The 57,078-nt window shown below is 69.4% G+C and carries 51 protein-coding genes and 2 pseudogenes; 35 read left to right on the top strand and 18 right to left on the bottom strand.

The annotated features are described in order from the left end of the window. Positions 1–203: 203 nt before the first annotated feature. The 3 genes and pseudogenes from ACFU5M_RS08900 to ACFU5M_RS08890 all read right to left on the bottom strand — a co-directional run. Positions 204–2,117, bottom strand: a pseudogene (locus tag ACFU5M_RS08900) (2-oxoacid:acceptor oxidoreductase subunit alpha); the annotation flags it as partial. Positions 2,118–2,227: 110 nt separating this feature from the next. After that, a complete protein-coding gene (locus tag ACFU5M_RS08895) occupies positions 2,228–3,244 on the bottom strand; it encodes an Rv2578c family radical SAM protein (RefSeq protein ID WP_379046154.1) in 1,017 nt (338 codons plus the stop codon). A gap of 32 nt (positions 3,245–3,276) precedes the next feature. Then, positions 3,277–4,278 carry an NAD-dependent epimerase/dehydratase family protein gene (locus ACFU5M_RS08890; RefSeq protein ID WP_379046151.1) on the bottom strand — a complete coding sequence of 334 codons (1,002 nt, stop codon included), beginning with the start codon at positions 4,276–4,278 and terminating at the stop codon, positions 3,277–3,279. A 211-nt stretch (positions 4,279–4,489) separates the two neighbouring features. Here ACFU5M_RS08890 and ACFU5M_RS08885 point away from each other — a divergent pair, with 211 nt between their 5' ends. Together ACFU5M_RS08885 and ACFU5M_RS08880 are read left to right on the top strand one after the other, a co-directional pair. After that, positions 4,490–4,819 carry a type VII secretion target gene (locus ACFU5M_RS08885; protein ID WP_379046147.1) on the top strand — a complete coding sequence of 110 codons (330 nt, stop codon included), beginning with the start codon at positions 4,490–4,492 and terminating at the stop codon, positions 4,817–4,819. Further along, positions 4,816–6,432 (top strand): hypothetical protein, encoded by a 1,617-nt coding sequence (locus tag ACFU5M_RS08880; RefSeq protein WP_379046144.1) that lies wholly within the window; start codon positions 4,816–4,818, stop codon positions 6,430–6,432. Before ACFU5M_RS08885 ends, ACFU5M_RS08880 begins: the two co-directional genes overlap by 4 nt. Positions 6,433–6,510: 78 nt before the next feature. On the opposite strand, the gene ACFU5M_RS08875 is transcribed toward ACFU5M_RS08880, so the two are convergent. Continuing rightward, entirely contained in the window at positions 6,511–7,047 is a 537-nt protein-coding gene (locus tag ACFU5M_RS08875; RefSeq protein WP_379046141.1) for a hypothetical protein, read from the bottom strand. Between the two features lie 118 nt (positions 7,048–7,165). Beyond that, the gene (locus ACFU5M_RS08870) at positions 7,166–8,089 is read right to left on the bottom strand and encodes a neutral zinc metallopeptidase (RefSeq protein ID WP_379046138.1); all 924 of its coding nucleotides are present in this window, start codon (positions 8,087–8,089) and stop codon (positions 7,166–7,168) included. A 189-nt stretch (positions 8,090–8,278) separates the two neighbouring features. Here ACFU5M_RS08870 and aspS point away from each other — a divergent pair, with 189 nt between their 5' ends. Beyond that, the gene (gene aspS, locus ACFU5M_RS08865) at positions 8,279–10,063 is read left to right on the top strand and encodes an aspartate--tRNA ligase (protein ID WP_379046135.1); all 1,785 of its coding nucleotides are present in this window, start codon (positions 8,279–8,281) and stop codon (positions 10,061–10,063) included. Positions 10,064–10,130: 67 nt separating this feature from the next. Then, a complete protein-coding gene (locus ACFU5M_RS08860; RefSeq protein WP_379046132.1) occupies positions 10,131–11,099 on the top strand; it encodes a DUF389 domain-containing protein in 969 nt (322 codons plus the stop codon). A gap of 8 nt (positions 11,100–11,107) precedes the next feature. Here ACFU5M_RS08860 and ACFU5M_RS08855 read toward each other — a convergent pair whose 3' ends face one another. Continuing rightward, complete coding sequence (locus ACFU5M_RS08855) at positions 11,108–12,079, bottom strand: hypothetical protein (protein WP_379046129.1); 972 nt, start codon at positions 12,077–12,079, stop codon at positions 11,108–11,110. A 190-nt stretch (positions 12,080–12,269) separates the two neighbouring features. On the opposite strand from ACFU5M_RS08855, the gene ACFU5M_RS08850 reads away from it, so the two are divergent. After that, entirely contained in the window at positions 12,270–13,439 is a 1,170-nt protein-coding gene (locus ACFU5M_RS08850) for a phosphotransferase family protein (protein WP_379046127.1), read from the top strand. Between the two features lie 439 nt (positions 13,440–13,878). After that, on the top strand, positions 13,879–14,136 hold the full coding sequence (locus tag ACFU5M_RS08845) for a hypothetical protein (protein WP_379046124.1): 258 nt from the start codon (positions 13,879–13,881) through the stop codon (positions 14,134–14,136). 13 nt (positions 14,137–14,149) lie between these two features. Here ACFU5M_RS08845 and ACFU5M_RS08840 read toward each other — a convergent pair whose 3' ends face one another. Next, on the bottom strand, positions 14,150–15,820 hold the full coding sequence (locus ACFU5M_RS08840) for an alkaline phosphatase D family protein (protein ID WP_379046121.1): 1,671 nt from the start codon (positions 15,818–15,820) through the stop codon (positions 14,150–14,152). Between the two features lie 122 nt (positions 15,821–15,942). On the opposite strand from ACFU5M_RS08840, the gene ACFU5M_RS08835 reads away from it, so the two are divergent. From ACFU5M_RS08835 to ACFU5M_RS08805, 7 genes are all read left to right on the top strand, one after another. Then, on the top strand, positions 15,943–17,286 hold the full coding sequence (locus ACFU5M_RS08835) for a replication-associated recombination protein A (protein ID WP_379046118.1): 1,344 nt from the start codon (positions 15,943–15,945) through the stop codon (positions 17,284–17,286). A gap of 255 nt (positions 17,287–17,541) precedes the next feature. Continuing rightward, positions 17,542–20,211 (top strand): alanine--tRNA ligase, encoded by a 2,670-nt coding sequence (alaS, locus tag ACFU5M_RS08830; RefSeq protein ID WP_379046115.1) that lies wholly within the window; start codon positions 17,542–17,544, stop codon positions 20,209–20,211. Further along, on the top strand, positions 20,211–20,774 hold the full coding sequence (gene ruvX / locus ACFU5M_RS08825) for a Holliday junction resolvase RuvX (protein ID WP_379046112.1): 564 nt from the start codon (positions 20,211–20,213) through the stop codon (positions 20,772–20,774). Before alaS ends, ruvX begins: the two co-directional genes overlap by 1 nt. Further along, positions 20,771–22,264 (top strand): endolytic transglycosylase MltG, encoded by a 1,494-nt coding sequence (gene mltG / locus ACFU5M_RS08820; protein WP_379046109.1) that lies wholly within the window; start codon positions 20,771–20,773, stop codon positions 22,262–22,264. Before ruvX ends, mltG begins: the two co-directional genes overlap by 4 nt. Beyond that, the gene (locus ACFU5M_RS08815; protein ID WP_379046106.1) at positions 22,254–23,081 is read left to right on the top strand and encodes a shikimate dehydrogenase; all 828 of its coding nucleotides are present in this window, start codon (positions 22,254–22,256) and stop codon (positions 23,079–23,081) included. The genes mltG and ACFU5M_RS08815 overlap by 11 nt, the downstream gene beginning before the upstream one ends. A 48-nt stretch (positions 23,082–23,129) precedes the next feature. Beyond that, positions 23,130–23,576: a B-4DMT family transporter gene (locus ACFU5M_RS08810; protein WP_379046103.1), complete on the top strand. Its 447-nt coding sequence runs from the start codon at positions 23,130–23,132 to the stop codon at positions 23,574–23,576. A gap of 195 nt (positions 23,577–23,771) precedes the next feature. After that, on the top strand, positions 23,772–24,026 hold the full coding sequence (locus ACFU5M_RS08805; RefSeq protein ID WP_379046100.1) for a hypothetical protein: 255 nt from the start codon (positions 23,772–23,774) through the stop codon (positions 24,024–24,026). A gap of 84 nt (positions 24,027–24,110) precedes the next feature. Here ACFU5M_RS08805 and aroB read toward each other — a convergent pair whose 3' ends face one another. From aroB to ACFU5M_RS08780, 5 genes and pseudogenes are all read right to left on the bottom strand, one after another. After that, a complete protein-coding gene (aroB, locus tag ACFU5M_RS08800; RefSeq protein ID WP_379046097.1) occupies positions 24,111–25,232 on the bottom strand; it encodes a 3-dehydroquinate synthase in 1,122 nt (373 codons plus the stop codon). Positions 25,233–25,597: 365 nt separating this feature from the next. Then, a pseudogene (locus tag ACFU5M_RS08795) lies at positions 25,598–26,116 on the bottom strand (shikimate kinase); the annotation flags it as partial. After that, a complete protein-coding gene (gene aroC, locus ACFU5M_RS08790; protein ID WP_379046285.1) occupies positions 26,113–27,321 on the bottom strand; it encodes a chorismate synthase in 1,209 nt (402 codons plus the stop codon). The pseudogene ACFU5M_RS08795 and the gene aroC, both read right to left, overlap by 4 nt. A 96-nt stretch (positions 27,322–27,417) precedes the next feature. Continuing rightward, the gene (locus ACFU5M_RS08785; protein ID WP_379046094.1) at positions 27,418–28,266 is read right to left on the bottom strand and encodes a universal stress protein; all 849 of its coding nucleotides are present in this window, start codon (positions 28,264–28,266) and stop codon (positions 27,418–27,420) included. 234 nt (positions 28,267–28,500) lie between these two features. Beyond that, the gene (locus tag ACFU5M_RS08780) at positions 28,501–28,974 is read right to left on the bottom strand and encodes a prepilin peptidase (RefSeq protein ID WP_379046091.1); all 474 of its coding nucleotides are present in this window, start codon (positions 28,972–28,974) and stop codon (positions 28,501–28,503) included. 223 nt (positions 28,975–29,197) lie between these two features. Between ACFU5M_RS08780 and ACFU5M_RS08775 the strand changes: the two genes are divergently transcribed. From ACFU5M_RS08775 to ACFU5M_RS08760, 4 genes are read left to right on the top strand one after another with little or no spacing between them, the layout of a single operon-like run. Further along, positions 29,198–30,325, top strand: coding sequence for a M24 family metallopeptidase (locus ACFU5M_RS08775; protein ID WP_379046088.1), 1,128 nt, complete (start codon positions 29,198–29,200; stop codon positions 30,323–30,325). Positions 30,326–30,373: 48 nt separating this feature from the next. After that, positions 30,374–30,937 carry an elongation factor P gene (efp, locus tag ACFU5M_RS08770; RefSeq protein WP_379046085.1) on the top strand — a complete coding sequence of 188 codons (564 nt, stop codon included), beginning with the start codon at positions 30,374–30,376 and terminating at the stop codon, positions 30,935–30,937. A gap of 33 nt (positions 30,938–30,970) precedes the next feature. Next, complete coding sequence (gene nusB / locus ACFU5M_RS08765) at positions 30,971–31,480, top strand: transcription antitermination factor NusB (RefSeq protein ID WP_379046082.1); 510 nt, start codon at positions 30,971–30,973, stop codon at positions 31,478–31,480. Next, positions 31,477–31,740 carry a YciI family protein gene (locus ACFU5M_RS08760; RefSeq protein ID WP_379046079.1) on the top strand — a complete coding sequence of 88 codons (264 nt, stop codon included), beginning with the start codon at positions 31,477–31,479 and terminating at the stop codon, positions 31,738–31,740. Before nusB ends, ACFU5M_RS08760 begins: the two co-directional genes overlap by 4 nt. A gap of 257 nt (positions 31,741–31,997) precedes the next feature. On the opposite strand, the gene ACFU5M_RS08755 is transcribed toward ACFU5M_RS08760, so the two are convergent. Beyond that, the gene (locus tag ACFU5M_RS08755; RefSeq protein ID WP_379046076.1) at positions 31,998–33,260 is read right to left on the bottom strand and encodes an SLC13 family permease; all 1,263 of its coding nucleotides are present in this window, start codon (positions 33,258–33,260) and stop codon (positions 31,998–32,000) included. A 217-nt stretch (positions 33,261–33,477) separates the two neighbouring features. Between ACFU5M_RS08755 and ACFU5M_RS08750 the strand changes: the two genes are divergently transcribed. From ACFU5M_RS08750 to ACFU5M_RS08735, 4 genes are all read left to right on the top strand, one after another. Continuing rightward, positions 33,478–33,966, top strand: coding sequence for a DMT family transporter (locus ACFU5M_RS08750; protein ID WP_379046073.1), 489 nt, complete (start codon positions 33,478–33,480; stop codon positions 33,964–33,966). A 63-nt stretch (positions 33,967–34,029) separates the two neighbouring features. After that, positions 34,030–34,536: a DMT family transporter gene (locus tag ACFU5M_RS08745; RefSeq protein WP_379046070.1), complete on the top strand. Its 507-nt coding sequence runs from the start codon at positions 34,030–34,032 to the stop codon at positions 34,534–34,536. A 100-nt stretch (positions 34,537–34,636) separates the two neighbouring features. Next, a complete protein-coding gene (locus ACFU5M_RS08740) occupies positions 34,637–35,170 on the top strand; it encodes a DUF4334 domain-containing protein (protein WP_379046067.1) in 534 nt (177 codons plus the stop codon). Positions 35,171–35,287: 117 nt separating this feature from the next. Beyond that, positions 35,288–36,514, top strand: coding sequence for an FAD-dependent oxidoreductase (locus ACFU5M_RS08735; protein ID WP_379046064.1), 1,227 nt, complete (start codon positions 35,288–35,290; stop codon positions 36,512–36,514). 16 nt (positions 36,515–36,530) lie between these two features. Here ACFU5M_RS08735 and ACFU5M_RS08730 read toward each other — a convergent pair whose 3' ends face one another. Together ACFU5M_RS08730 and ACFU5M_RS08725 are read right to left on the bottom strand one after the other, a co-directional pair. Next, entirely contained in the window at positions 36,531–37,697 is a 1,167-nt protein-coding gene (locus ACFU5M_RS08730) for a serpin family protein (RefSeq protein WP_379046061.1), read from the bottom strand. Positions 37,698–37,739: 42 nt separating this feature from the next. Then, the gene (locus ACFU5M_RS08725) at positions 37,740–38,723 is read right to left on the bottom strand and encodes a zinc-binding alcohol dehydrogenase family protein (RefSeq protein ID WP_379046058.1); all 984 of its coding nucleotides are present in this window, start codon (positions 38,721–38,723) and stop codon (positions 37,740–37,742) included. An 84-nt stretch (positions 38,724–38,807) separates the two neighbouring features. Between ACFU5M_RS08725 and ACFU5M_RS08720 the strand changes: the two genes are divergently transcribed. After that, a complete protein-coding gene (locus ACFU5M_RS08720; protein WP_379046056.1) occupies positions 38,808–39,383 on the top strand; it encodes a TetR/AcrR family transcriptional regulator in 576 nt (191 codons plus the stop codon). Between the two features lie 200 nt (positions 39,384–39,583). Here the strand turns inward: ACFU5M_RS08720 and ACFU5M_RS08715 are convergent, their stop codons facing one another. The 3 genes from ACFU5M_RS08715 to ACFU5M_RS08705 form a co-directional block, all read right to left on the bottom strand. Beyond that, entirely contained in the window at positions 39,584–40,297 is a 714-nt protein-coding gene (locus ACFU5M_RS08715) for an HD domain-containing protein (RefSeq protein ID WP_379046053.1), read from the bottom strand. A 57-nt stretch (positions 40,298–40,354) separates the two neighbouring features. After that, complete coding sequence (locus ACFU5M_RS08710; RefSeq protein ID WP_379046050.1) at positions 40,355–40,981, bottom strand: alpha-ketoglutarate-dependent dioxygenase AlkB; 627 nt, start codon at positions 40,979–40,981, stop codon at positions 40,355–40,357. A 129-nt stretch (positions 40,982–41,110) separates the two neighbouring features. After that, positions 41,111–41,302, bottom strand: a complete 192-nt coding sequence (locus ACFU5M_RS08705; RefSeq protein WP_379046047.1) for a hypothetical protein — start codon at positions 41,300–41,302, stop codon at positions 41,111–41,113. A gap of 103 nt (positions 41,303–41,405) precedes the next feature. Here ACFU5M_RS08705 and pyrR point away from each other — a divergent pair, with 103 nt between their 5' ends. The 13 genes from pyrR to ACFU5M_RS08640 all read left to right on the top strand — a co-directional run. After that, a complete protein-coding gene (pyrR, locus tag ACFU5M_RS08700; protein ID WP_379046044.1) occupies positions 41,406–42,038 on the top strand; it encodes a bifunctional pyr operon transcriptional regulator/uracil phosphoribosyltransferase PyrR in 633 nt (210 codons plus the stop codon). A gap of 40 nt (positions 42,039–42,078) precedes the next feature. Next, complete coding sequence (locus ACFU5M_RS08695; RefSeq protein WP_379046041.1) at positions 42,079–43,038, top strand: aspartate carbamoyltransferase catalytic subunit; 960 nt, start codon at positions 42,079–42,081, stop codon at positions 43,036–43,038. Beyond that, positions 43,035–44,354, top strand: a complete 1,320-nt coding sequence (locus ACFU5M_RS08690) for a dihydroorotase (protein WP_379046038.1) — start codon at positions 43,035–43,037, stop codon at positions 44,352–44,354. The genes ACFU5M_RS08695 and ACFU5M_RS08690 overlap by 4 nt, the downstream gene beginning before the upstream one ends. A gap of 38 nt (positions 44,355–44,392) precedes the next feature. Further along, complete coding sequence (locus ACFU5M_RS08685; RefSeq protein WP_379046035.1) at positions 44,393–44,914, top strand: transporter; 522 nt, start codon at positions 44,393–44,395, stop codon at positions 44,912–44,914. Next, complete coding sequence (gene carA, locus ACFU5M_RS08680) at positions 44,911–46,023, top strand: glutamine-hydrolyzing carbamoyl-phosphate synthase small subunit (RefSeq protein ID WP_379046032.1); 1,113 nt, start codon at positions 44,911–44,913, stop codon at positions 46,021–46,023. The genes ACFU5M_RS08685 and carA overlap by 4 nt, the downstream gene beginning before the upstream one ends. Further along, entirely contained in the window at positions 46,023–49,331 is a 3,309-nt protein-coding gene (gene carB / locus ACFU5M_RS08675; protein WP_379046029.1) for a carbamoyl-phosphate synthase large subunit, read from the top strand. Before carA ends, carB begins: the two co-directional genes overlap by 1 nt. A 25-nt stretch (positions 49,332–49,356) precedes the next feature. After that, a complete protein-coding gene (pyrF, locus tag ACFU5M_RS08670; protein WP_379046282.1) occupies positions 49,357–50,181 on the top strand; it encodes an orotidine-5'-phosphate decarboxylase in 825 nt (274 codons plus the stop codon). A gap of 569 nt (positions 50,182–50,750) precedes the next feature. Further along, on the top strand, positions 50,751–51,071 hold the full coding sequence (gene mihF, locus ACFU5M_RS08665) for an integration host factor, actinobacterial type (RefSeq protein ID WP_028476708.1): 321 nt from the start codon (positions 50,751–50,753) through the stop codon (positions 51,069–51,071). An 8-nt stretch (positions 51,072–51,079) separates the two neighbouring features. After that, the gene (gene gmk / locus ACFU5M_RS08660) at positions 51,080–51,664 is read left to right on the top strand and encodes a guanylate kinase (RefSeq protein WP_379046024.1); all 585 of its coding nucleotides are present in this window, start codon (positions 51,080–51,082) and stop codon (positions 51,662–51,664) included. A 26-nt stretch (positions 51,665–51,690) separates the two neighbouring features. Next, positions 51,691–51,972 carry a DNA-directed RNA polymerase subunit omega gene (rpoZ, locus tag ACFU5M_RS08655; protein WP_280250368.1) on the top strand — a complete coding sequence of 94 codons (282 nt, stop codon included), beginning with the start codon at positions 51,691–51,693 and terminating at the stop codon, positions 51,970–51,972. A 42-nt stretch (positions 51,973–52,014) separates the two neighbouring features. Beyond that, positions 52,015–53,238, top strand: coding sequence for a bifunctional phosphopantothenoylcysteine decarboxylase/phosphopantothenate--cysteine ligase CoaBC (coaBC, locus tag ACFU5M_RS08650; RefSeq protein ID WP_379046020.1), 1,224 nt, complete (start codon positions 52,015–52,017; stop codon positions 53,236–53,238). Positions 53,239–53,468: 230 nt separating this feature from the next. Further along, the gene (gene metK, locus ACFU5M_RS08645) at positions 53,469–54,680 is read left to right on the top strand and encodes a methionine adenosyltransferase (RefSeq protein WP_379046017.1); all 1,212 of its coding nucleotides are present in this window, start codon (positions 53,469–53,471) and stop codon (positions 54,678–54,680) included. Positions 54,681–54,783: 103 nt separating this feature from the next. Next, positions 54,784–57,078: hypothetical protein (locus ACFU5M_RS08640; protein ID WP_379046279.1), on the top strand; the 2,295-nt coding region annotated here is incomplete at its 3' end.

The following is a 57,078-nucleotide window of genomic DNA, read 5'->3' as shown; positions in this document are numbered from 1 at the left end:
CGTTGAGCGGCTGCCTCGCCTGCGCTCGGCCCGGCGCAGGGCTTGGGACGGACTTCGTCCGGCAGTGTGGGATGAGCGGCTGCCTCGCCTGCGCTCGGCCCGGCGCAGGGCTTGGGACGGACTTCGTCCGGCAGTGTTGGTTGAGCGGCTGCCTCGCCTGCGCTCGGCCCGGCGCAGGGCTTGGGACGGACTTCGTCCGGCAGCGTCCGATAGGTGGCCCGCGCGCGTGCGGCGAAGACCTTGTTCTGTTCCATCTCCTCGATCGACCCGTCCAGCGCCGCGTCGATCACCCCGACCAGTTCCTGGGCGGAGAACGCGGTGCCCGCGATCTTCGTCCACGGCCGCACGTCGACCAGGTACTTCGCCCGCAGCAGCGTGGCCAGCTGGCCGCCGTTCATCTCCGGCGCGACCACGAGCCGATAGCGGCGCAGTACGTCACCGAGATCGGCGGGCAACGGATTCAGATGTCGAAGATGTGCCTGGGCGACCGGGACACCGCGCCGCCGCGCGCGCCTGCATGCCTCGCCGATCGGGCCATAGGAACTGCCCCAGCCGATCAGCAGCAGCTCGGCGGTGCCGTCGGGATCGTCGACCGCGAGTTCGGGGACGCCGATACCTTCGATCTTGGCTTGGCGCAGGCGGACCATGAGTTCGTGGTTGGCCGGGTCGTAGGAGATGTTGCCGCTGCCGTCGGCCTTCTCCAGGCCGCCGATGCGGTGGGCGCGGCCCTTCGTGCCGGGCACTGCCAGCGGGCGGGCGAGCGTGTCGGGATCGCGCGCGTACGGCTGGAACGGGTCGGCGTCGTCACCGGCCGGTTCGAAACCCGGGTCGATCGGCTCCAGCTCCGACACCTGCGGAATGGACCACGGCTCGGAGCCGTTGGCGATCGCGCCGTCGGACAGCAGCAGCACCGGAGTGCGGTAGGTCAGGGCGATCCGCGCGGCCTCGACCGCGGTGGCGAAACAATCCGCGGGGGAGCGTGGCGCGAGTACCGCCACCGGTGATTCGCCGTTGCGACCGTAGAGCGCCTGCAACAGGTCGGCTTGCTCGGTCTTGGTCGGCAGTCCGGTCGACGGTCCGCCGCGCTGCACGTCGATCACGACCAGCGGCAGCTCCGTCATCACCGCCAAGCCGATGGTCTCGCTCTTGAGCGCGAGGCCGGGGCCGGAAGTACTGGTGACGCCGAGCGCGCCACCGAGCGAAGCGCCCAGCGCGGCACCGATTCCGGCGATCTCGTCCTCGGCCTGGAAGGTGGTGACGCCGAAGTTCTTGTGCTTGCTCAGCTCGTGCAGGATGTCCGAGGCGGGCGTGATGGGGTAGGTGCCCAGGAAGACCGGCAGCTTCGCGAGCTGACCGGCGGCGATCAGGCCGTAGGCGAGCGCGGTGTTGCCGGTGATCTGGCGGTAGGTGCCCGGCGGCAACTTCGCGGGCGCGATCTCGTAGGTGGTGGCGAAGCTCTCGGTGGTCTCGCCGTAGTTCCAGCCCGCCCGGAACGCCAGGATGTTCGCCTCGGCGATATCCGGTTTGGCCGCGAACTTCTCCCGCATGAACTGCTCGGTGCCGCCGATCGGGCGCCCGTACATCCAGGACAGCAGGCCGAGGGCGAACATGTTCTTCGCTCGCTGGGCATCTTTTTTGCCGGCGCCGGTCGATTCGGTCGCGCCGAGGGTGAGCGAGGTCATCGGGACGCGGTGGACCACGAAATCCGACAGCGTCTCGTCGGCCAGCGGATCGGCGGCGTAGCCGACCTTGGCGAGGGCCCGCTTGGTGAATTCGTCGGTGTTCACGATGACGGTGGCGCCGCGCGGGAGATCCTCCAGGTTCGCCTTCAGCGCGGCGGGGTTCATCGCGACCAGCACGTCGGGCTGGTCACCAGCGGTGAGGATGTCGTAGTCGGCGATCTGGATCTGGAAGGACGAGACGCCCGGCAGGGTACCCTGGGGCGCTCGGATCTCGGCCGGGAAGCTGGGCTGGGTGGCCAGGTCGTTGCCGAACGCGGCAGCCTCGTGGGTGAAGCGATCGCCGGTCAGCTGCATTCCGTCGCCGGAGTCTCCGGCGAACCGAATGACGACCTTTTCCAACTTCGCTGTGCCGACATCGTTTTGGTGTGAAACCATATGCCTGCTTCACTTCCTCGTCGCTGAGAGGTGCCATCGCCAAACTACTCCGTCGAGTGCGGTGCGCGCCCCCGAAGCGCGCGGACCGGCGAGATTCGGCGATAGAGGCGTCAGGCGAACAATGCCAGCTGCGCGCCGGTCGTGTGCGCGGTTTCGGGTCGTGTCTCCGGTTCGGCTTGCCTGCGCGCCGTCAGACCGTGCTCCGCCAGCAGGGGGGCGACCCGCGAGCGCAGCCAGGCGGAATACTCCGGTGTGACGTAGGCGCCGCGGCGGTAGAGCTGACGGTACCGGCGCAACAAGGCCGGATGGTGCTCGGCCAGCCAGGACAGGAACCAGCCTTTGGTGGGGCCGCGCAGGTGCATGGGGAACGCGACGGCCGACTCCGCCCCGGCCTCGGCGATGGCGCCGAAGATCGCGTCCAGCTGGGCCTGTCCGTCCGTGAGACAGGGGATAACCGGCGCGACCAGGACGTTCACCGCGAAGCCCGCGTCGGTGAGCGCGCGAACCAGGTCCAGCCGGGCCCGTGGTGACGGCGTGCCGGGTTCCAGGCTCTGATGCAGCTCCTGATCGAGGATGGCGATGGACACCGCCAGGCTCACCCGCACCTCGCGCGCGGCCGAGGTGAGCAAGGGCAGATCCCGGCGCAGCAAGGTGCCTTTGGTGAGGATGGAGAACGGCGTGCCGGACTCGGTCAGCGCGCGAATGATGCCCGGCATCAAACGATATCGCCCCTCGGCGCGCTGATAGGGATCGGTATTGGTGCCGAGCGCGACCGGGTCGCGGTGCCAGGACCGTCTGCCGAGTTCCTTGCGCAGCACGGCGGCGACATTCGTCTTCACCACGATCTGCGAGTCGAAGTCGTGGCCCGCGTCCAGCTCCAGATATTCGTGCGTGCCGCGCGCGAAACAGTAGCGGCACGCGTGCGAACAACCGCGCATCGGATTCACGGTCCACTGAAAGGGCACGTTCGCGCCCTCGGGCACCCTGTTCAGTGCGCTCTTGCACAGCACCTCGTGGAAGGTGATGCCCTCGAACTCCGGCGTCCGCACGGTGCGCACCAGACCGGCCCGGGACAGCCCGGGTAAGGCGCCGTCCTCGGTGTCCAGGGTCTGGCTTTGCCACCGCACCCCATCAGTCGAACATGTGTTCTAATGAGGTGTCAAGCGATCTGTCTGGTGTCGGGCGGTGTGAGCCGGGCCGGGTCGGCGAAGAAGGTGACCAGATCGCGCACCGTGTCGTCGAGCGGGCGCGGCCGGTACCCGAGCTCACGTTCCGCCTTGCCGTGGTCGACGAGGGGTGCGGAGATCAGCGCGCCGAGCGCCGCCTTCGAGACGATGTCGGAGTTGAGCAGCTTCCCGATCGGCGCGAGCACCGGGATGACGCCGGATACCAACTTGGCGGGGATGGTGAACCTGGGCCCCCGCTTGCCGCCGTGCGTGGCGGCGATGCGGCACAACTCGAGCATCGAGATCATCGCTCCGCCGAGCAAGTAGTTCTCACCCGTTCGGCCGTGCTCTCCGGCCAGTACCAGGCCCTCGGCCACGTCGCGCACGTCGACGAGGTCGAATCCCCCGCCGATCATGGCGGGCACGCGCCCGAGCGCGGCGTCCTTGAGGGTCCGGTTGATGCGCGAGAGCGGCTTGCCGTAGTCCAGCGGACCGAAGACGCCGGTGGGGTTGCACAATACCGCGTCCAGGCCCTGGTCGATCACCTTGCGCAGGGCTACCTCGCCCGCCCACTTCGAGCGGTCGTAGACCGGCAGCGCGGGGTCGGTCGATCGCGGCGCGTTCTCGTCGATCCGGCCGCCGCAGCTGTACTGGTTGAACGCGTGGATCGAGCTGGCGTGCACCATCCGGCGCGCGCCGACGGCCAGTGCCGCCTCGGCGACCACCCGCACACCCTCCGTGTTCACCCGCCAGGCGGCATCGTTCTTCTCGGCCAGGGTGATCACCGCGACGAGGTGGTAGACCACCTCCGCGCCGTCCAGCGTGGCGCGCATCGACGCGGGGTCGAGCACATCGCCCTGCACCCAGGTGATGCCGGGCGCAGGCGCGGCGGGAATCGCCCGATCGATGGCGGTGACCTGATGGCCGCGCTCGGTGAGGAGGCGGAGCAGATTCGTGCCAAGGTAGCCGGCTGCGCCGGTCACTGCGACCTTCATGGGACTGAGAATATAGAACTTGTTCTAATTTGCAACACGTTCCAATTCTGCCCCGTTCGCCCTGCCGCTCGGCCCGTTCGGGCTCGAAACTTGCCGGTCGCGTCCGCTATATTGAGCGCAACCGTAGCGGCCCTTGCCGATTCGGCAGGGAGCCTGCGGATCACGACAACTTCATGACGCAGATCTGTACGACGATTTGGGGGGCAACTCGATGAGTGATCTCTCGGTAGAGACCGAAGCGGTCCGGGCGTTCGCCGCCACGAACGCCGGTATCGCCGGTGATCTCGCGGGGGCGGGCAATTTCGACGCGGTGAAGAACGTTTCCGCGCTCGTTCCGGTGTTCGGCTTGATCGGTGCCGACTACCTGGCGATGTTCGCCGCGGCGCAGGTGCTGCAGGCCAAGGACATCAACGATCTGTCGGCCAAATACGCGAAGCTCTCCGACTCGGCGTTCAACGCCGCCACGGCCTACGACGCGGTCGACTGGTCCAACGCGGGCGCGCTCGGATCGATCACGGGCCAGATCGGGGGCGCGGTATGAGACCACTCGACAGCGGCGTCATCGCGCCGGAGGGCCACGCCGTAGCGCACGCGGCCGAGCAGAACCTCGCCATCGGCCAGCAGTCCGTACTGGACGCACTGCAGAATGCACCCGCCCAGGCGGTACTCGACCTGCCGTTGCCGCAGCTGCCCGAAGATCTGCCGCCCATCGAGCCACCCGCTTTCGTGCTGGCGCGCAAGATCTCCGAGGATCAGCAGTCGGTCGGCGCCATGCCGTCCGGTCTGCCCGGACTGAACGGCGCGCCGGACGCCGAGAACGTTCTCGGCGTGCCGCACGAGGCGTCGGCGCTGCTCGGTGACATGAACACGGCGGTCGAGCACGTCGCGGCGCCCGCGGTCCAAGCGGCGCTCGATCAGGCCCCCGGTGTGTTGAACGGGGCATTCGCCGACGCGTCGAGCGCGGTCGCGGGCACGGTGAACCAGGCGGCGGCCGCGGCCGCCGCCCTACCACCGTTGCCGGCCGACCCGGTCGCCGCGCTGATGCAGGGTGTCGCGGTGCCCGCGCTCCCCGGCGTCGATCTGCTGATGAAGCCGATCCTGGACCTGCTCGGCAGCTTCGGCACCGGTGTCATCGGCGCGTTCGATCCGACCGCGATCCTCAGTCAGTCCTCCAAGGTCATCGAGATGGCCATGCAGGTCGGCAAGGGCAGTATGAGCACGGTCGAGCAGCTGTGGCAGAGCCAGGCCGCGCGCAACGCCCAGGCCGCCGGCCAGCAGGCGAACGTGGAGGGGCAGCAGACCGGCCAGCGGGGCATCGACATCTCCGAGCTCACCCAGCGCGCTGCCGCGGTGGTGCAGCAGGGCAACGCGCAACTGCTCGGCATCGCGTCGTCGTTCGCCACCCAGGCGACCGCGCTCGCGCCGGTGATCCTCACCCCGCCCGCCCAGGCGACGCTGATCGCCACGGCCACCGAACACCTGGGTCACGCCGTCGGCGTGGCCAACGCCACTCGCGGCGATCTGGCGGGCAAGACCGCCGAGCTCAGCGGCATGGTGCAGCAGCTGGTAGCGCCGGGCGGCGGGCCGGCGCCGCAGGAGGTCGCGCAGGCGCTGGCGGAGAACGTCGGCCAGCCGATCCTGGAGCAGGCGCAGTCGACCGCGTCGGACACCGCGACCAAGGCGGCCGGCCTGGACTCCGCCACGCCCGGGACGTCCACTCCCTCGACCACGCCGTCGTCGGTGCACACCACGCACAGCCCGACTACCACCCACGGCACGCCGAGCGGACTGCTCGGCAACAGTCCCGGCCGGCCCGGAAGCCCCAGCACGCCCTCGGTCCCCAAAGCCAGCGGCCTGCCCGGCACCACGGTCCCGCCGATCCGCCCGGTCACCGGCGTCCCTGGCACCTCGCTCGGTACCGGCATGCCCGCGAGCACCACATCCGCTGGCGCGAACAGTTTCATGGGAGGCCCGGCCGGCGCGGCGGGGCAGCGCGGCAACGACGATGAACACTCGCGCTCGGTGCAGCCGTACCTGAGCCCCACCGGCAACGACGAGCTCACCGGTCCGCTGGGCGAGTCCACGCCGGACGTCATCGGCGCCACGCACTCGGACGAGATCATCAGTTCGGACTACGAGCAGGACCAGTTCTGACGCGTCGCCGGAAATGCCACGCGCGGCACCCGGCCCGAACTGGATCATCGCGGTTTCGGGCCGGGTGACGAGCGAAGGTCAGTTGTCCTGCGCGAACGCGTCGAGGAGCTTTCGGTACAGGTCGGCGAAGCGTTTGCGTGCGGCCTGTTGCTCGGCGCCGAGCCCCGCGGTGGTATCCGGCGAATACACCACGAGATGCACGTCCTCCGACGGCGCCTGCGGCATGAAGTCGATGATCCGGCTGCTCTGATCCGTGGCTGTCGGTACGCCGAGGTCCACTGTGGCGAGCGCTTCGGTCTCCGCCAGCGCCGCGTTCAGCACGTCGGGCGGGATGTGGCCGTCGATCCGCTTCGGTGGAGTCTCGGGCCGGCGCTCGGCGGCAACGGCGTCGGGGCTGCTGACCGCACGACCGTCGGCGAAGATCTCCAGCTGCGGGCGAAGGTCTGTGCGGGCCTGCCAACCGTCCGGAATGGTGGTCAGCGTGAACAGCGCCAGCGGCGCGGCGATCGGCGGTAGGGCGCTGGGGCGATCCAGGGCCGGGTCCGCCGTGGCGGCACCCGAGCCCGCAGCGACGATCAGCAGCACAGCCGACAGAACAGCTTTCGTTACTCGCATCGATCCCATCTTCCGGTACTGTCCGTGTCCGCCTGCGGCACAGGCGAACTGCCGTAGATCATGACAGCGCGCCGGCTCTCGGGAAGAACCGGCGCGCTGTATCGATCGGATCCGGGTTCTAGCGCAGGCCGGACGGATTGTTCAAGTCCTGCGCCGAGTACGTGTCGCAGGCCCGGACCTGACCGGTCTTGTACCCGGTGAGGAACCACTTCTGTCGCTGCTCGGACGAACCGTGCGTCCACGCCTCGGGATTCACCCGGCCCTGCGCGGCGCGCTGGATACGGTCGTCACCGACCGACGCGGCCGCCGACAGCGCGTCGTCGACGTCCTTGTCCGACAGCGGCTTCAGGAACGGCTGGTCGCTGCCGGGCGCAGGCTGCTCGTCCGCGAAGTGGGCCCAGATGCCCGCGTAGCAGTCCGCCTGCAATTCGGTGCGGACCGCGCCGGACTCCGGTCCGCGCGGGTCGCGCTGCGCGCGGCCGAGGTCACCGAGCAGGTTCTGGATGTGATGGCCGATCTCGTGCGCCACCACGTATTCCTGCGCGAGCGGGCCGCCGCTGGAGCCGAAGCGATCAACCAGTTCTTGGAAGAATCTGGTGTCGAAGTAGGCGGTCCGGTCGGGTGGGCAGTAGAACGGCCCGACGTCGCTGGTGGCATTGCCGCATCCGGTGGAGGTGGCCCCGGAGAAGAGCACGACCTTCGGCTGCGTGTAGCGCTTGCCCGTTTGCTCCGGCAGTCCGGCCGACCACACGGCATCAAGGCTCTGTGCGGTGAGCGCCACCCGGCAGTCGACGTACTTGTTGGCGTCCGCGCCGGTCTTGCAGTGGGCAGGCGTGCCCGCCGTTCCGGGCTGCGTCTGGCTCTCCTCCGGTGTACCGGTGAAGTTGCCGAGGACTGAGCCGGGGTCGCCGCCCAGCAGCAGCGCCAGCACCAGCACGATGAGTCCGCCCGCTCCACCGCCCAGCGCGAGCTTGCCGCCCATGCCGGAACCGCCGGAGGAAACCCGGTCCGGGTCGATCTGCATGCCCTCGTTGAAGGTCATCGTCGTCGCTTTCTCGCTCGTCCCCGGGGAACACACAGCCCTCGGTCGTCCGGCCCCGGTTCGCTCTCCCTCGGATACAGCTTGGCACGGGCGCGCCGATATCGGTTTCCTCTCGGGGAATGTGTCTCACTACGATGGACTCGCACCTGGTCACCCCGCGCCCGGTGCCAGGTCGTCGAAAGGAACCCCGTGCTGCGCACCCACTTGGCTGGTTCGCTGCGAAGCGAGCATGCCGGTCAGACCGTCACTCTCACCGGCTGGGTGGCCCGGCGGCGTGACCACGGTGGGGTGATCTTCATCGATCTGCGCGACGCGTCCGGCGTGGCCCAGGCGGTGTTCCGTGAGGGCGCACCCGCCGAGCAGGCGCACCGGCTGCGCGCGGAGTACTGCGTGCGCGTCACCGGCACCGTGGAACCGCGTCCGAGTGGCAACGAGAACCCGGAACTGCCGACCGGTGCGATCGAAGTGAACGTCACCGAGCTCGAGGTGCTGAACGAGAGCGCGCCGCTGCCCTTCCAGCTGGACGAGCAGCCCGGCGAGGAAGCGCGCCTGAAGCACCGCTACCTGGATCTGCGCCGGGAAGGCCCGGCGCACGCCATCCGGCTGCGCTCGAAGGTCAACGCGGCCGCCCGCGAGGTGCTCGCCCACCACGAATTCGTCGAGGTCGAGACTCCGACGCTGACCCGGTCCACGCCCGAGGGCGCCCGCGACTTCCTGGTGCCCGCCCGCCTGCAGCCGGGCAGCTTCTACGCCCTGCCGCAGAGCCCGCAGCTGTTCAAGCAGCTGCTCATGGTCGGCGGCATCGAACGCTACTACCAGATCGCGCGGTGCTACCGGGACGAGGACTTCCGCGCCGACCGGCAGCCGGAGTTCACTCAGCTCGACATCGAAATGAGCTTCGTGCGCCAGGAGGACGTGATCCTGCTGGCCGAGGAGATCCTGGTCGCGCTGTGGAAGCTGGTCGGCTACGAGATCCAGACTCCGATCCCGCACATGACCTATGCCGAGGCCATGCGCCGTTTCGGTAGCGACAAGCCCGATCTGCGCTTCGGCGTGGAGATCACCGAGTGCACCGACTATTTCAAGGACACGCCGTTTCGGGTGTTCCAGGCGCCCTACATCGGCGCGGTGGTCATGCCGGGCGGTGCGAGCCAGCCGCGGCGCCAGCTCGACGCCTGGCAGGAATGGGCCAAGCAGCGCGGCGCCAAGGGCCTGGCGTACATCCTCGTGAACGAGGACGGCACGCTGGGCGGCCCGGTCGCCAAGAACCTCAGCGAAGCCGAGCGTGAGGGCCTGGCCAAGCACGTCGGCGCGGTGCCGGGAGATTGTGTGTTCTTCGCCGCGGGCGCTCCGAAGGCGCAGCGCGCCCTGCTCGGTGCGGCGCGCGTCGAGATCGCTCGCAAAGTCGGCCTCATCGATGAGGACGCCTGGTCGTTCCTGTGGATCGTGGACGCTCCGCTGTTCGAACCGACCGTCGAGGCGACCGCGAGCGGTGACGTGGCGGTGGGTCATTCCGCCTGGACCGCGGTACACCATGCGTTCACCTCGCCGAAGCCGGAGTCGCTGAACACGTTCGATACCGACCCGGGCTCGGCGCTGGCCTACGCCTACGACATCGTCTGCAACGGCAACGAGATCGGTGGCGGGTCGATCCGTATCCACCGCCGCGACGTGCAGGAACGCGTGTTCGAGGTGATGGGCATCACGCACGAGGAGGCCCAGGAGAAGTTCGGTTTCCTATTGGACGCCTTCGCCTTCGGCGCTCCGCCGCACGGCGGCATCGCCTTCGGCTGGGACCGGGTCACCGCACTGCTGGCCGGCGAGGACTCGATCCGCGAGGTCATCGCGTTCCCGAAGACCGGTGGCGGCGTCGACCCGCTGACCGACGCGCCCGCGCCGATCACCGCGCAGCAGCGCAAAGAGGCGGGACTGGACGTCAAGCCGGAGCAGAAGAAGGACGCGCCCACGTCGTAGCGGCCGTGAACGATACCTTCTGGTCAGCCGCGTCGCTGCCCGGTGACGCCGACCACGAGGAAACCCGTTGCTGCATCTGCGCCTGATCAGCCCGTCGGAGATTACCGACGAGGTGCTCGCGGTACTCGCCGCCCATCCCGGGGTGACGCACGTGACCCTGGCACGCGGCGCCGCACTGGAGCCGAAGGGCGACCTCGTCCAGGCGGACGTGGCGCGCGAGGCCGCCAACGATGTGCTCGGCGATTTGACCGCGCTGGGCATCTGCCGGTCGGGCGGTATGACGCTCACGCCGGTCGAGACGGTCCTGTCGGATGCCGGCGAGCGCGCGGTGCACGAGGCGCCCGGCGATCCAGGTGACGCGGTGGTGTGGGAGGAACTGCTCGCGCAGACGCACGAGGAATCGAGTATCAACGCGACGTTTCTCGCGTTCCTGACGATCGCCTGCCTGCTCGCCGCCGTCGGCGTCGCGACCGATTCGCCGGTGACGATCGTCGGCGCGATGGTCGTCGGTCCGGAGTTCGGCCCCCTGGCGGCCTTCGCGGTCGCTTTGACGCGCAGGGACTTCCGGCTTGCCCGCCGGTCGGCCGTCGCACTCGCGGTCGGTTTCCCGGTGGCGATGGTGGTCACACTGCTGGCGACGCTGGTGTGGGAGCAGTTCGGCTGGATCGCCATCGACGGGGTGGGCGGGATCGAGCAGGTCGACTTCATCTATCAGGTCGGCCCGTTCTCCCTGGTCGTCGCCCTGCTTGCGGGCGCGGCGGGCATGTTGTCGCTGGTGACCGCGAAATCCGCGGCGCTGGTCGGCGTGTTCATCTCGGTGACCACCGTGCCCGCGGCCGGATTCGCCGTGGTGGCGGCGACATTGGGGGAGTGGCGGGTGGCGTTCCTGTCCGTCGGTCAGCTGGCGGTGAACATGGCGGGCATCATCGTGGCCGGGGTCATCGTGCTCGCGCTCCGGCCTCGCGCGGGCAGCGAGGCCGGTCCGGTGGAACGGTTCAAACGCTGGATCGGCATGCGCTCACTGATCGAGAAGTGAGGCGGGTTTCACAGCGTGGCGACGGTACCGCCGGTGAGCGCGCGGTAGGCGTAGGTCACCGCGATGACGGCGACCGGGCCCGCGATCAGCAGACCGAAGCCGCACAGCAGTAGCCCCAGGAAGGTGACCACCAGCACCGCCAGCGCGAGCAGCAGGACCTGCCAGGCGTTGGCGACCACCAGTGTGAAGCTGGACTTCAGTGCCTCGAACGGACCCTGGTCCTGATCGACCACGAAATGCAGCGAGAACATGCACAGCCAGCCCGCGATCAGCCCCGGCAGCAAGCAGATCGCCGAGCCGAGGAAGGTCAGCGTGAACGCCAGCAGCGCGGTGAGCAGCACATTGCCCGCGTTCACGAATCGGAAGTAGGCGCCGAAAGGAGGAGGGGTGCCGTCGGTCTCGTACAGGGCGCCGCGCACCATCGCCGCCTGCAGCAGCCATACCCCGGCCATGACCGCCAGGAAGACGAGCAGCAGCGGCAGCATCGTGGTCGGGTCGGCGAGCTGAACGACGAGCAGGAACGTCAGATATATGACCATGCCCACCGCGGTCACCCCGACCCATGGCCCGGGATTGGCCCGGAATCGGGCCCAGCCGTAGCTGAGCGCCTGGCCCACGTCCAGCGTGCCCGGTCCCGTGGCGACCTGCTGGTAGCCGTAGACCGGCTCCTGGACAGGCGCGGGGCCGGACGGCGCCCAACCCGGTCCGGTACCCTGCGGGCCGTAGCTGGGGTGCGCGGCGCCCACGGGCGGGGGCGGCTCCAGGGGTTCACTGCCGTAGTGTGCCGCGCCGGGGCCCTCGAACTGCGGGTATGCCGACGAACCCGCCATCTCGTGGCGGGCGTGGCCGGTTCCGGGGGTGCCGGCTCGCGGATCGGGGCTCTCCTGCTGGCCCGGCCGCGCCGCGAAACGTTCGTCGTCGTTCGGGGAGGAAGCGCCGCCAGCTGATTGTTTGGGTGCGGGGGGCGGGGTTTCGGTCATGCGTAGACCTTTCCACTCAACTGGTTTGCGGTGTGGCGCACGGCAGTTGACGATGACAAAACCCGACGGGTGCACGGGTGTCAAGCGACCGGCGGCCACCCTTCGGCCCGGCCGCAGACACGCCGGGCGACGCGGAAAGGTTGTGTATCCGCTCGCAAGAAGTGACCCCATGCGAGTACTTTGAGAGGCGATGACCGCACTATTGGCCGAACGCGCCGCCGAAGTCGTGTCCGCAGCGCAACAGTTGCTCACAAAGCGAATGGGTGCTCCGGTAAAGCTGAGCGATCCGATCGAACTCAGCGGTAGTGGTAGGACGACGGTCCTACGTGTACGTGTAGCGGAGAACGCCTTCTCGTTGCCGCGAACCCTGATCGTCAAGCAGGTCCGTGGCGCCGCCCAGGATCGCCGGACCGGAGGTCTGGCGCCCGGGGTGGCCAGCATCGATTCCGCGTTCCTCCGCGAGGCGGTGTCCTATCAGTTCACCACCGCGCTGAGCCGGGAACACCGGCCGGGTGCGTACCTGATCGCGCACAGCCTCCCGGACCGGCTCTTGATCCTCAGCGACCTCGGTGAGAACTCGCTGCTGACCGCCGTGCTGCGGTCCGGCACCGAGCCCGCCACCCGCAATGCCCTCATGGCCTTCGCGCAGGCGCTGGGCCGGATGCACGCCGCCACGGTCGGGCGTGAGGCGGACTTCGTCGCGTTGCTGCGCCGGGTGGACGTGGTGCACCGGGTGGACGGCATCGCCCAGCAGGCCGAGTCGGCGATCGCCGAGGTGCCCGGCCTGCTCCAGCGTGAACTGGGCATCGAGGTGCCCGGCGAGATCGCCGAGCGGATCGTCCGCGGCAACCGGCTGTACTCCGCGGGACGCTTCCGGGCATTCAGCCCGTCGGACCTCTGCCCGGACAACGTGATCTTGAACGAGGAAGGCGCCCGCTTCCTCGACTACGAGTGGGGTGGATTCCGCGACGCCACCCTGGACATCGCCTACGCGCTGGTGTCCTTCCCCGGCTGCCTGTGCGACCTCGAGCTCTCGCGCGAACGTGCCAACCAGATGGTGGAGGCTTGGCGCGCGGAGGTCGTGGGCGTGTGGCCCGCGTTGGCCGACGACGACCAGTTGGCCGAACGCATCCTGGAAGCCCGGCTGATCTGGGTGTGGCTGTCCACCTACTGGTTCTTACCCGCCGACCACACACGCATCGCGGCCGCGCGGGAGCACGGGTTGTCGGTGCCGCGCTCTGCGGCGCTGATCAACCGCTGGGCCGCGCTCGCCGAAGACGCGCGGTGCACGGGTGACGACATCGTGGGTGATTTCGCCGAGGACGTGTCGGCGATGCTGGAAGAGCGCTGGTCGGAGTAGGTACTCGCGTCCGCGGAGCCGGACGCGGACTGTCATCGCCCGCTAGGCGTAAGTGCCGGCCATCGGGTCGCATGGCGTCGCTTCCGAGAGGTCTCCACCGGCGTGGATGTTTCGCGCGTCCGGCGCTCCCACGACCTGCGGGCATGTAGCCGAAGGCTGCTGTGGTCCGCGCGTGACCGCCGTGCTCCTCGCGCGGGGCGCGTGGCGCCCATGTCGCGGCCCTGACCGACACCACGACCTCGCAGTCGGCGGCCGCGCCCAGGCGATCCGGTGTCGCCAGCCGGTCGGCGCCACCGGAACGGATCGCCCCGTGGCGTTGTGACTTCTGCGGCGGCCGCCGAGCCGGTGCTCACGGATGGGAATCGGCTTGCGCGCCCGGCACAATGACAGTTCGGAGCGCTCGGCTCGAGGAGGCGAGCGCGGGGAAAGGGAGCGCCGGGTGGGTCACCTATTGTTCGTATTGCTCGCTATCGTTTCCGTCGCCGCCGTGCTCGGCGCCGTGCTTCTGCGACGGAGCAGAGCCCGCGGCCGGATCGGCGCCGACGCGGCGACGCGTGCCCGCGCGGCCGGGGTCCAGCTCACCAAGGAGGCTCGCGCTCACCAGTGGCGCAACCGGCCGCACGGCAAGCCGAACAACTCCAGCGGCGGCGGCGCGGGATGCGCAGGCGGCGGTGGCGGCTGCGCGGGCGGGGAATGATCGCCTGCGCGGCTCAGCCGAGCGGGACCTGCCGCGGTTCGATCCGCCCTCCGGCGCGGACGGCGAACGAAGCGCCGTGGCGTACATCGGAATTCGGGTCGGTGACGTTCAGCAGGTAGTACCAGTCCATCTGCGCCTGGTCCGCGGTGACCTCCAGGACGCCATAGCCGTGCGAATCCAATTCCACGTACCGCAGATGACGGTTGACCGTCCCGATCGATGCCGCGATCGGCGCGGAATTCGTCCGCAGCAGATCGCCGATGCTGGACGAGGTCACCGACGGCACCACGAACTCGGCGCCCACCGTCGCCCCGCCCGGGTAGTCCGCCGCGTCCAGGGGCAGATCGGCGGCCCACGAGGAGTGAATGTCCCCGGTCAGGAACAGCACGTCGGAGATCTGCTGATCGCTGATGGCGCGGAACAGGCGGGCACGGTCGGCGGTGTAGCCGTCCCACTGGTCGCCGTTCAGCGACAGGCCGGACTGCGGGACGCCCAAAGTGCTGGTGATCGCCGCCGTGGTGGCAGGCTCCAGCGGCGGGAAGACCAGCGGAGCGATCATCACCGAGTTGCCGACCAGCTTCCACCGCACCGGCGCGGACGCCAAGCCCGCGGTCAGCCACTCCAGCTGCGCCTTGCCGGTGATGGTGCGCGCCGGGTTGTCGGCCTCCCGCCAGTTCGCTCCCGGTTTCGCCTCCTCGTCGCGGTAGCTGCGCAGATCGAGCATGGCGAGTTCGGCCAGGGTGCCGAAGCGCAGCCTGCGGTAGATCCGCACGTCGGCGCCGGATCCGGACGCGCGGACCGGCATCCATTCCAGGTAGGCCCGCGCGGAGGCGGCGCGCCGGTCGACCCAGCTGCCCTCGGTCGCGGGATCGTGGTTGTGCGCGCCGCCGGACCAGGAGTTGTCCGCGGATTCGTGGTCGTCCCAGGTGCAGATGAACGGCAGCGTGGCGTGCAGGCCGAGCAGATCCGGGTCGGTCTTGTACTGGGCGTGGCGGATGCGGTAGTCGGCCAGGCTGACGATCTCGTTCGCCGGTTCGTGCGGACGCACGGTGCCGTTGCGGCCGCCGTACTTGCCGCCTCCGTATTCGTAGATGTAGTCGCCCAGGTGCACGATCGCGTCCAGGTCGGTGCGGGCGGCCAGGTGACGGTAGGCGCCGAACCAGCCGGCTTCCCAGTTCGAGCACGAGACCACGCCGAATCGGAGGCGCTCCGGGGTGTCCGCTGTGGCGGGCGCGGTTTTGGTGCGGCCGACGGGGGAGGTCTGGCCGAGGGCGCTGAAGCGATAGAAGTACTCGACGCCGGGCGCGAGGCCGGAAACATCGACTTTGACGGTGTGGTCAAATTCCGCCGCGGCGGACGCGGTTCCGGAGGCGGCGATCGAGAGAAACCGCTCGTCCGCGGCGATCTCCCACCGCACGGTCGCCGGGTCACCCACACCCGAGCCGGGCGTCGCGTCGTCGGAGACGGTGACACGGGTCCAGATGATGACGCCGTCGGGAAGCGGGTCTCCCGAGGCGACGCCGTGCCGGAACGCCGGCGTCGTGGCTTCCGCTCGTCCGGCGGCCACCATCGCGGTGGCGGTGGCGGCGGCCGCGCTGCCCTTCAGAAGGGTGCGCCGAGCGAAGCGTGCGGCGGACGAGGGATGTGAAACGAATGCGTTTTCGGGCACGGGTACCGATCCCATCCGAAGTGCCGGTGACTCGCAACTCGGTTCGCCGCCGCGCCCGTTCGAGCACTGCGTCCCGGCCTGCCGGGCACGGGGAACGGCATGTCGTGCTGTCGGTGCGGCTGGGTAACGTTCGTCTGGTGAGCGATGGTTTGTTCGACGTGCCCGGTGCCGCGGTGCCCCCGGAGCATTCGATCGACACTGTGGTGCGCCGGGACGCGGGTGCGCCGCTGGCCGTGCGCATGCGCCCGGACACGCTGGAGGAAGTGGTCGGCCAGCAGCATCTGCTCGGTCCCGGCTCTCCACTGCGCAGGCTGATCGAGGGATCGGGCGCCGCCTCGGTGCTGCTGTACGGGCCGCCCGGGACGGGCAAGACCACCCTCGCCTCGCTCATCTCGCAGGCCACCGGCCGCCGTTTCGAGGCGCTGTCGGCGCTTTCGGCCGGCGTCAAAGAGGTGCGCGCGGTGATCGACATGGCGCGGCGCAGGCTGTCGGCGGGCGAGCAGACCGTGCTGTTCATCGATGAGGTGCACCGCTTCTCCAAGACCCAGCAGGACGCGTTGCTGGCCGCGGTGGAGAACCGCATCGTCCTGCTGGTCGGCGCGACCACCGAGAATCCGTCGTTCTCGGTGGTGTCGCCGCTGCTGTCGCGCTCGCTGGTGCTGCAACTGCGCTCGCTGACCGAAGCCGACATCCGCCAGGTGCTCGGCCGTGCGATCACCGACGTGCGTGGACTCGCCGGCGAGTACACCGTCACCGACGCCGCGCTCGAGCACATCGTCCGGATCGCGGGCGGCGACGCCCGCCGTGCGCTGACCGCGCTGGAAGCGTCGGCCGAATCCTCGCTCGACGGCACGGTCGACGTCGACCTGGTCGAGGCCAGCGTGGACAAGGCCGCGGTTCGCTACGACCGCGCGGGCGACCAGCACTACGACGTGATCAGCGCGTTCATCAAATCCATCCGCGGCTCGGACGTCGACGCCGCGCTGCACTACCTGGCGCGCATGCTCAGCGCGGGCGAGGATCCCCGCTTCATCGCCCGCAGGCTGATGATTCACGCCAGCGAGGACATCGGCATGGCCGATCCGATGGCGTTGCAGACGGCGACCGCCGCCGCGCAGGTCGTGCAGCTGGTCGGGCTGCCCGAAGGCCGCCTCGCGCTCGCCCAGGCCACGATCCATCTGGCCACCGCCCCGAAGTCCGGCGCCGTCGTGACCGCGATCGGAGCGGCCATGGCCGATGTCGCGGCGGGCAAGGCAGGATCGGTTCCGCCGCACCTGCGCGACGGTCATTACCCGGGCGCGGCAGCACTCGGCAACGCCAAGGGCTACCGGTACCCGCACGACGACAAAGACGGCGTGCTCGCCCAGCAGTACCCGCCCGACGAACTGGTCGGCGTCGACTACTACCGCCCCACCGACCACGGCCACGAACGCGAGATCGGACCGCGGGTCGACAAACTGCGCCGCATCGTCCGAGGCTGACCGCCCCGGTACCCGGCGTACCGTGTCGGATCGTCGGGATCGGGTCGAGAAGCCGCGCGCGTACAGCCCCAAGACGGTGTCTACAGCAAGACCGTGCGACGGGCATTCGGGAAGACCGTGGAATTGCCTGCTCCGGTGTACGTGACGCTGGACAGCGAGCCGCTGCAGGGTTCGGTTCGCTGACCGGTCGCGGGGGCCCCGACGGGAGCCCGGTCGATGAAAATCGGGTGCGCGGCACCGGTAGGCTGGGTATTCGTGCAGACCCACGAGATTCGACGGCGTTTCCTGGACCACTTCCTCCGTGCCGGCCATACCGAGGTGCCGAGTGCCTCGCTGATCCTGGCCGACCCGAACCTGCTGTTCGTCAACGCAGGCATGGTCCAGTTCAAGCCGTACTTCCTGGGTCAGGAGGCGCCGCCCTACCCGCGGGCGACCAGCGTGCAGAAGTGCGTGCGGACCGGCGATATCGAAGAGGTCGGCGTCACCACGCGGCACAACACGTTCTTCCAGATGGCGGGGAACTTCTCCTTCGGTGACTATTTCAAGGAGGGGGCGATCACGCTCGCTTGGGAGCTGATCTCCAAGCCGCAGGACGAGGGCGGTTACGGCTTCGACCCCGAGCGGATCTGGGTCACCGTCTACCAGGACGACCCCGACGCCGCCGAGATCTGGAAGCGGGTCGCGGGCATCCCCGAGGAGCGCATCCAGTTCCGCGACGGCAAGGACAACTACTGGGACATGGGCGTGCCCGGCCCCGGTGGTCCCTGCTCGGAGATCTACTACGACCGCGGGCCCGAGTACGGCCGCGACGGCGGACCCGTCGCCGACGAGGATCGCTACCTCGAGATCTGGAATCTCGTGTTCATGCAGGACGTTCGCGGGGAGCTGAGCCCGAAGCTGGGGCATCCGCCGGTCGGGACGCTGCCGAAGAAGAATATCGACACCGGTATGGGCGTCGAGCGGATCGCGCTGCTGCTGCAGGGCGTGGACAACGTCTACGAGACCGACCTGCTGCGCCCCATCATCGACAAGGCCGAGGAGCTGACCGGACGTTCCTACGGCGTCCAGCACGAGGACGACGTCCGCTTCCGCGTGATCGCCGACCACGCCCGCACCGCCGCCATGCTCATCGCCGACGGCGTGAACCCGGGCAACGACGGCCGCGGGTACGTACTGCGCCGTCTGCTGCGCCGTATCGTGCGCTCGGCCCGCCTGCTCGGCGCCGAGAAACCGGTCATGAGCGAGTTCATGAAGGTCGTCAGCGACCTGATGGCCCCGTCCTACCCCGAGCTGGCCGGCGACTTCCGTCGTATCGAGACCGTCGCGGTCGGCGAGGAGACGGCGTTTTTGAAGACGCTGAACACCGGCTCCACCTTGTTCGACAACACCGCCGCCGCTGTGAAGGCCCAAGGCGGCGGCACGATCGCCGGGTCGGACGCGTTCACCCTGCACGACACCTACGGTTTCCCGATCGATTTGACGCTGGAGATGGCCGCCGAGGCCGGGCTGTCGGTCGACGAGGAGGGCTTCCGCTCGCTCATGGCCGAGCAGCGCAAGCGCGCCAAGGAGGACGCGCAGGCCCGCAAGCACGCGCACGCCGACTTGACGATCTACAAGGAACTGGTCGACCGTGGCGCCACCGAGTTCACCGGCTTCGACGAGCTCACCTCCGAGGCCACTGTGCTCGCCCTGATCGCCGACGGCGTCCGGGTGCCCGCCGCGACCGTCGGCCAGGACGTCGAGGTGATCCTCGACCGCAGCCCGCTCTACGCCGAGTCCGGCGGCCAGATCGCCGACCGCGGCTCCATCACCGCCTCCACGGGCCTGAAGCTGCGCGTCAACGACGTGCAGAAGATCGCCAAGAAGCTGTGGGTGCACAAGACCACGGTGGAGCACGGCCAGGTCACCGAGGGTGATGTCGTACTCGCCCAGGCCGACCCCGCTTGGCGGCGCGGCGCCACCCAGGGCCATTCCGGCACGCATATGGTGCACGCCGCCCTCCGGCAGGTGCTCGGTCCCAACGCCGTCCAGGCCGGTTCGTTGAACAAGCCGGGCTACCTGCGCTTCGACTTCAACTGGCAGGGCCAGCTGTCCGAGCAGCAGAAGACCGACATCGAGGCCGTGTCCAACGACGCGGTCGGCGCCGATTTCCCGGTGAACACCTTCCTCACCGATCTGCCGAAGGCCAAGCAGATGGGCGCACTGGCCCTGTTCGGCGAGAACTACGGCAACGAGGTCCGCGTCGTGGAGATCGGCGGCCCGTTCTCCATGGAACTGTGCGGTGGCACGCACGTGCAGCATTCCTCGCAGATCGGCCCGATCACCGTGCTCGGCGAGTCGTCGGTCGGCTCCGGTGTGCGGCGCGTCGAGGCGTTCGTCGGCCTGGACTCCTACAAGTACCTGGCCAAGGAGCGCGCGCTGCTGGCCGGTGTCGCCTCCGCGCTGAAGGTGCCCTCCGAAGAGGTGCCGGGTCGCGTCGAGCAGCTCGTAGAGCGGCTGAAGGTGGCCGAGAAAGAACTCGAGCGCACGAAGATGGCGGCCGTGTTGTCCTCGGCGGGCAGATTCGTGGAGGAGGCCGAGCGGCTCGGCCGCCTGCTGCTGGTCGCTGTGGCCGCGCCCGAGGGCGTGCCCGCGGGGGATCTGCGCACACTGGCCACCGACATCCGCGGCCGGTTCGGCAGTGAGCCCGCCGTGGTGGTGCTGCTCGGCAACGCCGACGGCAAGGTGCCGTTCGTGGTCGCCGTGAACAAGCCCGCTCAGGAACTCGGCGTCAAGGCGGGCGATCTGGTCGGCAGCTTCGGCCCCAGTATCGCGGGACGCGGCGGCGGCAAGCCGGAGATGGCCCAGGGTGCGGGTTCGGATCCGTCCGGCATTCCGGCGGGCCTGGCCGCGGTCCGCGCGCGGGTGGCCGAACTCGCCGGGTGATGGGCGACCCCGCGGAATCGGAGAGGTCGGCGCGGCGCGGCGCCGACCGGCCGCATCCCGCCACCGACCCCGGTCGGGGCAGACGGATCGGCGTCGACGTCGGCAGTGTCCGGATCGGGGTCGCCGCGTGCGATCCCGACGGCATTCTCGCGACGCCGGTGGAGACGGTGCCGCGCGCGAAATCGGCCCGACGTTCGGCTCCCGCACCCGATATCGAAAGAATTGCCGAAATTGTGCGGGAGTACGAGGCAGTCGAGGTAATCGTCGGATTGCCGCGAACATTACGCGGGGAGAAGGGCAGTGCGGCTACGCTGGCCAGCGCATTCGCTGAGCGATTGCGGGCCGCCGTCGGGCCGGTGCCGGTCCGGCTTTCCGACGAACGTTTGACTACGGTGTCAGCTGCACGTGCATTGCGGGACAGTGGAGTTCGCGCGCGTGGCCAGCGGCAGGTGATCGATCAGGCGGCGGCCGTGTCGATCCTGCAAGGATGGTTGGACGAACGGAGTGCGGTGTTGAGGTCGGTGGAAGCGGGACGTCCCGCGTCGCCCGGGGACGATGCATGACGGATCGGTGGGCGCGGGCCGAGGAACTGTTCCGACAGCGCGAAGCTGATCGGCGCTATCGGAGAGACGACCGAGCCTGGGGCGAACACGACGACGACGGCGACGACTACTACGACGACGAGACGACCGTCATCCCCCGCTACGTCGATGACGAGGAGGAGGAGCCCACGCCGCCTCCGCCCGCTCCGCGGCGGGGCGGGCAGCGCGCGAGCGCCGGCCGCGAGCAGGCGCCGCGCCGTGCCGAGCGCGTCCAGCCGGAGCGTTCCGAGCGCCCTGGCCGCTCGCAGCGCGGCAAGCGATCCCGGGCGGCCTCACGCAAAGCCGCCGAGCGCAAGCGGCGCCGCCGGACCATCTGGATCGTCGGGGGCTTGTTCGCGTTGCTGTTCACCGGCGCTGTTGTCTTCGCGGGCATGAAGCTGGTCGCGAGCTTCGGGCCGCCGGAGGACTACGCGGGCCCGCCCGGACCCCCGGTGATCGTGCAAGTGCACGACGGCGACACTTCGACGCAGATCGCGGCGACCATGCACGAGAAGGGCGTCGTGGCGAGCACCGGCGCGTTCATCGAAGCGGCAGTGCGGAATTCGAACATGAACTCGGTTCAGCCCGGCTTCTACGCGATCCCGAGCCGCAGTCCTGCCGCGCAGGCGGTCGCCGCGCTGGTCGGCAAGGACTCCAGGGTCGGCAACCTGGTCGTCTCCGAGGGGCGTCTGTTGCACGACCAGCACGACATGAGCACCGGCGGGCGGTACGACGGCATCTACCGCAAGATCGCGGAGGCCAGCTGCATCGGCACCGGTGCCAACCAGAGGTGCGTGACCTACGAACAGCTCGACGCCGCGGGCGCGAGCCTGGACCTTGCCGCGCTCGGCGTGCCCGCGTGGGCCGTGCAGGGCGTCAAGAACTGCCCGGACCGGACGAGGCAGCTGGAAGGCCTGATCGCCGCGGGAACATGGGATTTCGACCCCAGCGGCACAGCGGAACAGATCCTGCGGCAATTGGTGACCGCGAGTGCGAAGAGCTATGAATCCACCGGACTGCTGCAGTCCGGCGCCGACACGAAACTGACGCCCTATGAGACGCTGGTCGCCGCCTCGCTGGTGGAACGTGAGGCGAAACCGCAGGACATGGGCAAGGTGGCACGGGTGATCGTGAACCGGCTGCGAGTCGATCAGATGCTGCAGTTCGACTCGACGGTGAACTACACCCTGGATCGCACGGAGGTGGCGACCACCGACGCCGACCGCGCTCAGGAAACCGCCTGGAACACTTATGCGATGCAGGGCCTGCCCAAGACGCCGATCGCCGCGCCGTCGTTGAACGCGTTGCGTGCCATGGAGAATCCGGAAGCCGGACCATGGCTGTACTTCGTCACCGTGGACAAGCAGGGCACCACCTTGTTCACCGACGACTACCAGGAGCATTTGCGCCTGATCGCACGGGCGCAGCGCAGCGGCATTCTCGACAGTTCCAAGGACAGCGGTGGCCGATAGTCGCAAGGCGGCGGTGCTCGGCAAGCCGATCGCGCACTCGCGATCGCCACAGCTGCACCTGGCCGCGTATCGCGCGCTCGGGCTGGACTGGAGTTACGAGCGCATCGAATGCGCGGCCGAGCAATTGCCCGGATTGGTCGACGGGCTCGGGCCGGAATGGGTCGGGCTCTCGGTGACCATGCCCGGCAAGGAAGCGGCACTGGCCTACGCGGACGAGCGCACCGACCGGGCCGTGCTGGTCGGATCGGCCAACACCCTGGTCCGCACCGGCGCAGGCTGGCTGGCCGACTGCACCGATGTCGACGGCGTGCTCGGCGCGTTGCGCGGCGCCGGGGCCGGAGAGCTGGCCGAAGGCGTGGTGCTCGGCGCGGGCGGTACCGCACGACCCGCTTTGCTGGCGCTGTCGGAATTGGGCGCGAAGTCGGCCACCGTGGTCGCGCGGGACGCGAACCGCGCGCGTGGTGCGCTCGAACTCGCCGAGCGGCTCGGGATGGTCGCCGCATGGGCCGCATTCGAGGCCGCGCCGCTCCGGGGGATCTGCGCGGCGGCAGGCGCCGTGATCAGTACCATTCCCGCCACAGCGGCCGCGGTGGTCGCCCCTGCGGTGGCCGAGGCCCCGGTGGTGCTCGACGCGATCTACAACCCCTGGCCGACACCGCTGGCGGAGGCGGTGGTGCGGGCCGGGCACACGGTGGTCAGCGGATTGGAGATGCTGCTGAACCAGGCGTACGGGCAGGTCGAGCTGTTCACCGGGCAGCCAGCGCCGCGCGCGGAGATGGCGGCGGCGCTGGACGAAGGCCACCGGCCGGAGAATTGATACCGGTTCTAGTTTTGTTGGACGCGACGCGGGGTTAGGGTGGTGCGCATGAATGCTTGGGTGTTGCGGGCGATCGTGCTCGGTGCGCTGGTCGTCTTGCTGCGCGCCGTGCTCGGGTTCGCGATGGTGTACTGGCCGACCCACGGGGCGTGGATGCGCGTGCTCGCACTGATCGTGCTCGTGGCGGCCAACCTGTACTGGGGTTTCCTGGACGGACGCAAGGACAGGACGGCCCAACCGGATCCCGAGCGCGGCACCGACCTGACACTGCGGTGGCTGAAGGCAGCGGTGGTGGCCGGCGTCGGCAGCGGCCTCGTCGCCTGGCTGCTGGACTGGCTGCCCAACTTCGACCTCGGCGACAACGGTCTGCTCTTCGAGCTCACCGCGGCCGCGGCGTTCATCGTTCTGCTGATCTTCATCTTCGCCCTCATCGGCATCGGCATCGGCCGCGCACTGGCCGATCGCGCCGCCGCCAAGCAGGCAGCCCGCGTCTGACCCGAACTCGCCATCGCGCAGTCCGGTACGCGGCGTCTGGTCCGCAACCGAAGTTTCTCGTCCGTGGCATTTGCTGCCGCATTGCTGACAATGGCGACTTCGCCAACTCGGAGCGGCGGCGGGCCAATCCTCTTGTGCTGCTGGCGACGCTGGTTATGCTGCTGTGCAAGGCATTTCAACGGGAGGGGAAGCTTTATGCTCATTCGATTCGGGGTCACCGCAGCGATGGCGATCGCCGCGTCCGCGTTCGTCTTCGGCGGACAGGCGGCGGCGAAAGCCGGTGGCTGCGCATCGGCGCAGCCGAAGTGGGGGTTTCAATGCGTGTCGTCGGCGTCGAACGTCTCGCTGGCGAGCTGCCTGAAGGACGCGCCGCTTTGGAATGATCAGGCGCAGTGCGTCAAGCGGGACGACGGTAGCGGCAGGTACGACCTCTGGGTTCCGTCCAACTGAGCCGACAAACGGCGCACCCTCCAGGAGGGTCGCCGTTTCTCGTTCGGTCGAATACTCCGGTTCGGCACCGGTCGTGCGATGGTCCTACAGCAGGATGCCGCCGGTGTCGGGCTTACCTTCGCGGGCGACGGCGGAGTAGGCGGCGGCCAGCAAGGTGGGGTCGGGGCCCTCGAGTCGGCCCGGCTTGGCGAGACCGTCGAGCACGACGAAGCGCAGCACGCCCGAGCGGGTCTTCTTGTCGGTCTGCATCGCGTCCAGCAGTTGGGGCAGCGCGTCGGCGTCGTAGCTGGTCGGCAGCCCGACGGCGGACAGGATCGCGCGATGACGGTCCGCGGTGGCGTCGTCGAGACGGCCCGCGAGACGGCCGAGTTCGGCGGCGAACACCAGTCCGACGGAGACCGCCGCGCCGTGCCGCCACCGGTAGCGCTCCCGCCGCTCGATCGCGTGCCCGAGGGTGTGGCCGTAGTTGAGGATCTCGCGGAGGCTGGACTCCTTCAGATCGGCGGCGACGACGTCGGCCTTCACCTGGATCGCACGGCGGATCAGCTCCGGCAGCACCTCGCCGGACGGGTCGAGGGCGGCCTCGGGGTCGCGCTCCACCAGATCGAGGATCACCGGGTCGGCGATGAAACCGGCCTTGATGATCTCGGCCATGCCCGCGACGATCTCGTTGCGCGGAACCGTCTCCAATGTGGCCAGGTCGACCAGCACGGCGGCGGGCTCATGGAAGCAGCCGACCAGGTTCTTACCGGCCTCGGTGTTGATGCCGGTCTTACCACCGACCGCGGCGTCGACCATGGCCAGCAATGTGGTGGGCACGTGCACGATACGCACCCCGCGCATCCAGGTAGCGGCGACGAACCCGGCCAGGTCGGTCGCCGCGCCGCCGCCGAGGCTGACCACGACGTCGTTGCGGGTCAGGCCTATTCGCCCGAGCACTTCCCAGCAGAACCCGGCGACGGCCAGGTCTTTGCCCGCTTCGGCGTCGGGGATCTCCACGCGATGTGCGTCGATGCCGATGTCGGCCAGCGCCTTGCGCACCACTTCGGCGGTCTCGGCGAGCGGCGGCTGGTGGAAGATCGCCACGGTGCGCACGCCTTTGGTCGCGTTGCTGACCGACTCGACGAGTTCGCCGAGCAACCCGCGACCGATGATCACCGGATACGGGTCGGCGGTCCGGACTTCGAGACGACTCGGCTCTGTCACGTGGCTTGCTCCGATTCTGTTGTTGCTGTTGTCGACTGCTGCCGCGCCCGGGAGCGGGCACGGCGTGCGCGTGCGCGCCTGGATCGGTTGCCTGCCGCCGTCTCGCTGTCGCCGGTCCCGCTCGCGGGGTCGGGTTCGCTCGTGCGACTCCTTCGGGTGCGGCGGGATCGGACGGTCGTGGTTGCCGCCGGGTCCTTCGTGGCGCCGGTCTCGGTGTCGTTGCCCTCGCCCTGATCGGCGGTCTTGCGCCGGGCCGTGGCCCTGGCCCTTGCGCGACGGCGGGCCCGGGATCGGCTGCTGCCCTGTGGGATTCCGGTGGGCGGCGGCCGGAGATCCGCATCGGCGTGCTCGACCGACTCCATCCCGAGCTTGGTCATGATCATCCGCACCACCCGGCCCGGACTGCGACCGTCGGTGCGGACCCGGACGGTAGCCACCTCCCGATAGAGCGGCCTGCGGGTGCGCATCAGCTCCCGGTACTTCGCGCCGGGGTCGGCGCCGTTGAGCAGCGGGCGCTGGGTGCTCGCGCCCGTGCGCCGAAGACCTTCGGCCACACTGATCTCCAGGTAGACCACGGTGCGGCCGCGCAGAAGTGCCCTGGTGTCGGTGGACAGCACGGCACCGCCGCCGAGCGAGACCACGCCGCGCTCGGCGAGGACGGCGCGGCGCACCACCCGCTCCTCGATCTTGCGGAACTCGGGCTCACCGTCTTCGGCGAAGATCTCCGGGATCGTGCGACCGGTCTCCCGCTCGATGCCGGCATCGGTGTCGTACAGCTCGACACCGAGTTCCCTGGCAAGCTTGCGGCCGATCGTGGATTTCCCCGCCCCCGGCGGTCCGACCAGCACCACGCGCGGGGCGCGCGGATCGGTCTGCACGATCATTGCGACCGACTGTCCGCCGGCACGTGGGGGCGAGTGCTGATGCGCTTGATGTAGCTGGTGATGTTCTCCACCGTCTCGGTGAGCGAGTCGCCGCCGAACTTCTCCAGCGCGGCCTGCGCGACGACCAGCGCCACCATGGATTCGGCCACCACGCCCGCCGCGGGCACAGCACACACATCCGAACGCTGGTGGATGGCGACGGCCTCGTCGCCGGTGGTCATGTCGACGGTGGACAGCGCGCGCGGCACCGTCGAGATCGGCTTCATGGCCGCACGCACGCGCAGCGCCTCGCCGTTGGTCATGCCACCCTCCAGCCCGCCGGCGCGGTTGGTGGAGCGCAGCACGCCGTCGGGGCCGGGCCGCATCTCGTCGTGCGCCTGGCTGCCACGGCGGCGAGCGGTCTCGAAACCGTCGCCGACCTCGACGCCCTTGATGGCCTGAATGCCCATGAGGGCGGCGGCGAGCCGCGAATCCAGCCGGTTCTCACCGCTGGTGAACGAACCGAGGCCGACCGGAAGGTTCTGCACGACCACCTCGACCACGCCGCCGAGGGTGTCGCCGTCCTTCTTGGCGGCCTCGATCTCGGCGATCATCGCGGTTTCGGCGTCCTTGTCGAACGCCCGCACCGGGCTCTCGTCCACCGCGGCGAGGTCGGCGGCGGTCGGCACGATGCCGGAGGTGTTCTGCGCCGTGCCGATCGATACGACGTGCGAGACGACCTCGGCGCCGAACGCCTGGCGCAGGAAGTTGCGCGCGACGGTGCCCGCCGCGACGCGCGCGGCGGTCTCCCTGGCGCTGGCGCGCTCGAGCACGTTGCGCGCGTCGTCGAAGTTGTATTTGAGCATGCCGGAGTAGTCGGCGTGCCCGGGCCGGGGCCTGGTCAGCGGTGCGTTGCGGGCCAGTTCGGCGAGTTCGGCCGGATCGACCGGGTCGGCGGACATCACGGTGGTCCACTTCGGCCACTCGGAGTTGGCCACCTCGATGGCCACCGGGCCGCCCATCGTGCGCCCGTGCCGCACGCCACCGACGACGGTGACCTTGTCGGCCTCGAACTTCATCCGCGCACCGCGGCCGTAGCCCAGCCTGCGACGCGCGAGCTGCGTGGAGATCTCGTCCGACGTCACCTCGACGCCTGCCACCATCCCATCGAGGATGGCGACGAGAGCGGGACCATGGGATTCTCCAGCAGTTATCCAACGCAGCACGTCGTTCATCTTCCCATGTCGACGCCGGTGCTCCGGAACGTGGCCCGCCGTGACGATGCGCACGCCGGAGCAGGGCCGGATACCGCGTGCCGACGTTCAGCGGGCTATGACGATGGGGCGCTCCACCGAGCGCAGCAGCGCGTCACCGACCGAGCCGAACAGCAGTCGTCCCAATGCTCCTCGGCCACGGTTGCCCACCACCAGCAACTGCCCGTCGCGCGAGCGTTCGAGCAGCCGCCGCTCCGGCCGATCGCGGACGACCTCACGCCGGATGGTCACCTCCGGGTACTGCTCCTGCCAGCCGGCCAGGCTCGTGGCGAGCAGCGCTTCCTCGGTCCGGCGCAGCGCGGCCCAGTCGGTGCCGATCGCGGCCAGCGGCTCGATGTCGCCCCAGGTGTGCACCGCCACCAGTTCGACCCCGCGCAGCGAGGCTTCGGTGGCCGCCACTTCGATGGCGGCTTGCTCGGCGATGGAGCCGTCCACCCCGACGATCACCGGCCCGGTGCTCGTCCTATCCCACAGTGGCGTCTCGGCGGGCACCACCGCCACGGGGCAATCGGCGTCCCGGGCGACGGCGGTGCTGACCGACCCGAGCAGGACTCGCTGGATGCGGCCCACGCCGCGGGTGCCGACCACGAGCATCGCCGCGCTCCGAGAACGCTCGATCAGGGCGGTGGCGATGTGCGCGGTGCGGATCTCGGTGCCGATGGCGATATCGCGCACGGTATGCGCGGCCGCTACGGCGGCGTTCGCGGCGCGCTCGATCGCCTCGTCCGCCTCACGCACCCGCAGCAACGCCGCCGGACGTGGCGGATCGTCGTCGTCGGAGGCGAGTGGCGACTCGACGACCAGCGAGATGTGCAGGGGTGCGTCGTGCAGTGCGGCGGTCTGCGCCGCCCAGCGCACCGCGACGATCGATGGATCCGAACCGTCGGTCCCCACCACGATCGGTCTCCGCGACGGATGCACTCGGTGGCTCCTTCCCGACGCCGCTTCCGCTGTCCTGACGCACTAGAACGGGCGACTCGCCGAGATGCCGCCCTGCGAGCGCTGTCGCGGCGGCGGCTCGGAAAGTCGTTGCCCGCGATTGATGCTACCGATGAATTGCGGTGAATTTGCTGGGTTCGCGATCGCTCCGGAAGTGCGCGTGGAGGCTCGCCGGCGCGATGGCGGACCAACTCAGGTCGAGTTCAGGGCCGACGACAGCAAGGCCAGCACAGTCGCCAGGCACATCGCGGGACCGTGGGGCACGGTGACCGGGCTGTTGCCCGGCCCGGCGGACCGGGCGGCGAATACGCCTCGGCGGGCCAGTGCGCCGAGCGCGGCGCACGCGGTGAGCGCCGGTGCTCCGAGCGCCGCCCACACCCACGGCTGCGCGCCGCCGAGCGCGGCGGCCCCACCCAGCATCACCGCTAGCTTGACGTCGCCCGCGCCCAGCGCGGCGGGTGCGGCGAGATGTACCAGCAGGTACGGCGCCGACAGCAGCAGTGCGCCCAGCAGTGCGGCGAGGAAATTCTCTGTGAGAAAGGCGTATCCGAGCACCGTCAGCGCACCCGAACCGGTCAGTCCGTTCGGTAGACGGCGTGCACGCAGGTCGAACACCGTCAGGGCCGCACACCACATGGTGAGTGCGGCGAATGCGAGAGTGGTCATGTCTCCACCTTCGCCCGGTGCCGGCGTGCGGAAGCCGTGCCTGCCCGGAATGTGCACAACGATGGCGAATGTGAACAGGTCGTTGGTCAACACTGGTCTCGGATGTCGAGAAATACTGTCTACCAGTGCTTTTCGCGAGAAGGCCTGCGCCTCGGCCGCGGCGGCGACAGGGCGAGCACGTGTTGCCTGTCGGTATGCGGTGCGTCGGCGGTAGTTTTGACACATGTGTGCTGATCACCAGGGTCTTGTGCCGGACTACGCGGCGCGGCGTGGCGCGCTGCGCAGCTTGCTGGTGGAGAACGGGGTGGATGCCCTGCTGGTCACCGATCTGGTGAATATCAGATATCTGACGGGGTTCACCGGCTCCAACGCGGCGTTGCTCGTGCATTCCTGGGACACGCGCGCCGCCGAGGAGCGGACGGTGATCGGCACCGACGGCCGGTACCGGACCCAGGTCGCCGAGCAGGTTCCCGACCTGCGGGCGGAGATCGCGCGGGCCACCTCGCGGCGGATCGTGCAACTGGCGGGGGAGTGGCAGGTCGGCCGGGTGGGCTTCGAAAGCCATGCCGTCACCGTCGACCAGCATCGCGGTTTCCTCGAACAGCGCACCGGCCTGCAATTCGTCGCCTCGCCCGGGCTGGTGGAGCAGTTGCGCATGGTGAAGGACGCCTACGAAGTGGAGCAGTTGCGCGCGGCCTGTGCGGCGGGCGACGCCGGTCTGGCCGCGCTGCTGGAGCGGGGCGGATTGCGTCCCGGCCGCACCGAGCGCCAAGTGGCCAGGGATCTGGAATGGGCCATGTTCGAGCACGGCGCCGAAGCGGTGTCGTTCGAGACCATCGTGGCCACCGGCCCCAATTCGGCTGTCCCGCATCACCGCCCGACCGGCGCCGTGCTGGCGGCAGGCGATTTCGTCAAGCTGGACTTCGGGGCGGTGGTCGGCGGCTATCACTCCGACATGACCCGCACTTTCGTACTCGGTACGCCGACCGACTGGCAGCGCGAGGTGTACGCGCTGGTCGCCGCGGCGCAGCGGGCCGGGCGCGAGGCGCTGCGGCCGGGAATCCCGGTGGCCGACGTGGATGCGGCGTCGCGGGCGGTGATCGAGGCCGCCGGGCACGGCAAGTTGTTCGTGCACGGACTCGGCCACGGGGTCGGTCTGCAGATCCACGAAGCACCCGGGATCGCGAAAACCGGAACCGGTACACTTCTGTCTGGCGTGGCGGTGACCGTCGAACCAGGTGTGTACTTTCCCGGCCGCGGCGGGGTCCGGATCGAGGACACGCTCGTGGTGCGCGAAGGGGGCCCCGAGTTGCTCACCCACACCAGCAAAGACCTGACCGTCGTCGACTGACGCCGGTCTGCCCGAGACCAAGCGGTAGAACGAGGAGATCCGAAGACAGTGGCGGACACCAGCGACTTCAAGAACGGCCTTGTGCTGAAGATCGACGGTCAGCTCCAGCAGATCATCGAATTCCAGCACGTCAAGCCGGGCAAGGGCCCCGCGTTCGTGCGGACCAAGCTGAAGAACGTCGTGTCCGGCAAGGTGGTCGACAAGACCTTCAACGCCGGTGTGAAGGTGGAGACCGCCACCGTCGACCGCCGCGACATGACCTACCTCTACCACGACGGCTCGGACTACGTCTTCATGGACGGCGAGACCTTCGACCAGATCTCCATCTCCGAGGCCACCATCGGTGACGGCGCCCGCTTCCTGCTGGAGAACATGAGCGTGCAGGTCGCCATGCACGAGGGCGCGCCGCTGTACGTCGAGCTCCCGGTCTCGATCGAGCTCGTGGTCCAGCACACCGACATCGGCCTGCAGGGCGACCGCTCCACCGGCGGCACCAAGCCCGCCACCCTGGAGACCGGCGCCGAGGTGCAGGTCCCGCTGTTCATCAACACGGGCGACAAGCTGCGTATCGACTCGCGCGACGGCAGCTACCTCGGCCGGGTCAACGCCTGATCGCCCGGCCGGCGAATTCGGGATGATGTAACCGTGGCTGAACAGCCCGCGGACAAGAAGTCCGCGTACAAGAAGCTCGGCGCACGGCACAAGGCCCGCCGCCGTGCGGTGGACCTGCTGTTCGAGGCGGAGGCGAGGGACGTCGACGCCGCCGACCTGCTCGATGAGCGCGCCGAACTCGCCGCCCGCGATCAGTCGGTCGCGCCGGTGCACGCCTACACCCGCACCTTGGTCGGGGGCGTCGCCGACGACCTCGACCGGGTGGACGGCACCATCGAGTCGTACCTGCAGGACTGGACCCTCGCGCGTCTCCCGGCCGTGGACCGCGCGATCCTGCGTATCGCGGTCTGGGAGCTGTTCCACGCGAGTGACGTCCCGCCGGTCGTCGCCGTGGACGAGGCGGTGGAACTGGCCAAGGAGCTGTCCACCGACGATTCCCCGTCCTTCCTCAACGGAGTGCTGGGGCAGGTCGTCCTGGTGGCGCCGCAGGTGCGTGCCGCGGCGGCCGCGACGAGGGCGCCGCGCCCGGAGCCCGAGTCGTGAACAAGTACCTCGTGCTGGTGATGCGTACCCCGCGCTTCGACGCCGCCGTGACCGAGCCGCACCGGCAGTTCCTGCGGTCGCTGCACGAGCGGGGTCAATTGCAGGAGAGCGGCCGCTTCACCGACGGCACCGGTGGCGCGTACGTGATCTTGGCTGAGAATCTCGACGCCGCACGGGAGATCGCGTTCACCGATCCCGTGCACACCACCGGCGCCTCGGAACTCACCGTCTACGAGTGGGAAATCACCACACCGAACTGAGGGCTCCCCCCAATCTCCGTTCGAGCCGGTGCGGGCGCTCGCAGGTCCAGCGTGGTTCACCGACCGCGGACAACGGCGGCGCCCGTTCTCGTCGCGGTCGTTCCAGTGACGCTCGATGCCCCCGAGGAGCGCGCCGCAACCGGTCGTAGTTCGGAACTCCCGCTGGTGGGTGTACGGATGACCAGCGGGAGCACGACCGATTCTCGTACCTCGACCACACTCGAGGTCAAGCGCGCGTCGGCGGGGCTGATCGGCGGCTAACCCGTGATCAACAGCGCCGCTACCGCGCCGGCGGTGGCGATCACCGCGAGGACGAGGCCGGTCAGGACGAATCGCCGCATGGGAATGGGCACTTCGTGCATGCGGCAGAACTCCAGGCACAGCAGCGTCGCGAGCGAGGCCCACGGCGTGACGATCGAGCCGATATTCGTACCGATCAGCAGCCCCAGAAGCTGGTCGCCGTTCTGCCGGGGAATCACTGCCTCGCCCGCGGCGTACGCCGGTAGGTTGTTCGCGATGTTCGAGAGGCCGGCGCCCGCCGCGGCGGCCCGGAATGCGCCGGACGCACCGGTATCGGTCCCGATCACGGTGCGCATCGCGTCGGCGAGGCCGAATCGGCTCAGGGTAGGCACCACCAGGAACAAGCCGATCACGAAGACGAGCAGCCGCCACGGGATGAGCGACAGCCGCAGGGCGCTGCGGTCGAACACAGCGAACGCCGTCACGGCGATCAGCGCCGCGAGCGTCGCCGCGATTCCGATCCGGTCGCCGACGAGGGGGATCGCGATGACGAACAGCGAACAGGCGCCTGCGGTGACGAACAGCAGCGAGCGCTCCCGGAGGTTCGCGGGGCGGATCGGTTCGGGCGGCACATAGCGATCGGTGTCCCGTCGTCCGCGCCGCCAGTACCACAGCCACAGGCACACCGTCGTCGCGGCGATCGAAACCAGTTGCGGCGCCCACATCTTCGCCGCGAACTCGGGCGCTGTCAGTGCCACGCGTTCGGCGGCGAGCAGATTGGTGAGATTGGAGACCGGCAACAGCAGGCTTGCGGTGTTGGCCAGCCAGAGTGTGGTCATGGCCAGCGGAAGCGGCGGAATGCGGGCAGGCGCGGCCAAGGCCAACATGACGGGGGCGATCAGCACGGCCGTGGTGTCGAGATTCAGCACGATCGTCGTGGCGGAGGCGAACAGGACACAGAGGCCGAACAGCGCGGGATAGTGACCGCGACCGAGGATCGCGAGCCGATGGGCGATGACGTCGAAGACCTTGGCCTGCCTGGTGAGTTCGGCAAGCACGATCACGCTGGCGAGGAACAGTAGTAGCGGGCCGATGCGACGCATGTTCGCGGCGGCCTCGTCCCGGGGTAGGAGGCCGGTGAGCACGCACAGCAGGCCCGCCCCCAGCAAGCCGAGCCGGACCAGGTCCAGGACGCTCAGCCGCTGCTTGGATGCCGGCGTCGCCGGGGGCGAGGGCGGGTTACGCGAAGAGGAATCGACCAGTTCGGGCACGAGTGCCATGATCGCAGCCCCTTCGTTCGTGCCCCTTTCGGTTGGGGCGGCTCGAGTAGTCGGCAACAGTCGGATTACCCGTTGAACGTGCCGTTATGTGATGGTACGTTATCCAAGTCACAAGGGTCGGACGTCGGCTCGAACACACCAGGTCGTTCGGGGCCCGGAAGTGTGTCCGAGACAACTTCGGTGTTCGTCCGCCGCCGAATCAAGGATGTGTTGCCTCATGAGCATCGCCATCGGACTGGTATTTCTGTTCATCCTGGTCGGGGGCAGCCTACGGTCGGCCGAAGCGGGCTGTCAGAACACGTTGATGAACCACATGAAGAACATGTGGTTGTGTGCCGTGATCTCGTATGCCGTTGCGCTGACCGGCTTTTCGATCTTCCTCGCATTGTCGTCCAAGTCGCCGTGGCCGACGCTCGACGATCTGCGGAGCATGCCGTGGTGGGCGCCGTTCGGTGGCCTGCTGGGCGGCGCGGCCGTCATGGGAATGATTGCCGTCGCCCGATATGTCGGTGTCGCGACCTTCAGCGCGCTGGTGATCGTCGGCGAGATGGTGGTCGCGGTGATCATGGACCACTTCGGACTGATGGGATTCGACGAGCGATCCGCCAGTCTGCCGCGTCTGCTGGCATGCGGGCTGATCACGCTCGCGATCTACCTGATGGCCGACGAGCCCGTGGCCGGCGAGCCCAGGGTCAGCGTCACCTGACGGAAGAACACGCACCGCTGCCGGTTCGACCATCCAACCTTCGCGCCCTCCCGAGGATTCTCGATGACGGTTCAGACCGCCGAAAAGACCCGTGCCTCCCTGCCCCGCGCCACAATGGCACTCATCTTCGCATTTATCCTGGTCGGAGGCGCGCTGCGCTCCGTGGAAGCCGGGTGTCAGAACTCGCTGAAGCTCGCATTGAAAAATGTCTGGCTGTGCGGCGTGATCTCCTACGCCGTAGCGTTCACCGGATTCGCGATCTTTCTAGCGGTGGCGCTGCTGGTTTCCCCGCGTCGGTCGTGGCCGACGCGGCTCGACATCCGAAGCATGCCCCGGTGGGCGCCGTTCGGCGGTCTGCTCGGCGGGGCCGCGATCCTGGCGATGATTTCGGTCGCTTCCGATGTCGGCGCGGGGACATTCAATGCCGTGATCATCGCGGGGCAGATGTTCGGTGCGCTCGCGATCGATCACTTCGGGCTGATGGGTTTCCCGCGGCGGGCGGTGAGCTCCAAGCGCATCGTCGCCTGCGTCATGATCATCGCCGGGATCTATCTCATGGCGACCTACTGACCACGCGCGCGAGGCATATCAGGACCTGGGCGTCACTGACGGCTTGAGAGACCGATAGGGTATCTATCGCAACGTTGCCTCGCCGAGGGAAGTAGGAGACATGGCTACGAATGGGCTGACCGTGACGGACGTCCGCAACGCGCAGGAGGCATGGGCGCTGTTCGATAGCCTTCCCGCCGCACCGGTCGAGGAGATCACGACGGGACGCTGGCGGGGGGAGGAACTGCATACCGGCCATCCGATGGATGGTGTGCTGGTGGCTTCGGGTTGGTACGGCAAGCAGTTCGACGGTCCCGACCACGTGCATCCGCTGTTGTTCACCTCGGGCGGCAAGGTTTTCCCGGTCGATCCGCGCCGGGTCCCGCTCGGGTTGGCCGGGCGCGTGCCGCTGTCCGGGGTGCGCGCCCTGCGCAGACTGCTGCCTGCTCTTGCTCCCGCACTGCGCACACCCAAACCCACCGCGCGTCTGCGTGCGGTCGAGTACCGCGGCGTGACGAGTGCCGCGATGGTCTACGACCACCTGCCGATCATCGATCACTTCCGGCGCGCCGACGAGCACACCCTGCTCGGCGTGATGGATTTGCGCGGTATGGCCGAACCGTACTTCTTCATCCTGCACAGGGACATCGGCTAGGCGGCCGCGGATCCGGTCGGCCGCAGCCGATCCGGATCCGGTGCCGCGCCCGCCGCACTAGGATTTGCGCAAACAGGCGACACCTTGCGGGATGCGGCGACCGAGGAGGCACAGTCGATGGAACGCACGACCTGCCTGGTGGTCGGCGGGGGACCGGCCGGAATGATCCTCGGGCTGCTGCTGGCCAGGGCCGGTGTCCAGGTCACGGTGCTGGAGAAGCACAAGGACTTCCTCCGCGACTTCCGTGGCGACACCGTGCATCCCACCACTCTGGACCTGCTCGACGAACTGGGTCTCGGCGCCGAATTCGCGAAACTTCCCGCGCGCAAGGTGGATCAGGTGCAGTTGCCGATCGCGGGGGGCTTGCAGACCCTTGCGACGCTGAAAAACCTTCCGGGCAAGCACAAATACGTCGCCATGGTGCCGCAGTGGGATCTCCTGGATCTGCTCGCGCGTGCCGCGGCGGCCGAACCCACCTTCCGCCTGCGGATGAACACCGAGGCCACCGAACTGGTCTGGATCGACGGGAAGGTCGGTGGCGTCGTCTACCGGACCGCCGACGGCGTGACCGGCTCGATCGAAGCCGATCTCACCGTGGCCTGCGACGGCCGTGGCTCGCTGCTGCGGTCGGCCGCGGGGCTGTCGGCACACACCTGGTCGACGCCGATGGACGTATGGTGGTTCCGGCTGCCGCGTACCGAGATCGACCCCGCGGGGGCGCTGCCGATCGTCAGCGCCCGGCGGGTGGCGGTTCTGCTCGACCGCGGCGACTACTGGCAGTGCGCGACGTTGATCGCCAAGGGCACCGACGAGTCCGCCCGCCGCGGGCCGGTCGAGGACATCATGCGCGGCCTGGCCTCGGCCGCGCCCTGGCTCTACGACCGAGTCGACGCCTTGTCCAGCTGGGACGAGGTCAAGTTGCTGGAAGTGAAACTCGACCGGCTGACCCAGTGGTACACCCACGGACTGCTCTGCCTCGGCGACGCTGCCCACGCTATGTCCCCCGCCGGGGGCGTCGGCATCAACCTGGCCGTCCAGGATGCCGTCGCCGCGGCCAGAATCCTCGCCCCGCCGCTGCTCTCGGGCGCGCTGCGGATCAGGGATCTGGCGAAGGTGCAGCGACGGCGCAGATTCCCGACCGTGGTGACGCAGGGAATACAGCGACTACTGCACGCCACCGCGATCGCTCCTGCCCTCGACGGACGAATCGACATCGCGAGCGCTTCCCGCGCACCGCTGCCGGTCCGCCTCCTGCGCCGCGTCCCCGTTATTCGCAGCGTGCCCCCCTTCTTGCTCGCTCGCGGCGTCTTGCCGGAGCATGCTCCGCACTTCGCCCGGCGGTAGCGGTCCGGGCGCGCGCTCAGGCCGGAGTGTCGGGGGATGACGCAGGCGGAGTCGCTATCCAGCCCGCGACGACCACCAGGCCGGTCGGGCGATGGACGGCGAGAAAGCCGAAGGGACGGTCGAAGACCACCGAGACGACGGGTGCGTAGTTGTGCCGCAGCGCTGCCGCCGCGGCGCGCAACGCGAAGGCCGTCACGGCGGCGGCCTCGAAGCCCTCATGACTGAACCGCGCGAGTACCTCCTGCGCGCCTCGGCCGACGCAGAGCGGGATGGCCGAGATCGCCGGGAAATGGCCCTCGGTGCAGTCGGAGGCGGCGGCCAGGCCGAACAAGCCGGAGCGGGTGAGCAGGTCGTGGCTGGATCGGACCTCGAAGGGTGGCAGCCGGATTCGCAGTTGACCGGTGCCGGTCAGCACCTGCTCGGTGCGCACGCGCAGGCCCGGCCCCTCGGTGCCGACCGGCAGGTCGGAGCGGACCGGCACGGCGCCGGACAGCGCCGCCAGGCCGGTTCCTAGCACAGCGCCGGGTGTGCCCGTGCCGAGCAGCAGGTGGACGTCGAGGTCGGCGACACCTTCGACGACGACGCGCGTGACCGGCTCCGGTGCGTCCAGGATGGCGGCGTTCGCCAGGTCGGTGCTCGCGCGGGACAAGCCGGGGCCGCGGTGACCTTGCCACGGACCGTCTTCGGGCGTCAGCGTGCCGACCTCGAAGGGCACCTGCCATCGGGTCTTCGCGATCAGCGCGGTAGCGAGCACCAGCAGCGTGCCGGGATCGACCGACAGGGGGAACCGCTCGATGAGCCCGTCGGTATGCCGGGCCGCCCACCTGTCCAGCTCGGACTGCCCGGCCAGCCGGGCGAGAACTCCCTCGGGCAGCTCCTGCGACCAAGCCTCGTGCAGCGGAAGATCGCGACGCACCCACACACCGAGTGCCGCCGACACCGCGTCCGCGCGCTGGAGGTCGTGCAGCAACCGCAGCGCTTCTTCGCGGCCGCTCGCCGCGGGCACGCCGATCGCGGTCGACAGTTCCTCCCGCGCCAAACCGTCCGCCGCGGAGGCGAGCAAGGCCAGCAGCGGCCAGACGCCTGCGCCGGACACCACGAAGTCTTGCTCGTCCGCCGCCGCGCACCAGCGTGCGGTGAGGGCGTTGGCGGCACCGATATGGGATTCCAGAGAAGTCGGCACGGAACCCACCCTAGCCACGGTCGCGCAGGGTACGCGCCGCTCTCAGGACGTGGCGGCTCGCGGACGTAGCACGATCTTGCCCAGCGGTGCCCGCTCTTCCAGCAGCCGATGCGCGCGGCTCGCCTGGTCCAACGGCAGCACCGCCTCGACCAGCGGATCGAGCCCACCCGCCACCGCGCGGGCCAGAACGGCGCCGCGCGCCCGCGCGACTCGGTTCAGCCACTCCGGTCCCGCGCAACCGGTGAAGGTGAGCCCGCGCATGATCAGGTCGGTCGCCGACACCTGCGCGGGTGCGCCGGACAGCCAGCCGTAGCCCAGCATCCGGCCGCGCAGGGGGGTCATCAGATCGAGCAGGCCGGAAGCGCTCGCACCGCCGATCGAATCGAACACCACGTCCACCGTCGCGCCGCCGAGCGATTCGTGCAGCCGGGCGGTCCACGCCGGATCGTTGTGGTCTATCACTTCGTCGGCACCCAGCTTGCGAGCCCGGGCCGCCTTCTCGGGACTGCCCGCGGTGCCGATGACGCGAGCCGCCCCGAATTCTCCGGCCAGTTGGGTCAAGGCGCTGCCGACGCCCGTGGCGGCCGCCTCGATCAGGACGGTTTCGACGCCGGTCAGCGCGGCGGTTTCGAGCAATGGAATCGCTACCGAGCCGTTCATCAGCACTGCCGCGGCGTCGACAAACGACAGGCCGTCCGGAATCGCTGTCACGGAATCCGCAGGCGCGGCGACGAATTCGGCGTAGGCGCCGAAACCCCTTGTCGCCACGACGACTCGCCGTCCGATCAGCGCCGGATCGGCTTGCGTGCCGACTTCGGTGACGACCCCCGCGGCCTGGAAACCGAAGACCAGTGGCAGTGGAGCGCCGAGCGGGAACTCGCCGGAGCGCAGCTTGGTCTCGGGGAACAGCACCGGGATCGCCTCGGCGCGGATCACCACCTCGTGTGCGCCTGCCCGCGGCGCGGGGACCTCCTCGGCCACCAGCACGTCGGGGCTTCCTACTGCCGTCATTACGATTGCTTGCATCACGAACTCCATAAGTTGACTGACGGTCCAATTGACTCACCGATGATATGGACCGCCGGTCAACTTGTCTAGAAGGCGGGTGCGATGGGCGACGGACGGCCCAGGGAACGAGCGGACGCGGCGCGTAATCGGCGGGCGATCCTGGACGCCACCTTCGCGCTGCTCGCCGAGCACGGTGCCGAAGCGATCACCATGGACCGCGTCGCGGCTGCCGCCGGAGTGGGCAAGGGCACCATCTTCCATCGCTTCGGTAGCCGCGCCGGGCTCTTGCACGAGATGGTTGCCGAGAGCGCGCTCACGCTCATGGATGCGATCGCCCACGGCCCGCCGCCGCTGGGGCCCGGCGCGCCCGCCGCTGCCCGCTTGATCGCCTACTTCGACGCGATGGCGCGGCTGGTGATCAATAATTCCGAGCTGATGGTCGCCTATCGCACCGAGCCCCCACATCCGCGGACCGCCGAATTCCACGCGTTCTGGGACAACCACCTCACCACGTTGCTACACGAAGCGCGTCCGGACCTGGACGCGGAAGTGGTCGGGCGGCTGCTGCTCGGTGCGTTGAGCGCCGAGTTGGTGCCGGCCATGGTCCGGGCGGGTGAGGCCGACCGGTTGCTGGCGGGGGTGCGGGAGCTGGTGGAGGCGGTGCTACGCACGCCCTGACCACTCGTGCGATGGCAGGTAGGGCCGCGCTCGCACGTCGACCGACGCACCTGCGAGGCGGTCTGGGATCGAGCACGGGAAACCGAGGAATCATTCGTCGGCGCGGGGTCGGCCAAGTGGCCGCCCGGTGGCGGCCGTCGGGGTGCTCGGTGTCCGATCCGCCGCTGCGCGGAACTCTCGGATGCGGGCCCGCGCGGCGATCAGTCCCGCGACAGGATGGCCTCGAAGCGTTCGTCCGCGCGGTCGAGCTGGTCGAGGATGTGCTGCCGGACATGGTCGGCCAGTGGTGTGTCCGGCCGGGTGACCAGGTCGCGGTACACGTCGGTGAGCGGGCGGTACTTGGCGGCGAGTTTCGCCATCGCTGGGCCGGTGGCATAGAGGATGCCGACGCCGTTGTCGGTGAAATCGGAAAGCTTGATGACGCGGGCCCACGGGTCCCGGTCCAGGTTGGCCGCGACGTGTTCGCGGTACTGCGCCTGCCGGTCGCGCGCCGGATCCGGTTCGGGATTGGTCACCGCGGCGACGAGATCGGCCACTCGCGCACCGAACCGATCGGTGAGCGCGTCCAATGCGGCGTCGACGGCCGGACCCGGGCGATCGGCGGCCAGTTCGGTGGCGTGGTCCTCGACCGAGTCGTGCAACAGCCCCGCCGCGACCACGTCGGGATCCCGGACCTCGTAGTGACTGATGATCCGAATGGTCACGCGCAGTAGATGACTGAGGTACGGCTCGCGGCCGTACCGGTCGTCACGATGCAGGTCGGCCGCGAGATCGAGCGCCGCGGCCAGGCGCTGCGTGTCCGGCAACTCGGCGATTTCCAGCAGTAATCGTTCCCGTAGCCCGGCCTCGCCGTAGACCTCGCTGATCGTGTGCAGCGGCATCACGGCCAAGACCCCCGCCCCTGGATTGCTCATGTTGCCAGGCTAACCGGACCGGGCGACACGCGACGGACGACGGAGCGCCGAACTCGCTCAACGGACCCCGCGTGGGCGGTACTGGATGCTGATCCGCGGACCGGTGGGTCTGCGCGTCTTCGGCACGGCGTGTTCCCAGGTGCGCTGGCAGGAGCCGCCCATGACGAGTAGATCGCCGTGTCCCACAGAGTATTTGATGCTGGCGCCGCCGCCGCGTGGCCGGAGCAGCAGCGCCCTCGGCGCCCCGATCGACACGATCGCGACCATGGTGTCGTCGGTAGCCCCCCGGCCGATGTTGTCGCCGTGCCAGGCGACGCTGTCGCGCCCGTCCCGGTAGTAGCACAGGCCCGCGGTGCGGAACGGTTCACCGAGTTCACGGTGGTAATGCTCGCTCAGTGCCGTGCGGGCGTCGGCCAGCGCGGGATCCGGCAGTGGTTCGTGCTCGGAGTAGAACCGCAGCAGGCGGGGCACCTCGACCACGCGGTCGTACATCGGCCTGCGCTCGGCTTTCCATGGCACACCGCCGACCAGCCGGTCGAACAGCGCGTCCGCGCCCGGCAGCCAGCTGGGCAGTAGATCCACCCAGGCCCCTCGGTCGAGTACGGTACGGCGCGCATCGCGCAGCGGCGCGAATTCGGTGTCGCCGAATCCGTCGAGCAGCGATCCTTGCAGCAGTGTGGACACGCGGCCGAGCGTACCGCCGATCGAACGTATGTGCTAGCGGATTTCGGTCACGACTGTCGGACCTTCATCAGGATGTCGTTCGCGATCGCCCGCGCCGCCGCGTAGCACTCGTCGTCGGACAATCGCAGGTCACCCATTCATCGCGGTGCTCCAGCTGATCGCGAGCAGTGCCTGCCTGGCGTGGAATACCGCGAGCGGCGCGCGTTCCGGCGCGGTCATCAGGTCCGCGAGCAGCCGGAACTGGTACCGCAAGCTGACGCCGAAGCCGTCCACCAGTAGCGCGCGGCCGCGTCCCCCATGACGGTCAGTGGCCCTGCTCACAGCGCGATATGCCTGGTGAAAGCGGGGCTGACGGCGCTGATACGCTGCTTGCCGTAAGACATCCTTTAACGGACCGTCCGGTGAGGCGGGGAAGGAGGTCGGCATGGCTGTGCCCGAAGAGCGGGCCGCCAAGTCCGGCGCTGCCGAGACATCGCAGCGACATACCCCGGAGTGGGTGGCGGCGGGGCGAGAGCTGTTGTCGGCTTCGGATGTCGGGCGGACCATCGCGCGCATCGCGCACCAGATCATCGAGAAGACCGCGCTGGACGCGGGCGAGCCGGACGCGCCGCGGGTGGTGCTGATCGGCATCCCGACCCGTGGGACCACCCTGGCCGCGCGGCTCACCGAGAAGATCGAGGAATTCTCCGGCGTCCGCCCGGCTCTGGGCTCGCTCGACATCACCCTCTACCGCGACGATCTGCGCAGCCGTCCGCACCGGCCGCTGGAACGCACCTCCGTTCCGGAAGGTGGCATCGAGGACGCGCTCGTGGTGCTGATCGACGACGTGCTGTTCTCCGGTCGCACCGTACGCTCGGCGCTCGACGGTCTGCGCGACCTGGGCCGCCCGCGCGCGGTGCAACTGGCGGTGCTCATCGATCGCGGTCACCGGGAACTGCCGATCCGCGCCGACTATGTGGGCAAGAACGTACCGACCAGCCGGTCTGAGGACATTTCGGTGCTACTGGCCGAACACGACGGCCGGGATGGCGTCTACCTGCACCAGGAGGAGGCGTGATGGAGTCGCCGCACGCCGGCTCGCGGCAGGAGGTAGCTGGGTGAGGCATCTGTTGTCGGTCGCCACGCTCGATCGCGCCGCCGCGACCGAACTGCTCGACGAGGCCGAGCGGTTCGAACAGGCCCTGCTCGGCCGCGAGGTGCACAAGCTGCCCACGCTGCGCGGGCGCACCGTGATGACGGTCTTCTTCGAGAACTCCACCCGGACCCGGGTCTCGTTCGAGGTGGCGGGCAAGTGGATGAGCGCGGACGTGATCAACGTCAGCGCGAGCAGTTCCTCGGTGGCCAAGGGTGAGTCGCTGCGCGACACCGCGCTGACCTTGCACGCCGCGGGCGCCGACGCGCTGATCGTGCGACACCCGGCTTCCGGCGCCGCGCACCAGATCGCCCGCTGGATGGACGAGTGGGCCGTCTCGGCAGGGCGCGCCTCGGGGCCGGCGGTCGTCAACGCGGGTGACGGGACGCATGAGCACCCGACCCAGGCCCTGCTGGACGCGCTGACCCTCCGGCAGCGGCTGGGCGACATCGAAGGCAAGCGGGTCGTCATCGTCGGTGACATCCTGCACAGCCGGGTCGCGCGGTCCAACGTCTTCCTGCTGGCCACGCTGGGCGCGGAGGTGGTGCTGGTCGCCCCGCGTACGTTGCTCCCGGTCGGTGTGGAGACCTGGCCCGCCCGCGTCTCACATCATCTGGACGCCGAGCTGATCGGCGCCGACGCGGTGCTGATGCTGCGCGTGCAGGCCGAGCGGATGAACGGCGGGTTCTTCCCGTCGGCGCGCGAGTACTCGATCACCTACGGGTTGTCCGAACGCAGGCTGGCCCTGCTCGAGGACCACGCCGTCGTGCTGCACCCCGGCCCGATGCTGCGCGGCATGGAGATCGCGTCCGCGGTCGCGGACTCGCCGAAAGCCGCGGTGTTGCAACAGGTCACCAACGGCGTGCACATGCGGATGGCGGTCTTGTTCCGCCTGCTCGTCGGGACACAGGAGGCAGTGGCATGAGAAAGAACGACACCGCCGTCCTGATCAAGGGTGCGCTGCTGTACGGCGAAGGCGAGCCGGTCGACGTGCTCGTCGCCGATGGAGAGATCCGCCGGATCGGCACCGATCTGGACGCGGTCGACGCCGAGATCATCGACGCGCAGGGGCAAGTCCTGCTGCCCGGCTTCGTCGACCTGCACACCCACCTGCGCGAGCCGGGCCGCGAGGACACCGAGACCATCGAATCCGGATCCGCCGCCGCCGCGCTCGGCGGCTACACCGCGGTCTTCGCGATGGCCAACACCGATCCGGTCGCCGACTCGGTGGTCGTCACCGACCACGTATGGCGGCGCGGCCGGGAGGTGGGCCTGGTCGACGTGTATCCGGTCGGCGCGGTCACCGTCGGCTTGGCGGGCAAGCAGCTCGCCGAGATGGGGACCATGGCCGCGGGGGTCGGCGCGGTGCGCATGTTCTCCGACGACGGCCACTGCGTCCACGACCCGCTGATCATGCGCCGCGCGCTGGAGTACGCGAACTCGCTCGGGGTGCTGATCGCCCAGCACGCGGAAGAGCCGAGACTGACCGAGGGCGCCATCGCGCACGAGGGACCGACCGCGGCCCGACTCGGGCTGGCAGGCTGGCCGCGCGCGGCCGAGGAGTCCATCGTGGCGCGTGACGCCCTGCTCGCGCGGGACGCGGGTGCCCGGGTGCACATCTGCCACGCCTCCACCGCGGGCACCGTGGAACTGGTGCGGTGGGCGAAGTCGCAGGGCATCTCCATCACCGCCGAGGTCACCCCGCACCACTTGCTGCTGGACGACTCCCGGCTGGAGACCTACGACGCGGTCAACAAGGTCAACCCGCCGCTGCGCGAGGCGTCCGACGCCGCCGCGCTGCGGCAGGCGCTGGCCGAGGGCATCGTCGACTGCGTCGCCACCGACCACGCTCCGCACGCCGAGCAGGACAAGTGCTGCGAGTTCGCCGCAGCCCGGCCCGGCATGCTGGGACTGGAGACGGCGCTGTCGATCATCGTGCAGACCATGGTGGAGCCGGGGCTGCTGGACTGGCGCGGCGTCGCCCGCGTGATGAGCGAACGCCCGGCCGAGATCGTGGGTCTGGACGATCACGGCAGGCCGCTCGAGGTCGGCGAGCCGGCGAACTTGACGCTGGTCGATCCGAAAGCGAGCTGGACGGTGCGCGCGAAGGAACTGGCCAGCATCTCGAACAACACGCCGTTCGAGGCGATGACCTTCCCGGCGCGGGTGACGGCGACGCTGCTGCGCGGCCGGGTCACCGCCCGCGACGGCAAGGCGCTGGGCAATCGGGCGGAGGCGTAGATGAACGACCGAGGCGTGGCCCTTCGAGGAGGTTCGTAATGGAGAGAACACTCTGGGTTGTCGGGCTGCTGATCCTGTTCGCGGTCTGCCTCTGGCTGATGTACCGGGGCTGGCGCAACCGCGCGGCACGTCAGGCGGAGCGCATCGGCGCGCTGCCCGCCCTGCCCGCCGAACTCGGCGCGCAAGTGCTGGAGCCGACCACCGGCCTGTACCTGGGCAGCACTATCGCGCCCAGCTGGCAGGACCGGATCACGGTAGGCGACCTGGGTTTCCGGGCCACCGCGGAACTCACGCGGTTCGAACGGGGGATCTTGCTCGAACGCGACGGCGCGGCGGTGATCTGGATTCCGCAGGAATCCATCACCGCGGTGCGCACCGAACGCGGCCATGCGGGCAAAGTGATGACGGAAGATGGTGTGCTGGTCATTCGCTGGAAGCTGCCGACCGGAACCGAGATCGATACGGGTTTCCGCGGCGACGACAAGTCGGTCTACCCGGCTTGGCGCCGGCTTCCGGCGGCGGATCAGAGCGGGACGATGACGGGAGATGACGAGGGATGACAGGAGAAGCAGCACTCGTGCTGGAGGACGGCCGGGTGTTTCGCGGCCAGGCCTACGGCGCCGTGGGCCAGACGCTCGGTGAGGCGGTGTTCTGCACCGCGATGACCGGGTACCAGGAGACCCTCACCGACCCGTCCTACCACCGACAGATCGTGGTGGCCACCGCGCCGCAGATCGGCAACACCGGCTGGAACGACGAGGACGACGAGTCCACCAAGATCTGGGTCGCCGGGTACGCGGTGCGCGACCCCGCGCGGCGCGCGTCCAACTGGCGCGCCACCACGACGCTGCCGGACGAACTGGAGCGGCAGCGGATCGTCGGGATCGCGGGCATCGACACCCGGGCGCTGGTGCGTCACCTGCGCTCCCGCGGTTCGATGAAGGCGGGCATCTTCTCCGGTGACGCGCTCGCCGCCCCCGACGAGCTGGTGGCCCGGGTGACCGGTCAGCCGTCCATGCTGGGCGCCGACCTCGCGGGCGAGGTGACCACCGACGCGCTCTACACGATCGAGCCCGACGGCGAGCACCGGCGCACGGTCGTCGCGGTCGACCTAGGGATCAAGACCAACACTCCGCGCATGTTCGCGCAGCGCGGCATGCGGGTGCACGTGGTGTCCTCGTCCAGCACGCTCGATCAAATCCTCGAACTGAAGCCGGACGGGGTCTTCCTGTCCAATGGCCCGGGCGACCCGGCCACCGCCGACGGCGCGGTCGAGCTGACCCGCGGGGTGCTGGGCGCGGGCCTGCCGCTGTTCGGCATCTGCTTCGGCAACCAGATCCTCGGCCGTGCGCTCGGCCGGGGGACCTACAAGATGAAGTTCGGCCACCGCGGCATCAACATCCCGGTGGTGGAGCACGAGACCGGCCGGATCTCGATCACCGCGCAGAACCACGGGTTCGCGCTGGAGGGCGAGCGCGGCGAGCGGTTCGAGACCCCCTTCGGCACGGCCGAGGTGAGTCACGTCTGCGCCAACGACGGCACGGTCGAAGGGGTCCGGCTGGTCGACGGCCGCGCCTTCTCCGTGCAGTACCACCCGGAGGCCGCCGCCGGGCCTCACGATGCCGCGTATCTGTTCGACCGTTTCGCCGGTCTCATGGAAGGAGCCTGATGCCTCGCCGCGAGGATCTCGAGCACATCCTGGTGATCGGTTCTGGCCCGATCGTCATCGGCCAGGCGTGCGAATTCGACTATTCCGGCACGCAGGCGTGCCGGGTGCTGCGGGCCGAGGGCCTGCGGGTGTCGCTGGTCAACTCGAACCCGGCGACGATCATGACCGACCCGGAGTTCGCCGACGCCACCTACGTGGAGCCGATCACGCCGGAGTTCGTGGAAAAGGTCATCGAGAAGGAGCGTCCCGACGCCATCCTGGCCACCCTCGGCGGCCAGACCGCGCTGAACACCGCGGTCGCGCTGCACGAGCGCGGCGTGCTGGAGAAGTACGGCGTGGAGCTGATCGGCGCCGACTTCGACGCCATCCAGCGCGGTGAGGACCGGCAGAAGTTCAAGGACATCGTCGCCAAGGTGGGCGGCGAGAGCGCCCGCTCGCGGGTCTGCTTCACCATGGACGAAGCTCGCGAGACGGTCGCCGAACTCGGCTACCCGGTGGTGGTGCGCCCGTCGTTCACCATGGGTGGCCTCGGTTCGGGCATGGCCTACAACGAGCAGGACCTCGATCGCATCGCCGGCGGCGGCCTGGCCGCCTCGCCCACCGCGAACGTCCTCATCGAGGAGTCGATTCTCGGCTGGAAGGAATACGAGCTCGAGTTGATGCGCGACGGCCGCGACAACGTCGTGGTGGTCTGCTCGATCGAGAACGTCGACCCGATGGGCGTGCACACCGGTGACTCGGTCACCGTCGCTCCGGCGATGACGCTCACCGACCGCGAGTACCAGAAGCTGCGCGATCTCGGTATCGCGATCCTGCGCGAGGTCGGCGTCGACACCGGCGGCTGCAACATCCAGTTCGCGGTGAACCCGAGCGACGGGCGCCTCATCGTCATCGAGATGAACCCGCGTGTCTCGCGCTCGTCCGCGCTGGCATCGAAGGCGACGGGCTTCCCGATCGCGAAGATCGCGGCCAAACTGGCCATCGGCTACACGCTCGATGAAATCGTCAACGACATCACCAAGGAAACGCCGGCCTGTTTCGAGCCGACCCTGGACTACGTGGTCGTCAAGGCGCCGCGCTTCGCGTTCGAGAAGTTCCCCGGCGCCGACGGCACGCTGACCACCACCATGAAGTCCGTCGGCGAAGCGATGTCGCTGGGCCGCAACTTCACCGAGTCGCTGGGCAAGGTGCTGCGATCGCTGGAGACCAAGGCCGCGGGCTTCTGGACCGAGGACGACGGCGCGTGGACGGATGTTTCAGCGATCCTCGAGGATCTGCGCACGCCCACCGAGGGGCGCATCTACCAGGTCGAGCGGGCGCTGCGCCTGGGCGCGAGCATCGAGGACGTCGCCGCAGCCTCTGGCATCGACCCATGGTTCGTCGCGGAGGTGGCCGGCTTGGTCGAGCTGCGCCGGGAGATCCTCGACGCGCCCGTGCTGGACGAGCCGCTGCTGCGCCGGGCCAAGCACTACGGCCTGTCCGATCGTCAGCTGGCCGCGCTGCGGCCCGAGCTGGCGGGGGAGAGCGGTGTGCGCGCCCTGCGGCACCGGCTCGGTGTCCGCCCTGTCTTCAAAACCGTCGACACCTGCGCCGCCGAGTTCGAGGCCAAGACCCCGTACCACTACTCGGCCTACGAACTCGATCCCGCCGCCGAGTCCGAAGTGGCACCGCAGCGCGAGCGCGAGAAAGTGATCATTCTGGGGTCCGGACCGAACCGGATCGGCCAGGGCATCGAGTTCGACTACTCGTGCGTGCACGCGGCGCAGACGCTGTCACGGGCCGGGTACGAGACGGTGATGGTCAACTGCAACCCCGAGACCGTCTCCACCGACTACGACACCGCCGACCGTCTCTACTTCGAGCCCCTGACCTTCGAGGACGTGCTCGAGGTCTACCACGCCGAATGCGAGTCGGGCACCGTCGCGGGCGTTATCGTGCAGCTGGGCGGGCAGACCCCGCTCGGGCTGGCGCAGCGCCTCACCGAGGCGGGCGTGCCGGTGGTCGGCACCAGCGCGGCCGCCATCGATCTGGCCGAGGACCGCGGCGAGTTCGGCGACGTGCTGGTCGCGGCCGGGCTGCCCGCGCCGAAGTACGGCACCGCCACCACGTTCGCGCACGCCCGCAAGATCGCCGCGGACATCGGATACCCGGTGCTGGTGCGCCCGTCCTACGTGCTCGGTGGCCGCGGTATGGAGATCGTGTACGACGAGAAGTCCCTGGAGGGCTACATCTCCCGCGCGACCGAGCTCAGCCCGGAGCACCCGGTGCTGGTCGACCGCTTCCTGGAGGACGCGATCGAGATCGACGTCGACGCGCTGTGCGACGGCGAGGAGGTCTACCTCGGCGGCGTGATGGAGCACATCGAGGAGGCCGGCATCCACTCCGGTGACTCCGCCTGCGCGCTGCCTCCGATCACGTTGGGCCGCAGCGATATCGAGGCGGTGCGTCGCTCCACCGTAGCGCTGGCCAAGGGCATCGGCGTGCGCGGCCTGCTCAACGTGCAGTACGCGCTCAAGGACGACGTGCTCTACGTCCTGGAGGCCAATCCGCGAGCGAGCCGGACCGTCCCGTTCGTGTCCAAGGCGACCGCGGTGCCGCTGGCCAAGGCCGCCGCCCGGATCATGCTCGGCGCCACCATCGCCGAACTCCGCAAGGAGGGCATGCTGCCGAGCGAGGGTGACGGCGGGCACGTCGCGCTGGACGCTCCGGTCGCGGTCAAGGAGGCGGTGCTGCCGTTCCACCGCTTCCGGCGCGCCGACGGCAGCGGGGTGGACTCGCTGCTGTCGCCGGAGATGAAGTCCACCGGCGAGGTGATGGGCATCGACGCCGATTTCGGTACCGCCTTCGCCAAGAGCCAGACCGCCGCGTACGGCTCGCTGCCCACCGAGGGCACGGTGTTCGTCTCGATCGCCAACCGGGACAAGCGCGCGATGGTCTTCCCGGTGAAGCGCTTGCACGACCTGGGTTTCCGCATCCTCGCCACCGAGGGCACGGCGGAAATGCTGCGCCGCAACGGTATTCCGTGCGAGCAGGTGCGCAAGCACTCCGAGGTGAGTCCCGGCGACGAGCCGACGATCGTGGAGCAGATCCGCGACGGCGAGGTCGACATGGTGTTCAACACGCCCTACGGCAACTCCGGCCCTCGCGTGGACGGCTACGAGATCCGCAGCGCGGCGGTCGGGGTGAACATCCCGTGCATCACCACCGTGCAGGGTGCGGCCGCCGCGGTGCAAGGCATCGAGGCGAGCATCAACGGCGGCATCGGTGTGCGGTCCCTGCAGGAACTGCACTCGGTGCTGCGTGGATGAGCCGCGACCGGACGGAATGGGCGAGATGAAGACCTTCGGCGAGCGCTTGCGGCACGCGATGCGGCACTTCGGGCCCGTGTGCGTCGGGATCGACCCGCACCCGCAGCTGCTGCGGTCCTGGGACCTCACCGAGGACGTCGATGGTCTCGAGCGCTTCGCCGAGATCTGCGTGGAGGCCTTCGACGGTCTGGTCGCGCTGGTCAAGCCGCAGGTCGCGTTCTTCGAGGCCTACGGCTCCGGCGGTATCGCCGTCCTGGAGCGCGCCATCGAGGTGCTGCGCGCCTCGGGAACCCTGGTGCTCGCCGACGCCAAGCGCGGCGACATCGGGTCCACCATGGAGGCCTACGCCAGGACCTGGCTGGCCGACGGTCCACTCGCGTCCGACGCGGTGACGGTCTCCCCGTTCCTCGGATTCGGTTCGCTGGCGCCTGCGTTGTCGCTCGCCGAGGCCAACCGCCGCGGCGTCTTCGTGCTCGCGGCGACGTCGAATCCCGAAGGAGCGCAGGTGCAGCGGGCGGTAGCGGCGGACGGCCGCGCGGTCGCGCAGGTGATGGTCGACGAAGCCGCGGCCCGCAACGCGGGCAGCGAGTTCGGTTCGGTGGGCGTGGTGGTCGGCGCCACGCTGCGCGAGGTGCCGGACCTGTCCGCGCTCAACGGTCCGATCCTGATGCCCGGGGTGGGCGCTCAGGGCGGCGGCCCGGACACGGTGCGCGAACTGGTCCCCGAGCCGATGCTCGGGGCCGTCCTGCCGAACGTCTCCCGCGAGCTGCTGCGCGCCGGCCCCGACGTCCCGGCACTGCGTGCCAGGGTGCACGAACTCCAGGACGCGTTCGCGTTCCTGCAGAAATGACCACGAAGGCCGGCGCACCCAACGCCGGCCTTCGGTCTTTTCGGGCCTGCTGTGCGTGCAGGTGTGCTCATACGCGCGGCCTTACCGGGGCCTGTGCGCTCTCCTGCGCCGATTTCGGCGCTCATCCGTGCCCCGGATGGGCACCTGCCTGCTGGACCGGCGTACAGGGCCGCGAACCGGCACCGAATGCCGCGCGGAGCGGGCCCACTGTCTCGGCTGTGACGCCCGACACGCGGGAAGAACTTGCGACACGCGGAAAATTTCCAGAAAGTTCCTGGTAGGGCGCGTGAGGGGTTGCTGGAACGATGCCCTGCGCTGCCGCAACCCTTCCGCAAACCACTCGGTTTGCCGAAAACGCCCTGTTGGCGGCCTGTTTCGCGGAGCCGGCGGCACGATCCGAGTGGTGGCGCGGGGGGTCCGGCGACGTACCGCCCGGATGTGGTCGGTATCCGGAATCATGCGCTGACCTGGGGGGTGGGTTCGCAATCGGCGGACGTCGTGGGTACGGTCGCTGAGACTGCCGGGTTACCGGCAGGAGTTGATGCAATGAACGATGAGACGGAGGAACCGTGGCCCTTCCCCAGCTGACTGACGAGCAGCGCGCCGCTGCTTTGGAGAAGGCGGCTGCCGCTCGCCGCGCTCGGGCGGAGCTCAAGGAGCGCCTGAAGCGTGGCGGCACCAACCTGAAGCAGGTCCTCACCGACGCCGAGACCGACGAGATCCTCGGCAAGATGAAGGTGTCGGCGCTGCTGGAGGCCCTGCCGAAGGTGGGCAAGGTCAAGGCGGCGGAAATCATGAGCGAGCTGGAGATCGCCCCCACCCGGCGGCTGCGCGGACTCGGTGACCGGCAGCGCAAGGCGCTGCTGGCCCGGTTCGACTTCGACGCCTGACGACGAGGGTGATCGAACACACGCGGAAGGGTCGACTGGTAGTACTGGTCGGCCCCTCGGCCGTGGGCAAGTCCACCGTGGTCCGCTGTGTCCGCGAACGGCTGCCCGACCTGGTCTTCAGCGTGTCGGCAACGACCCGGGCCCCCCGGCCCGGGGAGGTCGACGGCGTCGACTACCACTTCGTCTCCCGTGCGGAGTTCGACGCGATGATCGAGGCGGGTGAGCTGCTCGAGTGGGCGGACATCCACGGCGGGTTGCAGCGTTCGGGCACCCCCGCCGGGCCGGTGCGTGCCGCTCTGGCGGAAGGCCTGCCGGTACTGGTGGAAGTGGATCTCGAGGGCGCGCGGTCGGTGCGCCGGGCGATCCCGGAGGGGATCCTGGTGTTCCTGGCTCCGCCGAGCTGGGAGGAGTTGGTGGCGCGGCTGACCTCGCGTGGCACCGAGTCGCCCGAGGTGATCGAGCGCCGATTAGAGACAGCCAGGATCGAGCTGGCCGCCTGTGACGAGTTCGACATCGTTATCGTGAACGACGAGGTGACCAGCGCGTGTGAGCAGTTGGTATCGTTGTTCGTTAGCACAAATTCGAGTTCGTGACCTCCCAAACACCAGGAGTCCCCCTAGTGAGCAGTACGGACACCAAGACCGCGCCCGCCTACGACACGCCGATCGGCCTGACCAACCCGCCGATCGACGAGTTGCTGGAGCGCACGTCGTCCAAGTACGCCCTGGTCATCTACGCGGCCAAGCGGGCCCGGCAGATCAACGACTACTACAACCAGCTCGGCGACGGCATCCTCGAGTACGTCGGCCCGCTGGTCGAGCCGGGTCTGCAGGAGAAGCCGCTGTCGGTCGCCCTGCGCGAGATCCACTCCGACCTGCTCGAGCACTCCGAAGGCGAGTGAGCGAACCGAGTTCGCCGTGACCACGACTAGGCCGGAGGCGTAGTGACCACAAGGATCGTCGTCGGTGTAGCCGGAGGGATCGCCGCCTACAAGGCGTGCTCTCTGGTCCGGCGGTTCACCGAGACCGGACACGACGTCCGGGTGATCCCCACCCACTCGGCGCTGGAGTTCGTCGGCAAAGCGACCTTCGAAGCACTGTCCGGGAACCCGGTGCACACCGGTGTGTTCTCCGACGTGCCGGAGGTCCCGCATGTCCGGCTGGGCCAGGAGGCGGACCTGGTGGTCATCGCCCCGGCGACCGCCGACCTCATGGCCCGCGCCGCCTCCGGCCGCGCCGACGACCTGCTCACCGCCACATTGCTGACGGCCCGATGTCCGATCTTGTTCGCGCCCGCGATGCACACCGAGATGTGGGAGCATCCGGCGACCGTCGCCAACGTCGCGACGCTGCGCGCCCGCGGTGCGATCGTCATGGAGCCCGCGGCGGGGCGGCTCACCGGCGCCGACACCGGTCCCGGTCGGCTGCCCGAGCCCGAGGAGATCTTCGGCCTCGCGTCGCTGCTCATGGAGCGCGCCGACGCGATCCCGCGGGATCTGGAAGGCCGCCGGGTCGTCATCACGGCGGGCGGCACCAGGGAACCGCTGGATCCGGTGCGTTTTCTCGGCAACCGCAGCTCCGGCAAGCAGGGCTACGCGCTCGCGCGGGTCGCGGCCCAGCGCGGCGCGCACGTCACGCTGATCGCGGGCAACACGATCGAGATGGCGGCACCGGCTGCCGTCGACCTGGTGCACATCACGACCGCCGAACAGCTGAAGACCGCCGTCGATAAGCACGCCGCCGGCGCCGACGCGGTGATCATGGCCGCGGCGGTCGCCGATTTCCGGCCGACCAATGTCGCCGCCGCCAAGATCAAGAAGGGCGCGGGCGAACCCGACGTCATTCCGCTGACCAAGACCGACGACATCCTCGCCGGACTGGTGCAGGCGCGCCGCGACGGGCAATTGCCCGGCACCGCGATCGTCGGCTTCGCCGCCGAAACCGGTGACGAGCACGGCGACGTCCTCACCCACGCGCGGGCCAAGCTCGCCCGCAAGGGGTGTGACCTGCTTGTGGTCAACGCGGTCGGTGAGGGCAAGGCGTTCGAGGTGGACACCAACGACGGCTGGCTGCTCGGCGCGGACGGTACCGAACAGGCGCTCGATCACGGCTCGAAGGCGCTGCTGGCCAGCCGTGTGCTCGACGCGCTGAGTGTGTTGCTGCGCTGAGCCGGGCACCAGGCCTGCCGAGATTGCCATCCGATCCGTCGTTCGTTCGCGGCGCCGTCATTCTTTCGGCACGCGGGACACCGGGAATTCGGCAGTCGGGGCAGCTGCGTAGTTGAGGTCCGCCCTGTCGGTGATTTGGAATAGTCTGAGATGTAAGGGTTGCGCAGTCGCGACATCGCGTTACTGTCGCAAGCCGATACGAGTAACCCGTTGAGGGAGAGGGAAGAACTGTGCGCACGTCCGGGAGCCGGCTTTTCACCAGTGAGTCCGTGACCGAGGGTCATCCGGACAAAATCTGTGATGCCATCAGCGATTCCATTCTCGACGCGTTGCTCGCGGAGGATCCGCGCAGCCGGGTCGCGGTGGAAACCCTCGTGACGACCGGTCAGGTCCACGTCGCGGGTGAGGTCACCACATCGGCATACGCCGATATTCCCCGTATTGTCCGGGAAAAGGTCCTGGAAATCGGATATGACTCGTCTGCAAAGGGATTCGACGGGAATTCCTGCGGTGTGAATATCGCGATCGGCGCGCAGTCGCCGGATATCGCGCAGGGTGTCGACACCTCGCACGAGGCACGTGTCGGCGGCTCCGACGACGAGATCGAGCGGCAGGGCGCGGGCGATCAGGGCTTGATGTTCGGTTACGCCACCAAGGACACCCCCGAGCTGATGCCGCTGCCGATCGCGCTCGCGCACCGGCTGTCGCGCCGCTTGACCGAGGTGCGCAAGTCCGGCGTGCTGCCCTACCTGCGTCCGGACGGCAAGACCCAGGTCACCATCGAGTACGACGGCGATCGCCCGGTCCGCCTGGACACGGTGGTCGTCTCCACCCAGCACGCCGCCGACATCGACCTGGACAACCTGCTCGCGCCCGACATCCGCGAGAAGGTGCTCGACGGGGTCCTCGCCGACCTGGAAGTGCCCTCGCTGGACACCTCGAACGTCCGCCTGCTGGTCAACCCCACCGGCAAGTTCGTGCTCGGTGGCCCGATGGGCGACGCGGGCCTGACCGGCCGCAAGATCATCGTCGACACCTACGGCGGCATGGCCCGCCACGGTGGTGGCGCCTTCTCCGGCAAGGACCCGTCGAAGGTGGACCGCTCGGCCGCCTACGCCATGCGCTGGGTCGCGAAGAACGTGGTGGCGGCCGATCTGGCCGATCGGGTCGAGGTCCAGGTGGCCTACGCGATCGGTAAGGCCGCTCCGGTCGGCTTGTTCGTCGAGACCTTCGGCACCGAGAAGGTGGATCCGGCGCGTATCTCCACCGCGATCACCGAAGTCTTCGACCTGCGCCCCGGCGCGATCATCCGCGACCTGGACCTGCTGCGCCCGATCTACGCGCCGACCGCCGCGTACGGCCACTTCGGCCGCACCGACGTCGACCTGCCGTGGGAGCACACCGACCGCGCGGACAAGCTGCGCGCGGCGGTCGGACTCTGACCTCGATCAGGTCGGAGTGAACGAACCCGCGGCGGACACCTCCGCCATCGAGGCGGACCGTCCGGCCGCGGGTCCCGCGGGCGTGGAGCTGCCGATCGCCCGGGTGCTCCCGCTGCTGTCGCCCGCGCATCTCGACCGCGACTTCGATTACCTGGTACCCCCCGAGCTGAGCGACATCGCTCAGCCGGGGGTCCGGGTGCGCGTCCGTTTCGCCGGACGGTTGGTCGACGGTTACCTTCTCGCGCGGTCGGCGCACAGCGATCACAGCGGCAAGCTGATCGAACTCGAGCGGGTCGTCTCCGGCGAACGCGTGCTGACGCCGGAAATCCTGGAGCTGGCCGGCGCAGTGGCGGCTCGTTACGCGGGCACACGCGCCGACGTCCTCCGCCTGGCCGTTCCACCGCGCCACGCCCGCACCGAGGCCGGTGGTGCGAAGAAGTCCGCTGGGGCACAAGCTGATTCCGCCGAGCGCACGGCTGCGGTTGTGGACCCCGGTGCGTCCGCAAGTGCTGTCGGAAGCGAAGGACCCAGCACTGGAACTGATTCCGTGCGGTCAGCCACAGCGAACTCCGTGCCCACCGCGTCGTCCATCGATCCGCGCTGCTCGGATTCCGCAGTGCGGCAAGCCGATACGGCAGACGCGGGCGACGAAACCCCCCGTGCGGATGCCGAATCCGTCACCGCGACAAAGCCGGATGATTCCAGCGCCGTGGGTGTGCGGACGGTTCAACGGGCGCCGCGGCCAGACGCGGGTGACGACGAGTCGTCGAAGCCGCGGGAGCCGCGTCCGAACGATGGGCGAATCGGTGGCGGGCAGAGCGTGGAGACTCGCGGCGACGTCACGAACCAGGAGGCGGTATCGCCGGCGCTTCCGGTTGTCGACCTCGCTGCCTGGGAGCGTTACGTGCACGGGCCGGCGTTCGCGGGTGCGCTCGCGCAGGGGAAAGGCGCACGCGCGGCTTGGCAGGCACTGCCCGGTGAGGACTGGCCGCGTCGGCTGGCGGAACTGGCCGCCGTGGTGGCCGGGCAGGGGCGCAGTGCGATCCTCATGGTCCCCGACCAGCGCGACCTCGACCGCGTACTGACGGAATGCGTTGAGCTGGTGGGGGACTCGGCCGTCGGGCTCGCCGCCGGGCTCGGCCCCGCGGCGCGGTACCGGCGTTGGCTGGCGGTGTTGCGCGGTTCGGCCCGAGTGGTGGTAGGCACGCGCAGCGCGGTGTTCGCACCGGCGGCGAACCTCGGGCTGATCGCGCTGTGGGACGACGGCGACGACACCTACGCCGAACCTCGCGCACCGTATCCGCACACGCGTGAGGTGGCGATGCTGCGGGCGCACGAGACCGGTGCGGCATTCGTCGCGGCGGGTTTCGCGCGAACCGCGGAAATCCAAGCGGTGGTCGATTCCGGCTGGGCGCACGATCTGGTCGCCGATCGCGCGGTGCTGCGCGAGGCCGCGCCGCGGATCAGCGCCCCCGGTGACAGCGACGTCGCACTGGAGCGCGATCCGGTTGCCCGTGCCGTCCGGATTCCCGGCGTCGCCTTCGCGGCCGCCCGCTCCGCGTTGAAGGAGGGGGCGCCGGTGCTGGTGCAGGTGCCACGCCGCGGGTACATCCCCGCGCTGGCCTGCGGAAAATGCCGCACCCCGGCCCGATGTAGGCACTGCAACGGGCCGCTCGCGCTCCCGGAAGCCCGCGGATCGGCGGCCGAAAGCGCCGCCGCGCACAGCCCCGCTTGCCGGTGGTGCGGGATCACCGAGGCGGCGTTCCGTTGCACCACCTGCGGCTCGCGCGCGCTACGGGCCGTGGTGATCGGGGCGGCCCGTACGGCGGAGGAACTCGGCCGAGCGTTTCCCGGCGTTCCGATCCGTAGCTCCGGGGGCGGCGCCGTGCTCGACACCGTGCAGCCGGGCCCGCAGGTGGTGGTCGCCACGGTCGGCGCCGAACCCCTGGTCCCCGGCGGCTACGGCGTCGCGCTGCTGCTCGACGGCTGGGCCTTGTTGAGCCGCGCCGACCTGCGGGCCGCCGAGGACGCACTGCGCCGCTGGATGGCCGCCGCGGCGCTGGTGCGCGCGCACGGCCAGGTCATCGTCATGGCCGAGCCTTCGATCCCCACCGTGCAGGCGCTGGTCCGGTGGGATCCGGTAGGCGCGGCTCGGGCGGAGGTCGCTGCTCGGGCCGAGGTCGGCTTCCCGCCCGCGGTCCGGCTCGCCGCGATCGATGGCACCGCCGAGACCATCGCCGAACTGCTCTCGGCCGCGGACCTGCCCGATACGGTCGACCGCCTCGGGCCGGTGCCGCTGCCGGACGGCGCCCGTAAGCCCTTCTCCTCCGAGGATTCGCCCGCCGAAGTCGAACGCCTACTGCTGCGGGTCGAGCGCCGCTCCGGAGCGGCGCTCGCG

This window comes from Nocardia sp. NPDC057455, assembly GCF_042802775.1.
In the GTDB taxonomy this organism is placed as follows: domain Bacteria; phylum Actinomycetota; class Actinomycetes; order Mycobacteriales; family Mycobacteriaceae; genus Nocardia.
This window is presented reverse-complemented; position numbering and strand designations above follow the sequence as displayed.

Excerpts from the sequence above, each read along its gene's own strand:
- ACFU5M_RS08890 (WP_379046151.1), bottom strand. The coding sequence starts at position 4,278 with ATGAAGGTCGCAGTGACCGGCGCAGCCGGCTACCTTGGCACGAATCTG.
- ACFU5M_RS08885 (WP_379046147.1), top strand. The coding sequence starts at position 4,490 with ATGAGTGATCTCTCGGTAGAGACCGAAGCGGTCCGGGCGTTCGCCGCC.
- ACFU5M_RS08880 (WP_379046144.1), top strand. The coding sequence starts at position 4,816 with ATGAGACCACTCGACAGCGGCGTCATCGCGCCGGAGGGCCACGCCGTA.
- ACFU5M_RS08875 (WP_379046141.1), bottom strand. The coding sequence starts at position 7,047 with ATGCGAGTAACGAAAGCTGTTCTGTCGGCTGTGCTGCTGATCGTCGCT.
- ACFU5M_RS08870 (WP_379046138.1), bottom strand. The coding sequence starts at position 8,089 with ATGACCTTCAACGAGGGCATGCAGATCGACCCGGACCGGGTTTCCTCC.
- ACFU5M_RS08855 (WP_379046129.1), bottom strand. The coding sequence starts at position 12,079 with ATGACCGAAACCCCGCCCCCCGCACCCAAACAATCAGCTGGCGGCGCT.
- ACFU5M_RS08850 (WP_379046127.1), top strand. The coding sequence starts at position 12,270 with ATGACCGCACTATTGGCCGAACGCGCCGCCGAAGTCGTGTCCGCAGCG.
- ACFU5M_RS08840 (WP_379046121.1), bottom strand. The coding sequence starts at position 15,820 with ATGGGATCGGTACCCGTGCCCGAAAACGCATTCGTTTCACATCCCTCG.
- ruvX (WP_379046112.1), top strand. The coding sequence starts at position 20,211 with ATGGGCGACCCCGCGGAATCGGAGAGGTCGGCGCGGCGCGGCGCCGAC.
- mltG (WP_379046109.1), top strand. The coding sequence starts at position 20,771 with ATGACGGATCGGTGGGCGCGGGCCGAGGAACTGTTCCGACAGCGCGAA.
- ACFU5M_RS08810 (WP_379046103.1), top strand. The coding sequence starts at position 23,130 with ATGAATGCTTGGGTGTTGCGGGCGATCGTGCTCGGTGCGCTGGTCGTC.
- ACFU5M_RS08805 (WP_379046100.1), top strand. The coding sequence starts at position 23,772 with ATGCTCATTCGATTCGGGGTCACCGCAGCGATGGCGATCGCCGCGTCC.
- ACFU5M_RS08780 (WP_379046091.1), bottom strand. The coding sequence starts at position 28,974 with ATGACCACTCTCGCATTCGCCGCACTCACCATGTGGTGTGCGGCCCTG.
- ACFU5M_RS08775 (WP_379046088.1), top strand. The coding sequence starts at position 29,198 with ATGTGTGCTGATCACCAGGGTCTTGTGCCGGACTACGCGGCGCGGCGT.
- ACFU5M_RS08755 (WP_379046076.1), bottom strand. The coding sequence starts at position 33,260 with ATGGCACTCGTGCCCGAACTGGTCGATTCCTCTTCGCGTAACCCGCCC.
- ACFU5M_RS08750 (WP_379046073.1), top strand. The coding sequence starts at position 33,478 with ATGAGCATCGCCATCGGACTGGTATTTCTGTTCATCCTGGTCGGGGGC.
- ACFU5M_RS08745 (WP_379046070.1), top strand. The coding sequence starts at position 34,030 with ATGACGGTTCAGACCGCCGAAAAGACCCGTGCCTCCCTGCCCCGCGCC.
- ACFU5M_RS08740 (WP_379046067.1), top strand. The coding sequence starts at position 34,637 with ATGGCTACGAATGGGCTGACCGTGACGGACGTCCGCAACGCGCAGGAG.
- ACFU5M_RS08735 (WP_379046064.1), top strand. The coding sequence starts at position 35,288 with ATGGAACGCACGACCTGCCTGGTGGTCGGCGGGGGACCGGCCGGAATG.
- ACFU5M_RS08725 (WP_379046058.1), bottom strand. The coding sequence starts at position 38,723 with ATGCAAGCAATCGTAATGACGGCAGTAGGAAGCCCCGACGTGCTGGTG.
- ACFU5M_RS08720 (WP_379046056.1), top strand. The coding sequence starts at position 38,808 with ATGGGCGACGGACGGCCCAGGGAACGAGCGGACGCGGCGCGTAATCGG.
- ACFU5M_RS08715 (WP_379046053.1), bottom strand. The coding sequence starts at position 40,297 with ATGAGCAATCCAGGGGCGGGGGTCTTGGCCGTGATGCCGCTGCACACG.
- pyrR (WP_379046044.1), top strand. The coding sequence starts at position 41,406 with ATGGCTGTGCCCGAAGAGCGGGCCGCCAAGTCCGGCGCTGCCGAGACA.
- ACFU5M_RS08690 (WP_379046038.1), top strand. The coding sequence starts at position 43,035 with ATGAGAAAGAACGACACCGCCGTCCTGATCAAGGGTGCGCTGCTGTAC.
- ACFU5M_RS08685 (WP_379046035.1), top strand. The coding sequence starts at position 44,393 with ATGGAGAGAACACTCTGGGTTGTCGGGCTGCTGATCCTGTTCGCGGTC.
- carA (WP_379046032.1), top strand. The coding sequence starts at position 44,911 with ATGACAGGAGAAGCAGCACTCGTGCTGGAGGACGGCCGGGTGTTTCGC.
- carB (WP_379046029.1), top strand. The coding sequence starts at position 46,023 with ATGCCTCGCCGCGAGGATCTCGAGCACATCCTGGTGATCGGTTCTGGC.
- pyrF (WP_379046282.1), top strand. The coding sequence starts at position 49,357 with ATGAAGACCTTCGGCGAGCGCTTGCGGCACGCGATGCGGCACTTCGGG.